General features: G+C 69.1%; 49 protein-coding genes and 1 pseudogene (2 of these 50 only partly in view). 22 read left to right on the forward strand and 28 right to left on the reverse strand.

From position 1 onward, the window contains the following. The 3 genes from DPV79_RS11100 to DPV79_RS11110 form a co-directional block, all read left to right on the forward strand. Positions 1–16 carry the 3' portion of a DUF3311 domain-containing protein gene (locus DPV79_RS11100; RefSeq protein WP_021158745.1) on the forward strand. It extends 197 nt beyond the left edge of the window, so 16 of the gene's 213 nt are visible here — the last part of the coding sequence; its start codon lies beyond the left edge, outside the window; its stop codon occupies positions 14–16. Next, positions 13–1491, forward strand: a complete 1479-nt coding sequence (locus tag DPV79_RS11105) for a sodium:solute symporter family protein (protein ID WP_113045439.1) — start codon at positions 13–15, stop codon at positions 1489–1491. Before DPV79_RS11100 ends, DPV79_RS11105 begins: the two co-directional genes overlap by 4 nt. A gap of 113 nt (positions 1492–1604) precedes the next feature. After that, positions 1605–3089 carry an amidohydrolase family protein gene (locus tag DPV79_RS11110; protein WP_113045440.1) on the forward strand — a complete coding sequence of 495 codons (1485 nt, stop codon included), beginning with the start codon at positions 1605–1607 and terminating at the stop codon, positions 3087–3089. A 134-nt stretch (positions 3090–3223) separates the two neighbouring features. On the opposite strand, the gene DPV79_RS11115 is transcribed toward DPV79_RS11110, so the two are convergent. Then, positions 3224–3811 carry a GNAT family N-acetyltransferase gene (locus DPV79_RS11115; RefSeq protein ID WP_244321735.1) on the reverse strand — a complete coding sequence of 196 codons (588 nt, stop codon included), beginning with the start codon at positions 3809–3811 and terminating at the stop codon, positions 3224–3226. A 114-nt stretch (positions 3812–3925) separates the two neighbouring features. On the opposite strand from DPV79_RS11115, the gene DPV79_RS11120 reads away from it, so the two are divergent. Further along, on the forward strand, positions 3926–4309 hold the full coding sequence (locus tag DPV79_RS11120) for a hypothetical protein (RefSeq protein WP_048020274.1): 384 nt from the start codon (positions 3926–3928) through the stop codon (positions 4307–4309). 78 nt (positions 4310–4387) lie between these two features. On the opposite strand, the gene DPV79_RS11125 is transcribed toward DPV79_RS11120, so the two are convergent. From DPV79_RS11125 to DPV79_RS11135, 3 genes are all read right to left on the reverse strand, one after another. Then, on the reverse strand, positions 4388–5158 hold the full coding sequence (locus tag DPV79_RS11125) for an ABC transporter substrate-binding protein (RefSeq protein ID WP_027790860.1): 771 nt from the start codon (positions 5156–5158) through the stop codon (positions 4388–4390). A gap of 144 nt (positions 5159–5302) precedes the next feature. Next, positions 5303–6532, reverse strand: coding sequence for a cyanate transporter (locus DPV79_RS11130; RefSeq protein ID WP_113045442.1), 1230 nt, complete (start codon positions 6530–6532; stop codon positions 5303–5305). A 285-nt stretch (positions 6533–6817) separates the two neighbouring features. After that, positions 6818–7669 (reverse strand): helix-turn-helix transcriptional regulator, encoded by an 852-nt coding sequence (locus DPV79_RS11135; RefSeq protein WP_113045443.1) that lies wholly within the window; start codon positions 7667–7669, stop codon positions 6818–6820. Positions 7670–7764: 95 nt separating this feature from the next. On the opposite strand from DPV79_RS11135, the pseudogene DPV79_RS11140 reads away from it, so the two are divergent. Beyond that, positions 7765–8643 (forward strand): annotated as a pseudogene (locus DPV79_RS11140) (SDR family oxidoreductase); the annotation flags it as partial. A 171-nt stretch (positions 8644–8814) separates the two neighbouring features. Here the strand turns inward: DPV79_RS11140 and DPV79_RS11145 are convergent. Together DPV79_RS11145 and DPV79_RS11150 are read right to left on the reverse strand one after the other, a co-directional pair. After that, positions 8815–10194, reverse strand: a complete 1380-nt coding sequence (locus tag DPV79_RS11145) for an FAD-containing oxidoreductase (RefSeq protein ID WP_113045444.1) — start codon at positions 10192–10194, stop codon at positions 8815–8817. Between the two features lie 217 nt (positions 10195–10411). Next, positions 10412–10990 carry a hypothetical protein gene (locus DPV79_RS11150; protein WP_059494682.1) on the reverse strand — a complete coding sequence of 193 codons (579 nt, stop codon included), beginning with the start codon at positions 10988–10990 and terminating at the stop codon, positions 10412–10414. A gap of 280 nt (positions 10991–11270) precedes the next feature. On the opposite strand from DPV79_RS11150, the gene DPV79_RS11155 reads away from it, so the two are divergent. Beyond that, complete coding sequence (locus DPV79_RS11155) at positions 11271–11909, forward strand: LysE family translocator (protein ID WP_021163579.1); 639 nt, start codon at positions 11271–11273, stop codon at positions 11907–11909. Positions 11910–11988: 79 nt separating this feature from the next. On the opposite strand, the gene DPV79_RS11160 is transcribed toward DPV79_RS11155, so the two are convergent. Beyond that, positions 11989–13200 (reverse strand): DUF1444 domain-containing protein, encoded by a 1212-nt coding sequence (locus DPV79_RS11160; RefSeq protein ID WP_060306178.1) that lies wholly within the window; start codon positions 13198–13200, stop codon positions 11989–11991. Between the two features lie 337 nt (positions 13201–13537). Between DPV79_RS11160 and DPV79_RS11165 the strand changes: the two genes are divergently transcribed. The 4 genes from DPV79_RS11165 to DPV79_RS11180 are packed head-to-tail and all read left to right on the forward strand — an operon-like array spanning position 13538 to position 18655. Further along, positions 13538–14329 carry a DUF3348 domain-containing protein gene (locus tag DPV79_RS11165; protein WP_113045445.1) on the forward strand — a complete coding sequence of 264 codons (792 nt, stop codon included), beginning with the start codon at positions 13538–13540 and terminating at the stop codon, positions 14327–14329. A gap of 10 nt (positions 14330–14339) precedes the next feature. Then, positions 14340–17387, forward strand: a complete 3048-nt coding sequence (locus DPV79_RS11170; RefSeq protein WP_113045446.1) for a DUF802 domain-containing protein — start codon at positions 14340–14342, stop codon at positions 17385–17387. Positions 17388–17390: 3 nt separating this feature from the next. Continuing rightward, on the forward strand, positions 17391–18035 hold the full coding sequence (locus DPV79_RS11175; protein ID WP_021163899.1) for an OmpA family protein: 645 nt from the start codon (positions 17391–17393) through the stop codon (positions 18033–18035). Beyond that, positions 18032–18655, forward strand: coding sequence for a DUF2894 domain-containing protein (locus DPV79_RS11180; protein ID WP_048020256.1), 624 nt, complete (start codon positions 18032–18034; stop codon positions 18653–18655). Before DPV79_RS11175 ends, DPV79_RS11180 begins: the two co-directional genes overlap by 4 nt. A gap of 34 nt (positions 18656–18689) precedes the next feature. Here the strand turns inward: DPV79_RS11180 and DPV79_RS11185 are convergent, their stop codons facing one another. After that, positions 18690–19193, reverse strand: a complete 504-nt coding sequence (locus tag DPV79_RS11185; RefSeq protein WP_027790874.1) for a DM13 domain-containing protein — start codon at positions 19191–19193, stop codon at positions 18690–18692. A gap of 248 nt (positions 19194–19441) precedes the next feature. Between DPV79_RS11185 and DPV79_RS11190 the strand changes: the two genes are divergently transcribed. Next, positions 19442–19759, forward strand: coding sequence for a DUF4148 domain-containing protein (locus DPV79_RS11190; RefSeq protein ID WP_048020252.1), 318 nt, complete (start codon positions 19442–19444; stop codon positions 19757–19759). A gap of 79 nt (positions 19760–19838) precedes the next feature. On the opposite strand, the gene DPV79_RS11195 is transcribed toward DPV79_RS11190, so the two are convergent. The 5 genes from DPV79_RS11195 to DPV79_RS11215 form a co-directional block, all read right to left on the reverse strand. Then, on the reverse strand, positions 19839–20411 hold the full coding sequence (locus DPV79_RS11195; protein ID WP_113045447.1) for an NADPH-dependent FMN reductase: 573 nt from the start codon (positions 20409–20411) through the stop codon (positions 19839–19841). A gap of 54 nt (positions 20412–20465) precedes the next feature. Further along, on the reverse strand, positions 20466–21143 hold the full coding sequence (locus DPV79_RS11200; RefSeq protein ID WP_113045448.1) for a histone acetyltransferase: 678 nt from the start codon (positions 21141–21143) through the stop codon (positions 20466–20468). A gap of 496 nt (positions 21144–21639) precedes the next feature. Then, positions 21640–21864: a hypothetical protein gene (locus DPV79_RS42585; RefSeq protein ID WP_059709803.1), complete on the reverse strand. Its 225-nt coding sequence runs from the start codon at positions 21862–21864 to the stop codon at positions 21640–21642. Between the two features lie 39 nt (positions 21865–21903). Further along, entirely contained in the window at positions 21904–23187 is a 1284-nt protein-coding gene (locus tag DPV79_RS11210; RefSeq protein WP_021163891.1) for an isoprenylcysteine carboxylmethyltransferase family protein, read from the reverse strand. Between the two features lie 120 nt (positions 23188–23307). Next, positions 23308–25647: a collagen-like triple helix repeat-containing protein gene (locus DPV79_RS11215; protein ID WP_113045449.1), complete on the reverse strand. Its 2340-nt coding sequence runs from the start codon at positions 25645–25647 to the stop codon at positions 23308–23310. Between the two features lie 359 nt (positions 25648–26006). Between DPV79_RS11215 and DPV79_RS11220 the strand changes: the two genes are divergently transcribed. Further along, positions 26007–26405 (forward strand): carboxymuconolactone decarboxylase family protein, encoded by a 399-nt coding sequence (locus DPV79_RS11220; protein ID WP_059589544.1) that lies wholly within the window; start codon positions 26007–26009, stop codon positions 26403–26405. Between the two features lie 81 nt (positions 26406–26486). Here the strand turns inward: DPV79_RS11220 and DPV79_RS11225 are convergent, their stop codons facing one another. Genes DPV79_RS11225 through DPV79_RS11235 form a run of 3 tightly spaced genes read right to left on the reverse strand, consistent with a single transcriptional unit; the run spans position 26487 to position 29945 of the window. Beyond that, positions 26487–27473: an alpha/beta fold hydrolase gene (locus DPV79_RS11225; RefSeq protein ID WP_113045450.1), complete on the reverse strand. Its 987-nt coding sequence runs from the start codon at positions 27471–27473 to the stop codon at positions 26487–26489. 7 nt (positions 27474–27480) lie between these two features. After that, positions 27481–29046, reverse strand: a complete 1566-nt coding sequence (locus tag DPV79_RS11230; protein ID WP_059484752.1) for a flavin-containing monooxygenase — start codon at positions 29044–29046, stop codon at positions 27481–27483. Beyond that, positions 29043–29945 (reverse strand): SDR family NAD(P)-dependent oxidoreductase, encoded by a 903-nt coding sequence (locus DPV79_RS11235; protein ID WP_021163138.1) that lies wholly within the window; start codon positions 29943–29945, stop codon positions 29043–29045. The genes DPV79_RS11230 and DPV79_RS11235 overlap by 4 nt, the downstream gene beginning before the upstream one ends. 103 nt (positions 29946–30048) lie before the next feature. On the opposite strand from DPV79_RS11235, the gene DPV79_RS11240 reads away from it, so the two are divergent. Next, positions 30049–30672 (forward strand): TetR/AcrR family transcriptional regulator, encoded by a 624-nt coding sequence (locus DPV79_RS11240; protein WP_244321736.1) that lies wholly within the window; start codon positions 30049–30051, stop codon positions 30670–30672. A gap of 666 nt (positions 30673–31338) precedes the next feature. On the opposite strand, the gene DPV79_RS11245 is transcribed toward DPV79_RS11240, so the two are convergent. The 12 genes from DPV79_RS11245 to DPV79_RS11300 form a co-directional block, all read right to left on the reverse strand. After that, positions 31339–32241: a LysR substrate-binding domain-containing protein gene (locus tag DPV79_RS11245; protein WP_059589599.1), complete on the reverse strand. Its 903-nt coding sequence runs from the start codon at positions 32239–32241 to the stop codon at positions 31339–31341. Positions 32242–32302: 61 nt separating this feature from the next. Beyond that, on the reverse strand, positions 32303–33028 hold the full coding sequence (locus DPV79_RS11250; protein ID WP_059859364.1) for an amino acid ABC transporter ATP-binding protein: 726 nt from the start codon (positions 33026–33028) through the stop codon (positions 32303–32305). A gap of 41 nt (positions 33029–33069) precedes the next feature. Beyond that, entirely contained in the window at positions 33070–33726 is a 657-nt protein-coding gene (locus tag DPV79_RS11255) for an amino acid ABC transporter permease (protein WP_021162904.1), read from the reverse strand. After that, positions 33723–34487 carry an amino acid ABC transporter permease gene (locus tag DPV79_RS11260; RefSeq protein WP_048022465.1) on the reverse strand — a complete coding sequence of 255 codons (765 nt, stop codon included), beginning with the start codon at positions 34485–34487 and terminating at the stop codon, positions 33723–33725. The genes DPV79_RS11255 and DPV79_RS11260 overlap by 4 nt, the downstream gene beginning before the upstream one ends. 43 nt (positions 34488–34530) lie before the next feature. Further along, complete coding sequence (locus tag DPV79_RS11265) at positions 34531–35349, reverse strand: transporter substrate-binding domain-containing protein (protein ID WP_021162906.1); 819 nt, start codon at positions 35347–35349, stop codon at positions 34531–34533. 40 nt (positions 35350–35389) lie between these two features. Further along, complete coding sequence (locus DPV79_RS11270; RefSeq protein ID WP_113045452.1) at positions 35390–36463, reverse strand: ABC transporter ATP-binding protein; 1074 nt, start codon at positions 36461–36463, stop codon at positions 35390–35392. A 40-nt stretch (positions 36464–36503) separates the two neighbouring features. Beyond that, the gene (locus DPV79_RS11275) at positions 36504–37346 is read right to left on the reverse strand and encodes an ABC transporter permease (protein ID WP_021162908.1); all 843 of its coding nucleotides are present in this window, start codon (positions 37344–37346) and stop codon (positions 36504–36506) included. Further along, positions 37343–38266, reverse strand: coding sequence for an ABC transporter permease (locus DPV79_RS11280; RefSeq protein ID WP_244321737.1), 924 nt, complete (start codon positions 38264–38266; stop codon positions 37343–37345). Before DPV79_RS11280 ends, DPV79_RS11275 begins: the two co-directional genes overlap by 4 nt. A gap of 4 nt (positions 38267–38270) precedes the next feature. Next, positions 38271–39368: an ABC transporter substrate-binding protein gene (locus DPV79_RS11285; protein ID WP_113045454.1), complete on the reverse strand. Its 1098-nt coding sequence runs from the start codon at positions 39366–39368 to the stop codon at positions 38271–38273. Positions 39369–39518: 150 nt separating this feature from the next. Continuing rightward, a complete protein-coding gene (locus DPV79_RS11290; RefSeq protein WP_021162911.1) occupies positions 39519–40991 on the reverse strand; it encodes an aldehyde dehydrogenase family protein in 1473 nt (490 codons plus the stop codon). Continuing rightward, a complete protein-coding gene (locus DPV79_RS11295; protein WP_113045455.1) occupies positions 40988–42682 on the reverse strand; it encodes a 5-guanidino-2-oxopentanoate decarboxylase in 1695 nt (564 codons plus the stop codon). Before DPV79_RS11295 ends, DPV79_RS11290 begins: the two co-directional genes overlap by 4 nt. Positions 42683–42912: 230 nt before the next feature. Then, complete coding sequence (locus DPV79_RS11300; protein WP_113045456.1) at positions 42913–43848, reverse strand: LysR family transcriptional regulator; 936 nt, start codon at positions 43846–43848, stop codon at positions 42913–42915. A gap of 127 nt (positions 43849–43975) precedes the next feature. Between DPV79_RS11300 and DPV79_RS11305 the strand changes: the two genes are divergently transcribed. The 9 genes from DPV79_RS11305 to DPV79_RS11345 all read left to right on the forward strand — a co-directional run. Continuing rightward, on the forward strand, positions 43976–44620 hold the full coding sequence (locus DPV79_RS11305) for a glutathione S-transferase family protein (RefSeq protein ID WP_113045457.1): 645 nt from the start codon (positions 43976–43978) through the stop codon (positions 44618–44620). Positions 44621–44656: 36 nt separating this feature from the next. Continuing rightward, a complete protein-coding gene (locus DPV79_RS11310; protein WP_113045496.1) occupies positions 44657–46777 on the forward strand; it encodes a pyridoxamine 5'-phosphate oxidase family protein in 2121 nt (706 codons plus the stop codon). A 123-nt stretch (positions 46778–46900) separates the two neighbouring features. After that, on the forward strand, positions 46901–47104 hold the full coding sequence (locus tag DPV79_RS11315; RefSeq protein ID WP_021164122.1) for a DUF2970 domain-containing protein: 204 nt from the start codon (positions 46901–46903) through the stop codon (positions 47102–47104). Positions 47105–47729: 625 nt separating this feature from the next. Continuing rightward, positions 47730–49961 (forward strand): TonB-dependent siderophore receptor, encoded by a 2232-nt coding sequence (locus tag DPV79_RS11320; RefSeq protein ID WP_113045458.1) that lies wholly within the window; start codon positions 47730–47732, stop codon positions 49959–49961. Positions 49962–50020: 59 nt separating this feature from the next. Continuing rightward, positions 50021–50653, forward strand: a complete 633-nt coding sequence (gene pnuC, locus DPV79_RS11325; RefSeq protein WP_021157393.1) for a nicotinamide riboside transporter PnuC — start codon at positions 50021–50023, stop codon at positions 50651–50653. A gap of 36 nt (positions 50654–50689) precedes the next feature. Next, positions 50690–51880, forward strand: coding sequence for a phosphotransferase enzyme family protein (locus DPV79_RS11330; RefSeq protein WP_113045459.1), 1191 nt, complete (start codon positions 50690–50692; stop codon positions 51878–51880). 250 nt (positions 51881–52130) lie between these two features. Continuing rightward, positions 52131–53453 carry a TolC family protein gene (locus tag DPV79_RS11335; protein ID WP_113045460.1) on the forward strand — a complete coding sequence of 441 codons (1323 nt, stop codon included), beginning with the start codon at positions 52131–52133 and terminating at the stop codon, positions 53451–53453. A 34-nt stretch (positions 53454–53487) separates the two neighbouring features. Continuing rightward, the gene (locus tag DPV79_RS11340) at positions 53488–54963 is read left to right on the forward strand and encodes an efflux RND transporter periplasmic adaptor subunit (protein ID WP_113045461.1); all 1476 of its coding nucleotides are present in this window, start codon (positions 53488–53490) and stop codon (positions 54961–54963) included. 149 nt (positions 54964–55112) lie between these two features. After that, positions 55113–57671, forward strand: the 5' portion of a protein-coding gene (locus tag DPV79_RS11345) for an efflux RND transporter permease subunit (protein ID WP_113045462.1). 666 nt of this gene lie beyond the right edge of the window; 2559 of the gene's 3225 nt are visible here — the first part of the coding sequence; the start codon lies at positions 55113–55115; its stop codon lies beyond the right edge, outside the window.

A 57671-nucleotide genomic window follows, 5' to 3' on the forward strand; every position in this document is an offset into this window, starting at 1 on the left:
GGGAGACGCGCGATGAACGCGTCGATCGTCATCATCGCGGCGTTCGCCGTGTTCGCGCTCGCCATCGGCGTGATGGCGCGCCGCGGCCGCAAGCTCACGCTCGAGCAGTGGGCGGTCGGCGGGCGCGGCTTCGGCTCGTTGCTCACGTTCCTGCTGATGGCCGGCGAGGCGTTCTCGACGTTCTCGTTCCTCGGCGCGAGCGGCTGGACCTACAGCAAGGGCGTGCCCGCGTTCTACATCCTGTCGTACGGCTGCCTCGCGTTCGTGATCGGCTACTGGATGCTGCCGGCGATCTGGCGTTACGCGAAGGCGCGCGGGCTCGTGTCGTTCGCCGACTACTTCGCGTCGAAGTACGACAGCCGCGCGATCGGCGTGCTGGTGTCGATCGTCGCGGTGTTCGCGATGGTGTCGCTGCTGATGATCCAGTTGCGCGGGCTCGGCGTGATCGTGTCGGAGATGTCATATGGGCTGATTCCGCAGGCGGCCGCGATCTGGATCGCCGCGACGCTGATGGCCGTGTACATGGTCGTGTCGGGCATCCACGGCTCGGCGAGCATCGCGATCTTCAAGGACGTGCTGATCCTCGCGATCGCGATCTTCCTCGGCCTGTACCTGCCGATGCACTACTACGGCGGGCTCGGCAAGATGTTCGCGAAGATCGACGCCGCGCATCCCGAACTGCTGCGCATGCCGGAGCACGGCTTCAACCTGAGCTGGTACAACTCGACGATCCTGCTCACGTCGCTCGGCTACTACCTGTATCCGCACGGCTTCACCGCGATCTACGTCGCGAAGGACGAGCGCGCGCTGCGCCGCAACGTGATCCTGATGCCGCTGTACCAGGTGCTGATCGCGTTCCTGTTCCTCGTCGGCTTCGCGGCCGTGATGACCGTGCACGGGCTCGAAGGCGCGCAGACCGATCTCGCTTTGCTGCGGCTCGTGAAGCAGACGTTCCCTGCGTGGTTCGTCGGCATCGTCGGCGGCACGGGGCTGCTCACCGCACTGGTGCCGGGATCGCTGATCATGCTGAATGCATCGACGACGATCGCGCGCAACATCTACCGCGAAGGCTTCGCACCGAACGCGACCGACCGCGAGGTGACGCGCGTCGCGCGCATCGCGCTGCCGGTCTTCACGCTGGTGGTCGTCTACTTCGTGCTGCGCGGCGGCGCGACCTTCGTCACGCTCGCGATCTTCTCGTCGAGCCTGCTCACGCAGCTCGTGCCGATGCTCGCCTCGAGCTTCCTGAAGCGGCCGTTCGGCACGCGTGAAGGCGCGTTCGCGGGCATCGTCGCCGGCGCGATCGTGATCGCGATGACGAACTACTATGGCGTGACGCTCGCGTCGCTGTTCCCGGGCGCATCGAACACGCTGACGTCGATCAACCCGGGGCTCGTCGCGCTCGCGGTGAACGCGCTGGTGTTCGTCGTGATCAGCGCGGTGCAGCGCAAGCTGAAGGCGCGGGTCGCCGCGCCGGTCGGTTCGGCGTGACGGTTTTTCGAGCATGACGCCGTCGCCGGGCCGCCGGGGTTCCACCCGGCCGCTCGGCTGCTCGGCCACTGGATGGCAGCAAGACCCATCGAACCACAACAGGACACTGAACGATGACTACCGAGGACAAGCGAGGGGGCATGCGAGAGGACGACCGCGAAGCGATCGACACGCTGATCGCGAACGGCTGCGTGATCACGATGGACCCGCAGCGGCGCGTGATCGAGAACGGTGCGGTCGCAGTCAAGGGCGAGCGCATCGTCGCCGTGGGCGGCACCGACGAACTGCAGGCGCGTTACCGCGCCGCGCGCACGATCGATGCGCGCCGCAAGGCCGTGCTGCCCGGCCTGATCGATGCGCATGCGCACGCGGGCCACGCGATGCTGCGCACGATCGGCGGCGCGGACGGCGATGCGTGGTCGGCCGCGGCCGAGACGATCTACACGCGCGCGTCCGACGAGGCGTTCTGGGAGGCCGAATCGCATCTCGCCGCGCTCGAACGCCTGAAGGCCGGCGTGACGACCGGCGTATCGCTGCTCGGCGGCGGCAATTCGATCATGCGCGTCGACGATCCGGTCTACGCGCGGCGCCATTGCGACGCGGTCGTGCGCACCGGTACGCGCTCGATCGTCGCGGTCGGACCGTCGCGGCCGCCCGCGCCGCGTGCCTATACGCGCCACACGCCGGAGGGCAGCGACACGTGCGACATCGGTTTCGACACGATGTTCGACGTATGCGGGCGCATCGTCGACGAATGCCACGGCGATGCCGGCGGCCGGATCCGCATCGCGCTCACGCTGCCCGTGTACGGGCCCGAACACGATCCCGAGCTGGCGCGGTACGAGCACGACTTCCGCGACCAGGCCGCACGCTACGGCGCGCTCGCACGCGAGCGCGGGCTGACGTTCACGCAGGACGGCCACCGCGCGGGCACGCTCGCGTTCGCGCATCGCGAGCTCGGCTTGCTCGGCCCGACGTCGTTCATGTCGCACAGCATCGACCTGACCGACGACGACATCGCGGCGTGCGTCGAGACGGGCACCGCGATCGTCCACAACCCGAGCGCGATCATGTCGATCATCGGGCGCTGCCCGGTGCCCGAGCTGATCGATGCGGGCGTGACGGTGGCGATCGCGTCGGACGGTGCGGCGCCCGATCGCGGCTACGACATGTTCCGCCACATGTGGCAATGCATGCATTACCACCGCCGGCATTTCCGCGACCCGGACGTGCTGCCGCACGGCAAGGTGCTGGAGATGGTGACGATCGACGCGGCGAAGGCGCTGTCGATCGATCACGAGGCCGGTTCGCTCGAAGCCGGCAAGCTCGCGGACATCATCCTCGTCGACCTGTTCCGGCCGCACATGATGCCGATGAACATGCCCGTGTATCGCGTGACGTGCTTCGCGAACGCGGCCGACGTGTGCATGACGATGGTGGGCGGAAGGGTGCTGATGGAGGATCGGCGCGTGTTGTCGGTCGACGAGAACGCGGTGCTCGAACGGGTGAATGAGGTCGCGGCAATCACGATCGAGCGCAGCGGGTTGCGTCATTTGCTCGACGAGCCGAAGACGCTGTGGGGGCGGAGCCGCTATTGAGCGGGCGGGTGGGCGTTGTCGTGCGGTGGCGGGCCGGCGAGGCCGGCGTGTTCGTTCGGCAACGCCGCTGAATCGTTGGCAATGCCGTGGTTGGCTGCAGCGTGTCGATTGCCCGCGCGTTTTCGCCCACCGCCTCAGCGTCGATAGATGAATTCCAGATCGGTCGATTCCCCGACCTTGAAATCGTACGTACCGACACGCGTGAACCCTGCCTTCTCATAGAAGGCAATCGCCTTCGCGTTGCCGGACCACACGCCAAGCCATACCGGGCCGGGCCGTTCCGTTGCCAGATAGTCCAGTGCGGAGTCGAACAGGGCGCGCCCGGCGCCGGTTCCTTGCGTACCTCGCCGAAGGTAGATCTGATGGATCTCGCCCGAACCTTCCGCGACGTCCGGGTGCGGAAGCTTGCACGGCCCCGCGTGCGCATAGCCGACCAGCGCGCCGTCGTCGCTTTCAGCGACCCACGTGCGGCATTCGGGATCGTCGAGCTGGCCCGTGATCGTTTCTACCGAGTAGGTTCGGGCCTCGTACGCAGCCAGGTCGTTCGGCGGGTAGTCGATGCCGAATCCGTCCTGCAGAAAGGTTTCGCGAAACGTGTCGCGCTTCAATTCGGCAAGCGGGACGGCATCGGACAGGGTTGCAACGCGGATCAACATGAGGGATGGCTCGGTTCGTCGGTCGAGCCGACAGTTTATCCCGGGTGACGTCGGGCTCGCGAGCATCCGGCCGGCCCGGCTATCCGCATCACCCGCCCGGTGCCCATGTCGTTGACGAAGACGGTGGTTGTCCTTCGGCGGACATGCTAGGATTTTCCGCAAACAACTTCGGAGACTGCCATGCCGTTCATCTGCGAAAACGTTGAATGCCGCGCCGTGCTCGCACGCGGGCAGGTCAGACCCCATCAGGAGGACGCGGGGTGGTGCTTCTACTGCCCGGACTGCAAAGCCAGGAACGAGTTGATGTACGCCGACACGGCCGGCGGTGCGGTCGAACTGATTCAGCCGGAGCGCGCCAGTCCTCCGCACAAGGTGGTGGCGACGGCTCGACCGCTGGAGGATGGCAAGTACGCAGCGCAGTTGAGCGTTCAGCGGGCGCTTGCCGTGAAGGGTACGTATGGGGCCGAGGAACACTGGGATCAGCTCGGTGTGTTCGGCGACGCGCAGGAAGCCGTCGAGCATGCGAGGTCTTTCGCAACGGATTTGTTGCAGCGAGCGGCGTAGTCCATATCGTTCGGTCTACGAAGAAGAGGTGTGCGCATTCATGCGCGACGCCTCTTCGTGTTGTCCGCTGCGCGTCCGTCAGTTGTAGATATCGAACGAGAAGTACTTCTTCGCGATCCGCTGGTACGTCCCGTCCTGGATCAGGCTCGCAAGCGCCTGGTTGATCTGCGTACGCAGCGCGTCGTCATCCTTGCGCACGCCGATCGCCGAACCCACGCCGAGCGTCTTCGGGTCGTGCAGCGGCGGCCCCGCGAATTCGAAGTTCGCGCCCTTCGCGGTTTTCAGGAAACCGAGGTCGGCCTGCACCGACGATTGCAGCGATGCATCGAGCCGTCCCGACAGCAGGTCCTGGTAGACGAGATCCTGCGTCTGGTACGTGCGGACGATCACACCCTTCGGCTCCCAGTAGGTGCGCGCGTAAGTCTCCTGCGTCGAACCCTGCTCGACGCCGACGCTCTTGCCCCGCAGCGATTCGGGCGTCGGCTGCAGGTTCGAGCCGCGCCGCGCGACGAGCCGGGGCGGAACGTTGTTGATCTTGTCGGTGAATGCGATCTGCGCGAGGCGCTTCTCGGTCACGCTCATCGACGACAGCACGCCGTCGAACTTGCGCGCCTTCAGTGCCGGGATCATCCCGTCGAACGCGTTCTCGACCCACACGCAGCGCACCTTCATCCGTTCGCAAATCGCATTGCCGAGATCGATGTCGAAACCGACGAGCTTGCCGTCGGGCGCGAGCGATTCGAACGGCGCATAACTGGGGTCGACGCCGAGGCGCAGGACTGCCGGGTCCTTCGCGGCGGCGGCGCCTGCCGTCAGCGCGAGCGCAATGGCGAGAACGAGCTTTTTCATGGTTGTCTCCAATACCGGTCGATGTTGTATGTGGTGAAGCGAACTGGCGGCCGACAGGCGTGACTGCCCGCGCCCGGCCACGCGCGGGCGGCTGGACGCTTCGCCGGAAGCGGCCGGCGAAGCGTCCGGATTCGAAAGGGGGCGTTAGCGGGCGGCGCCGGTGATGCGCGCCATGCCGTGCCGGTAGCCGGCGGGCGAGAACACGGCGTTCAGCGCGGCCATCGCGGCGATCACGCCGAGATGCATCCACCAGGCGGTCGCGAAGCCGCCGCCCGCGTCGCGCAGCCAGCCGATCAGCCAGGGGCTCGCCGCGACGGTCAGGAAGCCGATGCCCTGCACGAATGCGGCGAGCGCGCCCGCGAGCCGCGCATCGGGCAGGTGGTCGAGCGTGACGATCAGGCTCATCGAGAAGAAACCGCCGAGACCGAGGCCGACGCATGCGACCCAGAACCAGGGCGCGAACGCGGGCAGCGTCGCGAACCCGGCGAAGCCGGCCGCCTGCAGCGCGAGCGTGAGCCACAGCACGGCGCGGCGGTCGGGCGAACCTTTGGCGAGCAGCGGCATCGCGAGCGCGCCGGTCGCCTGGAACAGCGCCATCCACGCGAGCAGGTTGCCGCTCGCTTGCGGGCTCATGCCGATGCCGCGGTAGAACGCGGGCAGCCATGCGACGAGGCTGGCGTAGCCGCTGTTGCTGAGCCCGAAGAACAGCGCGAGCTGCCACGCGCGCGGAATGCGGGCGAACGCGCTGAGCGGCGCTGTCGCGGCCGTCGCGTGCACGGCGTCGCGCGGTGCCTTCGCGCGCCACAGCGCGAGCGTGACGAGCGCGGGCACGGCCCACACGGCGAGCGCGAGATGCCAGCCGCCGTGCGCGGCGAGCCACGGGCTCGCGACCGCGCCGAAGGCGCCGCCGCCAACCAGCGCGGCCGAATAGAGGCCCATCGCGAGCGGCAGCCGGCCGGCGAACCAGCGCTTCGCGAGGCCGGGCACGAGCGCCTGGATCACGGCGACGCCGGCGCCCGCGACGATGGCGGTCGCGATCAGGCCGGCGCTGCCGCCCGTCCACAGGCGCGCGGTGCAGCCCGCCGCGATCAGCGCCAGCGCGACGGTCAGCGCACGCTGCTCGCCGACGCGTCGCGCGAGCCCGACACCGACTCCGGCGACGACTCCCATCAGCACGAACGGAAGCGTGGTCAGCAGCGCGGCCGCGCGAAAGCCGAGGCCGGTGTCGGCGCGCACGACGTCGAGCACGGGGCCGAACGCGGTCAGGAACGGACGCAGGTTGAGGCCGGCCAGCACCAGCAGCACGAGCGCGCCATGGGACACGGAAGCCGCATGCGGGCGGCGGACAGCTTGCGCGGTGCCGGGGTCGGACATCGGGATGCTCCAGGGAGGGGCCGGTGGCCCTGTGATGCGATGCCGAAAGGGTAAGCGCGTGTTACGCCAGTTGAAAATTAAATATTCGACTGGGAATCAGTGCGGAATGCGATGGCCACGCGTAGTGAGCTTGCCGTCGGTCATCGAGGCTCGATCGGCTTTGGCGTTAGCGGTGTTGCCCGTCAGAACGCGGGATCGCTGCCCCGGGGCTGGCAATCGACGCGCCGATAGTGACGGCGCGTCGCACAATCAAGGAGATTCGTCGTTTATCGAAGAGGGCGATTGTTACGCGAATCGCTGAATTTCGTATTTCTCGCGGGCCGCGACAAGCGCCCGAATGCGCGCGCGATCGTCCGCCGTCTCCGGCGTAAAGATCACGAGCGTCTGGTCGGGCCGGCCGCTCACGGCGAACGCCGCGTATTCGAGCGCGATTCGCCCGACGGCGGGATGGTGGATCTCCTTGGTCCCTTCCTCGTGCGAGCGAATATCGTGGTCGCGCCACAGCGCGTCGAACTCGGCGCTCGTCGCGCGCATCTCGTCCACGAATGCCTGCACGGCCTGCGTTGCGCCGCCGCGCGCGACGTCGGCGCGAAACGCGCCCACCGCGAACTGCGCGACGCGTGCCCAATTCGCCTGCACGCCGCGCACGTGCGGATCGACGAAGATGAGCCGCAGGATGTTGCGCCGTTCCGGCGATAGCGTCGCGTAGTCGGTCAGCGTCGCGGCCGCCGCGTTGTTCCACGCGATGACGTCCCACGTCGCCGAGCGCACGATCGCGGGGCTCGCGTCGAGCGAATCGAGCACGTGCTGCACGCGCGGCGACACGTGGTCGGTCGCGTGATAGCGCACCTCCGGCGGATGGCCGACACCGATCAGGAACAGGTGCTCGCGTTCGGCGTCGTTCAGCTGCAGCGCGCGGGCGAGCCGGTCGAGCACGTCGGCCGACGGTGCGCCGCCGCGCCCCTGTTCGAGCCACGTGTACCACGCGGCGCTCACGTGCGCGCGCTGCGCGACTTCCTCGCGTCGCAGGCCCGGCGTGCGGCGCCGCGTGGCCGCCAGCCCGAGCGCGGCCGGGTCGAGTTTCTCGCGGCGGTCCCGCAGGTACGCGCCGAGCAGGTTGTCGGGGGTGTCAGCCATATCCTGTTAGTTCGTTTACCGGTAAACCGTCACGACTTCACCGCGAGCGGCCGTCGACAGATAGTAAGCCTCCATGCCATCCGGAGGTACTGAACATGCGTGTCTTTGTTACTGGAGCGTCGGGATTCGTCGGCTCGGCCGTGGTTGCCGAACTCGTGGCCGCCGGGCACTCGGTGCTCGGTCTCGCGCGGTCCGACGCGGCCGCCGCGTCGGTTGCGGCGGCGGGTGCCGACGTCCATCGCGGGTCGCTGGAGGACCTCGACAGCCTCACGCGCGGCGCCGACGCCGCCGATGCGGTGATCCACACGGGATTCAATCACGACTTCTCGCGCTTCGCGCAGAACTGCGAACTCGACCGTCGCGCGATCGAGACGATCGGCGCGGCACTCGCGGGCTCGGCCCGGCCGCTGGTCGTCACGTCGGGCCTCGCGCTTGTCGCGCCCGGACGTGCGGCGACGGAAGACGATCCGCACGTGCCGGTGTCGTCGGTCTATCCGCGTGCGTCGGAAGCGGCCGCGGTCGCGCTGGAGGCGCGCGGCGTGCACGCATCGGTCGTGCGTCTGCCGCCGTCCGTGCACGGCGACGGCGATCACGCCTTCGTGCCGCGCCTGATCGCGTTCGCGAGGGAGAAGGGAGTGTCGGCCTTCGTCGGCGATGGCGGCAACCGCTGGCCTGCCGTGCACCGGCTCGATGCGGCGCGCGTGTACCGGCTCGCGGTCGAACGCGGCGCGGCCGGCGCGCGTTATCACGCGGTCGACGATACGGGCGTGCCGTTCCGCGACATCGCGGAGGTGATCGGCCGGCGGCTCGACGTGCCGGTCGTCGCGAAAACGGCGGCCGAAGCCGGCGAGCACTTCGGCTGGTTCGCGATGTTCGCGGGGATGGATGCGCCGGCAACGAGCGAGCGCACGCGCGCATCGCTCGGCTGGGCACCGACGCAGCCGGGGCTGCTGGCCGATATCGACCGGCCGCGCGACACCCTTCAGGCCGCGACGACGATCTTCCCGGCCTGCGCGCCGGCTTCCCCGTATCGATGCGCGTGCACGATGTCGTCGAACGCGAACGCGAACGCGAACGCGAACACGAACACGAACGTGCGATCGATCAGCGGCTTCAGCGTGCGCGGCCGCTCGCCGGGTCGCGCGTCATTCGACCGGATGCAGGTCCTGGAGCAGCGTCGGCACGAGCTCCGACACGGTCGGATGGATGTGCATCGCGCGGCTGATCGTCGTGTACGGCGCGCCCGCGGCCATCACGTCGAGCATCCCGTGCACGACTTCATCGCCCGTCACGCCGAGGATCGTCGCGCCGAGGATCGCATGGCTGTCCGCGTCGACGATCACCTTCATGAACCCGAGGCTTTCGCCTTTTTCCACCGCGCGGCCGACGCGGGTCATCGGGCGCGTGCCGACGAGCAGCCGGCGGCCGGTCTGCTTCGCTTCCGCGAGCGTCATGCCGACGCGGCCGAGCGGCGGATCGACATACATCGCGTACGCCGTGATGCGGTCGGACACCTTGCGCGGATCGTTATCGAGCAGGTTGGCCGCGACGATCTCGTAGTCGTTGTATGCGGTATGCGTGAACGCGCCGCGCCCGTTGCAGTCGCCGAGCGCCCAGATGCCGGGGACGTTCGTGCGCAACTGCTCGTCGACCTCGATATAACCGCGCGCATCGGTCGCGACACCCGCCCGGTCGAGCCCGAGATCGTCGGTATTCGGCACGCGTCCGACCGCGAGCAGCAGGTGCGAGCCCGCGACCTCGCGGCCGCCGCCCGCGCAGTCGAGGCCGACCGCGATGCCGTCGCCGTCGCGCCGCGCGCTCAGGCAGGTCGCATCGAGCTGCACGTCGATCCCTTCGCCTTCGAGGATCTCGCGCACGGCCTGCGACACGTCCTCGTCCTCGCGGCGGATCAGGCGGGGGCCCTTCTCGACGATCGTGACCCGCGACCCGAAGCGGCGATACATCTGGCCGAATTCGAGCCCGACGTAGCTTCCGCCGACGATCACGAGGTGCGCGGGCAGGAAGTCGACGTCCATCATCGTCGAGTTGGTCAGGTACGGCACCGTGTCGAGGCCGGGCATCGCGGGCACCTGCGCGCGCCCGCCTACGTTGATGAAGATGCGTTCCGCCTCGAGCAGCGCGTCGCCCACGCGCACCGCATCGGCGCGCTCGAAGCGGGCGTGACCCTGAAACACGGTGGTGTTCGCGAGCCCGCGCACCCATTGCTCGACGCCGTGGTTCGAGCGGCCGGAGATCTGGTCCTTGCGTGCCTTCACGGCTTTCATGTCGACGGTGACGGGGCCGCCGACCGACACGCCGTATTCGCCGGCCCGCCGCGCGAGGTGCGCGGCGTACGCGCTCGCGATCAGCGTCTTGGTCGGGATGCAGCCGGTGTTCACGCAGGTGCCGCCGAAGCGGCCGCGCTCGATGATCGCGACCTTCATTCCGGCGGCGGACAGCCGCGCGGCGAGTGGCGGCCCGGCTTGCCCGGTGCCGATGACGATCGCGTCGAAGTGTTGCGTCATGACGTCCTCCTGTGCGGGGGCAGCGAGGGAACGCGTGCGGGCGAGCCGCGTGCGAGGCCGGCGCACGGTCGCGCGACGGCGAGCGCCTATGGTAGTCCTGTTGGCGTGCGCTCGCGAGCGCCGGCGGGGCGGAGGCGGCGACGTGTGCCCGGGCCCGGCCGTGCCCGCGCCGGCCGGTGTGCGATGCAAGCGGTCGCGACGCGTTGCGCCGGCCGCGTCAGTCCTTGCGCTGCCACTGACCGAACGACACCGGCCGGTGCGCGTCGGCGCGCGTGACGGTCACGTGATCGGGCTGGTCGTCGAGCGGAAACGATTCGGTGACGATCCGGTTCGAAAACACCCAGCCATGCGTGTGCGGGTCGTAGCGGAACGTCACGTAGTCGGTCCAGTGCTGTCCGCACGCGACGAAGTTCTGCACGGTGAAATAGCGGCCCTTCACCGCGAAGCCGTTGTCGGCGGCATCGTCGGGATCGAACGGATCGCACTGGCCGCCTTCGTTCGCGCGCAGCACGACCTGGTCGTTGCGCGCGGCGAGCCGGAATGCGTGGTCGGCCTGCTCCTCGAAGATCAGCAGCGGGCGCGGCGACGGCTGCTCGCGCGTATCGACCGCCCGGTGCACGACGACGAGGAAGCTGTGCCGTCCGTTGTCGAGATCCGGCCCGGCTTGCGCGAGCAGCGGCTGGTAGCCGGCCGGCAGCTGCGCGGCGATCGACTTCGGCAGGTCGGCCGCGCGGGCGTCGAGCGAAAGCACGGCGAGCAGCGAGGCGAGCACGATGGGCAGGTGGAAAACACGCATGACGGGGTGTCCGGTCGAAAAGAGAGAGGGTGGCCGATCGCGCGGGGCGACCAATCCCGCCCGGGAAACGCGGTGCCCGGCACCGGATGGAGCGCGACGGGCGGCGCGGATCTCGATCATGGCGGGCGGCGCGAAAGGCGCGACTGGCGGGAAAGAGGGCCAGCATAGCAGCGCCACGCGGCTTTCGGCCATGTGCAAAGCGTGCCAGAATCGGCGGCTCGACCGTCGAACACGACACGCAGGCGCCGGCGCTTCGGCGTCGCTTACCAAGGAGACTTCGATGACCGCATCGGCTGCCGTTCTCGCCATCCTGGCTGCGCTGTTTCTCGGCGCGATGATTCCGGGCCCGAGCTTCGTGCTGGTTGCCCGCAATGCGATCGGGCTGTCGCGCCGCGACGGGCTGGCCACCGCGCTCGGCATGGGCATCGGCGGCATCGTGTTCGGCGGCGTCGCGCTGGCCGGGCTCTATACGCTGCTGCAGGCCGTCGAATGGCTGTACGTGGGCCTCAAGGTGGCGGGCGGCGCGTACCTGATCTATATGGCGTCGAAGATCTGGCGCGGCGCCGACCGGCCGATCGCGATGGACGATCCGCGGGCGATGGGCGGCGGCAGCGCGCGCAAGTCGTTCTGGACGGGCCTCACGACCCAGCTCAGCAACCCGAAGACGGCGATCTGGTACGGCAGCATCTTCGCGGCGCTGCTCCCGCAGCATCCGCCGCTGTGGTGCTATCTGGCGCTGCCGCCGCTCGTGTTCGGCGTCGAGTTCGGCTGGTACACGATCGTCGCGCTGTGCTTCTCCACGCGCCGGCCGCGCGAGCTCTACCTGCGCGCGAAGAAGTGGGTCGACCGCGTCGCGGCCGGTGCGATCACGCTGCTCGGGCTGCGGCTGATCCTGAACGCGCCGAAAGCGGGAATCTGAGCGCTTCCATTCCTGATCTGCATCGCACGGCGGCCGGCCATTCCAGCGGCTGGCCGCCGGCGCGCGCCGCGCGGCGGCATCAGGCTTCGCTGAACCGCTCCAGCAGTGCCGCGAACCGCGTGTCGTCGGGAAACCCCTTCACTTCATAACGCACCGGGCGATGCCCGGTGGCCGTCATCAGGTCGCCGCACGTGTTCAGCAGCTCGGCCATCGGCACGTAGGCCGACTGTCCGGTCGACTCGCGATGGAGCGCGACGATATCCGTCTCGGGCAGCAGCGTGTGCACGCCGTCGCTCCATACGCCGACGCTGAACAGGCTGCCGTCCTGGCGCTTGTACACCGAGTAGGTCGCCACGAAAACGTCGGTGCCGTCGCGTTCATGCACGTCGTCGAGGAGCATCCGCTGATCCTGGTAGTCGCCCGCGAGCTCGCCGATGCGCAGCGCGGCCAGCTTCGTTTCGAGCCCTTCCGGCACGAAACGCCGCCACGCGGTGCCGTCCCAGCGCAGCATCAGTGGCGGCAGCGGGCGCGGCTGCGCCTGCGCCTGTTCGGCGAGGTCGACCATGGCGGCGAGCCCGGCCGGATTGCGGTCGCCGGTGAGCAGCAGCACCGCGCGGTTCGGTGCCATCACGACCGGCGCGCCGGCGATCGGCTGCCGGTGGAGCAGGTCGGTCAGCAGCAGCCGCGCCGCGTCGTAGGAATCGTTGAATTGCGACAGGAACACCCCGTTCGGCAGCGCGGCCCACGGCGCCGACGATTCGGCCCGCAGGTTGTCGATCGCGATCTCGCATGCGTCGTCGAACGAGATGCCCCATTCGTCGAGCGTCGAGGTCGGCAGGCGCGCGATGTTGAACTCGCCGTCGTACGCGATGCCGATCTCGATGTTCTCGCACAGCGGCCGGAATGCCAGTTCCGGTACGCCGGGCTGCCCGGCCAGTTGCAGCGCGGTCACGCCGCGCTCGGTCGCGCTGCGGATCACGGGCCGCAGCTTCGCACGTGCGGCGGAGAAATCCTCGGGGATCTCGTGCTGCATCATCGCGCTCGCCTGCCGTTTCAGCACGGTGTCGCGCTCGGACGGCTTCGCGGCCGCGTAGTCGCGGAACAGGTTGTGCAGGTTGATGATGTTCGACGGAGCATCCGACTGGACGAGACAGCCTTTCTCGTCCTCGTGGCGCCAGGTGCGCGTGTCGCCCGATGCGCGCAGCGTGGCGATCAGGCGTTCGGCGAAGGCCTGCGGGGTCGGCGGTTTGCCGAAACGGTCGCGCAGGCGCGTGACGAGGTTGGCAAGCATCGTGTGCGGTCGGGCCGGGCCCGTTTGTTGTCGTTGTGGGTCGGTGGCACCCGGTCTCGGGGGCGCAGCCCGCGGCCGGCACGCGTGGCCCGACGGGTGCTGAGATGGTAGCGCAACGCGGCGGGTCTCGGCGGCCCGAATGCGCAACCGGCGGGCGACGCGGCGGCGGGCAAGGGCGGCAGAACCGTCGCCGCAGCAACCCCCGGCCGCCCGCCAAGCCTTGTGTGGCGGGCGTTCGCGAGTGCCGCACGCGCCACCGGGCGGCGGCGCTTCCCCGATTCTGGCGGTCGACCTCCCGGCGACGTGTAAACTGCTGCCTTTTTTGACGGTTTGCAGCATGGTGCAAGCACCTCCGCGCCCGGCGCTGAGCGGCCCGGCGCTCGTCCGGCTGCTCGCGCGCCTGGCCGATGCCGACGTCGCGGAATCCCGGCAGACGCTGTCCGACCGGCTGAGCCAGTGGCTCGGCTGGACCGACGCGATCACGCTGTCGTCCGCGCTGAATGCGAGCCCGCCCGGCGTCGCGGCCGGCGTGCGCGGCTACGACGCCGAGCGCGACTGCGCACGCGTGCGCCACGAGCTCGCGCAGGCGATCACGGCCACCAACCGGCCGCGTGCGCGGCGCCGGCCCGGCGATCCGCCGCCGCCGGCCGCCGACACGGCCGATTTCGCGGACTTCCGCCAGCGTTACCTGTCCCTGCAGCAGGACATGGAAACGGCGATCGGCCAGTTGCGCGGCCGCCTGCGGGTCGCGCTCGCCGCGTGTTCGTCGGGGATGGCGCGGCTCGCGACGCTCGACGCGATCATGGAGCGCGTGCTCGGCGCGCGCGAGCGCAGCCTGCTGTCGGCCGTGCCCGCGCTGCTCGGTACGCGCTTCGGGCGGCTGCGCGACGCGGAGCGGCAGGCGCTGGCCGATGCCGAAGCCGCGGCGGCAGCCGCAGCGGAATCCGCGGCCACGGCCGATCCCGCCGATGACGGCGCGACGATCGTCAACAGCCCGGCCGTCGCGGCGATCGTGCCCGGCGCATGGCTCGATACGTTTCGCGACGAGATGCAAAGCATCCTGCTTGCCGAACTCGAAGTCCGGTTTCAAACGGTAGACGGGCTGCTCGCGGCCCTTCGCACCTGCTAATCAACACGCTATGTCCAGAATTCGCCTTGATCTCGTTGTCTTCGTCGCCGGTCTGCTCGCTGTGGGCTGGATCGGCGTCGGCTATGTCGCGTCGAACCCGCTGGCGTCGGCCGTCACGCTGCTGATCGCCGCGTGCTATGTCGCCGGCGCATGGGAACTGCTGCGCTACCGGCAGGCCACCGCCACGCTGTCGCACGCGGTCGCCGGCCTGGCCGAGCCGCCCGCGAAGCTCGACACGTGGCTCGATACGCTGCACCCGGGCCTGCGCGGCGCCGTGCGCGCGCGGGTCGAAGGCGCGCGCGTCGCGCTGCCGGGCCCGTCGCTCACGCCTTACCTCGTCGGCCTGCTCGTGCTGCTCGGCATGCTCGGCACGCTGCTCGGGATGGTCGTCACGCTGAAGGGCACGGGCGCCGCGCTCGAAAGCGCGACCGATCTCGACGCGATCCGCGCGTCGCTGATCGCGCCGGTGAAGGGCCTCGGCTTCGCATTCGGCACGTCGATTGCCGGCGTCGCGACCTCCGCGATGCTCGGCCTGCTGTCCGCGCTCGTGCGCCGCGAGCGGATCGATGCGGCCCAGCAGCTCGACGCGAAGATCGCGACGACGTTGCGCGTGCACTCGTCCGCGCATCAGCGCGACGAATCGTTCCGGCTGCTGCAGCGCCAGGCCGACGTGATGCCGGCGCTGGTCGACCGCCTGCAGACGATGATGACGTCGCTCGAGGCGCGCAGCGTCGCGCTGCACGATCGCCAGATCGAGAGCCAGCAAGCGTTCTTCGATCGGACCGAGCGCGCGTATGCGGGCCTCGCGTCGAATGTCGGGGACGCGCTGAAGGAAAGCGCCGCCGAAAGCGCGCGCGTGGCCGGTGCCGCGCTGCAGCCGGTCGTCGCCGCGACGATGACGGGGCTCGCGCAGGAGATGGCCGCGCTGCGTGACACCGTGACGGGCGCCGTGCAGCGTCAGCTTGACGGGCTGACGGACGGTTTCGAGAAGACCACCGGCAACGTGACGGCCGTCTGGAGCCGCGCGCTCGACGAACAGCGCCGTGCGGGCGACGCCGTCGCGCAGCAGTTGCAGACGACGCTCGGCCAGTTCACCGAGACCTTCGCGCAGCGTTCGACGGACCTGCTCGACGGCGTCGCGACGCGCCTCGAATCGACCGAAAGCCGCCTGTCGGATGCCTGGCGCGATGCGCTGGCGCGCCAGGAGCAGGTCGGCGAGACGCTGGCCGGCCAGCATGCGCGCGCGCTGGGCGAGGCCGCCGCGACGTTCGAACGCCATTCGGGCGCGACGCTTGCCGCGATGCGCGAGTCGCACGCGGGGCTGCAGACCGAGCTGGCCGCGCGCGACGAACAGCGCCTCACCGCGTGGAACGAATCGCTGGCCGCGATGGCCGCGAAGCTGGGCGACGAATGGCAACGCGCAGGTGAGCACAGCGCGGGCCGTCAGCAGGAAATCTGCGACGCGCTGGCGCAAACGACGCGCGACCTGACCGCGCAGGCTTCGGCTTTCGAACAGCGCTCGAACGATCTGCTGTCGACGATCCGCGATTCGCACACGGGCCTGCAGACGCAACTGGCGGCGCGCGACGAACAACGCCTCACCGCGTGGAACGAATCGCTGGCCGCGATGGCCGCGAAGCTGGGTGACGAATGGCAGCGTGCAGGCGTGCATAGCGCAGGCCGTCAGCAGGAAATCTGCGACGCACTCGCGCAGACGACGCGCGACCTGACCGCGCAGGCTTCGGCTTTCGAACAGCGCTCGAACGACCTGCTGTCGACGATTCGCGAGTCGCACACGGGTTTGCAGACGCAACTGGCCGCACGCGACGAAGAACGTCTCGCCGCGTGGAACGATTCGCTGGCCGCGATGGCCGCGAAGCTCGGCGACGAATGGCAACGCGCGGGCGTGCACAGCGCAGGCCGTCAGCAGGAAATCTGCGACGCACTGGCGCAGACGACGCGCGACCTGACCGCGCAGGCTTCGATGTTCGAACAGCGCTCGAATGACCTGCTGTCGACGATTCGCGATTCGCACACGGGCTTGCAGGCGCAACTGGCCGCGCGCGACGAGGAACGCCTCACCGCATGGAACGAATCGCTGGCCGCGATGGCCGCGAAGCTCGGTGACGAATGGCAACGCGCAGGCGTGCATAGCGCGGGCCGTCAGCAGGAAATCTGTGATGCACTCGCGCAAACGACGCGCGACCTGACCGCACAGGCTTTGACCTTCGAACAGCGCTCGAACGACCTGCTGTCGACGATCCGCGATTCGCACACGGGCCTGCAGACGCAACTGGCCGCACGCGACGAAGCACGCCTCGCCGCGTGGAACGACTCGCTCGCCGCGATGGCGGCCGCGCTGCGCGACGAATGGGCGCACACGAGCGCGCAGGCCGCGACGCGCCAGCAGGACATCTGCGACACGCTGGCCCGCACCGCGAACGACATCACCGCGCAGGCGCAGGTGCATGCGAGCGACACGATCAACGAGATCGCGCGCCTCGTGCAGGCTGCGTCGGAGGCGCCGAAGGCCGCGGCCGACGTCGTCGCCGAGCTGCGCCAGCGCCTGTCCGACAGCCTGGTGCACGACACCGCGATGCTCGAGGAACGCAGCCGCCTGCTCGCGACGCTCGAAACGCTGCTCGGCGCGGTCAATCACGCGTCGACCGAACAGCGCACCGCGATCGACGCGCTCGTCAGCACGTCGGCCGACCTGCTCGACCGCGTCGGGGCGCGCTTCAACGACACCGTCGACGCCGAAACGCGCAAGCTCGACTCGGTGGCCGCGCAAGTGACGGCGGGCGCGGTCGAGGTCGCGAGCCTCGGCGATGCGTTCGGGATGGCCGTGCAGGTGTTCGGCGAGTCGAACGACAAGCTGCTGACCCATCTGCAACGCATCGAGGCCGCGCTCGAGAAGTCACTCGCGCGCAGCGACGAGCAGCTCGAGTACTACGTCGCGCAGGCGCGCGAGGTGATCGACCTGAGCATGATGTCGCAGAAGCAGATCGTCGAAGACCTGCAGCAGCTCGCCGGCCGGCGGGCGTCCGTCGGAGCGTAACGCATGCACGACGAAATCGACGGCGGCGCGTCCTCCGCGCCGGTGTGGCCCGCGTTCGCCGACCTGATGTCGGTGCTGCTCGGCGCGTTCGTGCTGATCCTCGTCGGCGTGATCGGCATGCAGTTGCAGCTCACGTCGAAGCTCGAGGAAGCCGTGCGTGCGCGCCAGCAGGAAGCGCAGCAGCGCAAGTCGCTCGAGCAGGCGCTCGCCGGGCCGCTCGCGGCCGGCCGCGTGACGCTCGTGAACGGGCGCATCGGCATCAGCGGCAACGTGCTGTTCGCGCTGAACTCCGACCAGTTGCAGCCCGCCGGCCGCGACCTGCTGAAGACGCTGGCCGCACCGCTCGCCGCCTACCTGAAGACGCGCGACGAGATCCTGATGATCAGCGGCTTCGCCGACGACCAGCAGGTGCATGCCGGCAACCGCCAGTTCGCGGACAACTGGGAACTGTCGGCCAAGCGAGCGTTGACGGTCACGCGCGCGATGATCGACGCCGGCGTGCCGGCGTCGTCGGTGTTCGCGGCCGCGTTCGGCTCGGAACAGCCGGTCAGCTCGAATGCGGACGATGAAGGCCGTGCGAAGAACCGTCGCGTGGAGATCGCGCCGGTGCCGCGCAAGTCGGCATCGAACGGAGGGAACGCGAAGTGACCGACGACGCGACGCACGTTCGCGCGACACTCGACGCGTGGCGCGAGCAGGGCGCTGACCGGCTCGACCCGGTGCGTTTTCTCCGGATCGACGCGCTCGAGCGGCGTGCGGCCGCGCTCGAAGGCAACGCGCGCGGGCTGCTCGACGCGCGGCTCGCCGCGCTGATCGAAGGCTTCGCGGCGGTCGTCGCGCGGGCCGACGAAGCGAAGGCCGCCGCGAGCGGCATCGCGCAAGCCGACGATGGTGCGGCCGGACGCGGCCCTTCGCTGGCGGCGCTCGTCGAACGGCTCGGCCGCGATGCGCAGGCCGACCGGCGCGGGCTCGATCCCGAGCTGGTCGACTACTTCCGCACGATGTGGTCGAAGGTCCGCACCGAACAGCAGTACCGCCAGTCGCTCGACCAGGTGCCGCGCAACGCGGGGCCGCTCAATTCGAACAGTCTCGTGCACCGGTCGCTCGCGACGATGCGCGAGCTGTCGCCGGAATATCTGCAGCAGTTCCTGTCGTACGTCGATGCGCTCGCATGGCTCGAGGATCTCGCCGGCGGCGGCGCGCAGCCCGAGAAGGAAGCCCCGCGCGCGAAGACGGTGAAGAAGGGCGCGCGCGGCAAGAGCCGGTAGCGCGCGGGCACGCATCGCCGCCGCCGGGGGACGGTCACATCGACGTCAGGCCCGACGCCGGCGCGCTTTGATAGCGGGCCGCGCTGATGAATTTCGAGAAGCGTTCGCACCAGATCACGACCGACGTGTATTGCGCGGGATTCACGTCGTCGGGAAGCGCCACGACGAAATTGCCGAATGTCTTCAGGTCGCCCACGCGTACGGCGCGCGCCTTGATCGCGAGGAACGACGCTCGCGTATCGACGAAGGCCGGCACGAGATAGAGCTTGTAGTCGGGGCCCGGTGCGATGTCGCCCTCGAACGCGATCGACGAATCGGTGACGGTCAGCTTGCCGTCCGCCCAGTGCAGCGCGTCGCTTCCCGGAAGGTTGCGTTCGAAGCGGCCGGTATGGCGCGCGTTTTCCGCGGCCACTTGCAGCTCGACGGCGCTTGCGCCTTCCGTCGCCGTGAGGATCGGCAGCACGTAGATGCCCGCGGCAAACGCCGCGAGCCCCGTCGCGAGATGCGACGCGATCAGTATCCAGATTCTGGTTTTCATGTCGGACCCTTTGAACGAAAACAGAGGGTGGCGCCGGGCCACATGCCGGTAGTCGCGCGAGCCGGCGGAATCTGACAGACGTTCGGGTTTTCGTTCAACACGCCGTTACATGCCGCTCCTGCCGGCATGCCGCGTGGCACCTGCACCGCGACGCGATGCCGGATTTTTTCTTCGGCGAGTGTCATCTTTGCGCACGCGGCGCGACTCACTCTCCGTCGACAACGTCGTCGATGCTCAGGAGAGATCAGATGAACAAGCTTGCCCTGTATGTTCTCGCGACGGTTGCCGCGACCGCTTCCGTTTCCGTTTCCATTTCCGCGTGGGCCGCGCCGCAGTCCACCGTGACGCGCGCGGAGGTGAAGGCCGAACTGGCCGCCCTGCGTGCAGCCGGCTACCGGCAGAACGGCGAAGACCCGTACTATCCGGCACGATTGGCGGAAGCGCTGAAGAAGATCGGTTCGACCGGCACGTCGACGGCCGATACCAGTGGATACGGCATGGCGGCACCGGCCGCGAGCGAATCGGGTTCGATGACGGCCGACAGACCGATCTATCGCGGACGATGATCCGGGCCGGACGTTGCGCCTGTCGATGGGCACGGCGTCCGATTAATCCGGACTGCGATGGAATCCAGGTTACGCAACGTCAGCGCGTTGACGTGCCTTCGGCAATCTCAGCGCCGAACGCGTGCAGCGCCTCGACCAGCGCCGCCGCGAACGGCGGATGCGCGGCGATGCCTGCCGCGTCGAGCTGGCTGCCGAGTATCGGGAGCGTGATCGACGCGCGCTCGACGATGTTCGCCGACATCACCGACAGCGTTTCCCGCAGCGCCGCGTCCGCATGCGTCGCGCGCGGCGATGCGTTCAGCACCGCGACCGGCTTGTACACGAACGCTTCGCATCCCACGACCCAGTCGAGCGCGTTCTTCATCACGCCGGTCACGCCGTGCGCGTATTCCGGGCTCGCGATCAGCACGCCGTCGGCGGCGTTCAGGCGATCGATCAGGTCGCGCACCGCGCCCGGCGACGGATATTCCGCGTCGGGGTTGAACAGCGGAAATTCGCCGAGGCGATCGAAGCGCGTGATGCGCGTCCCGGGCGGCGCGACGCGTGCCGCCGCATCCAGCAGCGCTGCGTTATACGACTGCGCGCGCAGGCTGCCGCATAACGCGACGATGTCGATGCGGCGCTCGGAATCGGGTTGGAGTTCGGTAGCCATCGAGGAGCGTGTCGTTGGGTGGTTTGCGCGATGGGGGCGCGCCGGCCCGACGGATTATCGCATCGGTGCACGGGCGGAGTGACGCGCTTTGGCGCCCCCGTGCAAGCGGTGCGGTTCGCGCCTTTCCCGCGGAAATCCCGGGTGGCGACATTCTGCGGCAACGACGTCGGCCATCCCGGCCGCGCGCGCGAATGCGCCGATTTCCCACCCGTTGCCGAGCAGCAGACGACGCGTATGCAGCGCGCCGTGCACGTCGTCGGCAACGGCTTCGCCCAGATAGCGCAGCGCGCGGCCTTCGATGTCGACGAAGCCGTGTCGATAGTCATGGGCCAGCGCGGTCCACAGCTGCGCCGCGCCGATCGACTGACGGGCGCCGCTGATCAGGCACAGGCCGGCGTCGAGTCCCCAGCGATACAGCGTCGTCGCGAGGCCCTTGCGTTGCGACGTGCTGCGCAGCCGCGTGTGCGGCGCGCGCAGGTAGCGGTCGGCGCGACGCGGGATTTCGGGCAGGCGGTTGAATACCGTATAGCCGGCGAGCTGGCGCGCGGCCGGATCCTCGACGTACAGGAAGTATTCGCCGTCCGCCTCGCGGTGGCGGACGATCAGGCCGGAGCGGCCGAGCGCGACGGCCGGCAGGCCGTGCAGGCGATGGCCCGGCTGGTGCAGGCGTGCGTAGAGCGAGTCGAGTTCATCGTCGATGTCGTGCTGGGAATGCTGTACGTCGATGCGCATGGCAAAAGGCGCCCGTCCCGGGCGGTCCGAGAAAGTGGTTCATCGCAAGAGGGGAGAGGAATGGGTGCGGCCCCCGGCTCGGCGAAGCGAGCCGGGGCCGCGAATCAGCTGGGGATGTGCTGGAAACCGGCGGCGATCGCGGCGAGGCCCGCGATGCAGAGTGCGAACAGGATCAGGACCTTGTGAATCACGTCTCTCTCCTCATGAATGCGCGGCGCCGAAGGGCGGTGCCGCGGAGACGGTGACGGCGGGCACGGCCCGCGCGGCCGTCGTGCGCGACGACGGTCGGGTGTCCGGGCGACCGATCGGGCGCGGACGGCCAGCACCATACGCGAGGCGCCGGGAGCAGGCAATCGTATCGGTGGAGAAAAGCGACGAAACGCGGAGAATCGTATCGTTTCGCGACAATTGGACGCATGGGCGCGCGCCCTAGCCTGAGCGGCGGGTGGGCCGGCCGGACAGTCGCTGCCGGGTAGTGTGCGCATGGCCGGTGCCGTCAACCGGCCACCGCGCGCTCGTAGAGCGAAGCGATGTAACCGCCGGGCAGCGGACGAAGCGCGACGCGTGCGAAGCCGAGTGCCTCGTCGTACGCACACGGCTTCGCGTTGCGCGGATCGCGATCGAGTCGCGGCAGCGAGCACTGCTGCGCGCGTACCTGGTCGCAAGGGCGCGCGCACTGTGCCGGAACCGGCGAAACGGCGATGTGCGAACGCCGACGCAAGCGTGGGCGGGGCCGCAAGCCCCGCCTTGCGCCGCCGTGTCAGGCCGGCGCGCGCTGCCCGAACGCCTGCTTCATCCGCGCGAACAACCCGTGTTGCGCGATCCATTCGGCATACGCGCGATAGTCGGGGTCGCGCATCAGGTGCCGTTCCTCGGTCTTCGCCCGCGTGTAGTAGATCAGGTTGACCGCAACGAGCCCCGCGCAGTGCATCAGCCCGACCTGCCAGCCGAGCGGCTCGACGAACGGCACCGACACCATCCAGTACGACAGGTTCTTCGTGATGTACGCCGGATGCTTCGTGAAGCGGTACGGGCCCGACGTGATGATCCCGCGGTTGGTGAGGTTCGAGAAACGCAACCCGAACGAGATCGTGCACAGCGCGTAGGTCAGCAGCAGCAGGATGATCACCGTGCCCCAGATCACGCGCAGCGTCGGGGCCGACTGCAGCCAGTTGTCCCAGAACAACGTGCCTTCGTAGCGGATGTAGTTGTTCGAGAACAGCGACCAGAACGGCTGGTAGCACATCAGCGCGGCTACCCAGCCGAGCGTCGTCGGCTCGACGGTGCGCACGTGGCTGTCGAGGATGCGGAACGTGCACAGGTAACCGACGGTGCCGAACATCAGGTCCATCGTGAACGACAGGTCGTACATGAACATGAAGGTCGCGATCGTCGCCGGCGCGTGCATCGCGTTCGCGAGCGACGCGGTCAGGTGATCGGCGTCCTTCGACAGGTAGACGGTCATCAGCGGCAGGAAGAACGCCTTCACGCCCCAGCCGGCCAGCATCTCGCGCACCGGCTTCCAGCTCGCGGGCTGCTCGCGGCGGAACAGGAAGCGGCCCCACAGCAGGTACGCGTCGTCGGTCTCGCGCTGGTGGCGATCCATCCACGCGAAGTAGAACGGCGCGGCGACGATCACGTACGGCGCGAGCGAGCGCAGCAGCGACCAGAACGGCCGGTAGAACGCGCCGTGGTATTCGGGCAGCAGCCAGTAGATCGCGCCGATGCCCGCGTAGATCGACGCCAACGCGCCGAGCCGCGTCGCGACGCGCGCGATGCCGAGCGGGCGCACGGCCTGCCGAGACAGGCCCGCGCTCGGGCGCAGGTAGACGCGCGAGATGAAGATTTCGTGCAGCGCGATCGTGCCGATGATCGCGAGGCTGGCGATGACCGCGCGCGTGGCTGCATCGAAAGTCGGCTGGCCGCGCGTGATCCACAGCGCGAACAGTCCGGCGGCGATGCCGAGCAGGCCGGCGCGCAGGGGCGTGGCGGAACGGGGTGGGCGGTCCTGGACCGCGGCGATGCCGTCAAGCGTGGAGTTCATGATCGGATCCTCGTACGGGTGAAGGCCGGCGCCCCCGCTTGGCGGGTGACGCCGGCCATCGGCCGGGCTTTGTATGGATGCGCGCCCGGCCATTGGCCTGTGGTTCTGATAGGTAAAGCGTTACTTCTTGGTGCCGCCGCCCAGCAGACCGCCGAGGAGGTTCGTCACCGGCGACAGCAGGTTGCCGGCGCCGCCCGCGGCACCGCCGTTCGAGCTGCCGGTCAGGCCGGCCGCCACGGAGCCGCCGCCAGCCGGCGTCGTGGCCGTGCCGGCCGCGCCGCCCGGGCTCGCGGTGCCGATGGCGCCGGCGGCGCCTGCCGGCGTCGTCAGTGCACCCGTCACCGTGCCGACCGGGCCGCTCGACAGCAGGCCGCCGAGCGTGCCCGTCACGTTGCCGCCCGGCGTCGTGACCGTGCCCGTGAGGCTGGCGCCGAGCGGCGTCAGCGAATTGACGAGGTTGGTGACCGGCGCCAGCAGGCCGCCGACACCCGCGCCGCCGGTGCCGCTGGTGCCACTCGTTCCGCCGGTGCCGCTGGTGCCGCTCGAACCGAGGCCGCCGAGCGCGCCCGTCAGCGAGCCGAGCAGGCCCGTGACCGGTCCGAGCGGGCCGCCGCTGCTCGTGCCGCCCGAACCGCTCGAGCTGCCGCCGCCCAGGCCGCCCGTCAGCGTGCCGAGCAGGCCCGTGATCGGGGCGAGCGGGTTGCTGCCGCCCGTGCCGCTGCTGGAGCTGCCCGCGTTGTTGTCGTGGACGAGGCCGCCGGTGGACGTCACCGTGTTGCCGAGCTGTGCCACGACGCCGCCGAGGCCGGTGCCGACCGGGTTGCCGGTTGCGCCGCCGACCTTCGTGCCGGCGAGGGCGAGGCCGTTGCCGAGCGCGCTCAGCAGGCCGTTGAGCGGCGTGCCGAGCAGCGTGACGCCGCCGAGCGTCTGCGTGGCGCCCGGCGTCGTGACACCGCCGGTCAGCGTGTTCGTGATCGGGTTGATCACCTTGCCGACCTGCGTCTCGAGCTGCTGGACCGGCGAGCTGTTCAGCGCCGTGTTGAGGCCCGACGCGGTCGAGTTGACGGCGCCACCCACGGTGTTGACGAGATCGCCGACGAGCGTCGTGACCGGCGACAGCGGCGACAGCGGGCCGGAGCCGAGGCTCTTCACCGCGTTGCCGAGGTTGTTGACCGCGCCGCCGGCGCCGGTCAGCAGGCCGGTGGTCGACGTCAGCGTCGGTCCGAGCGGGTTCGCCGACACGCCGATCGAGCCGAGGCCGGCCGCGACGCCGTTGCCGAGCGCCTGCACGCCATTGCCGAGGCTCGTGACCGCGTTGCCGACGCTGTTGGCCGTCGTCGGGTTCGTGCCGGGGATTTGTACGCCGCCGATCACGCCGCCGCCGTTCGCGACCGTCGTACCGACTGCCGTCACGAGGTTGCCGGATTTCTGGAGGACATTGCCGAGCGGGGTGACGCCGGTGCCGGAGGTGCCTGACGTACCGGAAGTACCCGAGGTACCGGAAGTACCCGAGGTGCCGGAAGTACCCGAGGTGCCGGAAGTACCCGAGGTGCCGGAAGTGCCCGACGTACCGGAGGTGCCCGAGGTGCCCGAGGTGCCGGAAGTACCCGAGGTGCCGGAAGTACCCGAGGTACCCGAGGTACCCGAGGTACCGGAAGTGCCCGAGGTGCCGGAAGTACCCGAGGTGCCCGAGGTGCCGGAAGTGCCCGAGGTGCCGGAAGTGCCCGAGGTACCGGAGGTGCCCGAGGTACCGGAAGTGCCCGACGTACCGGAAGTGCCCGACGTACCGGAAGTGCCCGATGTACCGGAAGTGCCCGACGTACCGGAAGTGCCCGACGTACCGGAAGTGCCCGACGTACCGGAAGTGCCCGACGTACCGGAAGTGCCCGACGTGCCGGAGGTGCCCGAGGTGCCCGACGTACCGGAAGTACCCGAGGTGCCGGAAGTACCCGACGTACCGGAAGTGCCTGACGTACCGGAGGTGCCCGACGTACCGGAAGTACCCGACGTACCGGAGGTGCCCGACGTGCCGGAAGTACCCGAGGTGCCGGAAGTACCCGACGTGCCGGAGGTACCCGACGTACCGGAGGTACCCGACGTACCGGAGGTGCCCGACGTGCCGGAGGTACCCGACGTACCGGAGGTGCCCGACGTGCCGGAGGTACCCGACGTACCGGAAGTACCCGATGTACCGGAGGTGCCCGAGGTGCCGGAAGTACCCGACGTACCGGAAGTGCCTGAGGTACCGGAAGTGCCCGACGTACCCGAAGTCCCGCCTCCCGAAGTCCCCGACGTCCCACCGCCCGACGTACCCGAAGTCCCCGAGCTGCCGCCCGTCCCTGACGTGCTCGGCTTGATCGTCGGCGGGGTCGTCGGTCCATCGACCGAGCCGCAACCATATAGTGCGAGCAGCGACGAGACGGCCATCGTTACCGTCGTCTTCTTGAAGAGTGTGTGCATGTTGGCCTCGACATTGGAAGTGTGTCCAAGCCTTCTCTGCAAATTCCGCGCCACGACAGAATTCGCGAAACGGTGTCGCGCTTTATTGCAGGTATCGGGAATATCGGCGCGATTTAAACGGAGTAACGGCGCTTTCGCGCGACGGGCATGCTCGGTGCGCGGGCGCGGCGGTTGCGATGTTCCCGTAAGCCGCCGTAACGCGCGGCGCGATGTTACGTAGCGTTCGATATCGCGTTGCGCGAATGGCTTCGAACCGAGGGCCGCATCTTTGACGAAACGCGCCGGCCCGATGAACATGGCGCGAAATCCCCGGCTGCCGACGATGCCGACGCGGCCACGACTCCATACAGGACCCGGACATGAGCGAACAGGACAGGGAAAACGGCAAGGCGCGACGAATCGACGTGATGGGCGAGGCGTTCGTCGAGCGCGCGATGCGCGACCTCGACGGTTTTTCGCGCCCGCTGCAGGACTGGCTGAACGAGCATGCGTGGGGCAGCACGTGGCAGCGGGACGGGATCGACCTGAAGACGCGCAGCCTGTGCACGTGCGCGATGCTGGCGGCGCTCGGCCGCAGCACGGAACTGAAGGGGCACATTCGCGGCGCGCTCAACAACGGCGCGAGCCTCGTCGAGATCCGCGAGGTGTTGCTGCACAGCGCGCTGTACGCGGGCGCGCCGGCCGCGGTCGAGGCATTCCGCAGCGCGCGGGAGGTGATCGCGGATCTCGGGCTGGCGGTGCCCGACGACGCAGCCTGATTCCGCCGCCGCTTCGGCTGCACGGCAGGCGCGGAATCAGGCCCGGTTTCGCTGGTTTCGCCGGTTTCGCCGGTTTCCGGCTCAGTGCGCGACGCGCGCTGCCTGCGGCGGCGCCTCGGCCGGCGCGGCGGCGACTTCGAGCAGCCAGTCGGCGGTGGCCTCCGGAATCGTGACCGGCAGCATGTGCCCGCCCTCGACGACCTTCAGCCGCACGCGCGCCGATTTCTTCGCGAGCGCGTCGCCGTGCTCGCGCCAGTTCAGGATCGGATCGGCGCGGCCGTACAGCACGTCGACCGGCAGCGCGAGTTCCGCGTAGCGGCGTTCCATCGCGGGCAGGTCGACGGGCGCCGACAGCAGGTCGGTCGCCGTCGCGTAGAACACGTGCGGGCGCATCCCGAGCAGGCCGCCGCCCTTGACCGGGAAGTCGCGCGGCACGTCTTCCGGCGCGAACACCTGGCGCACGGCCTTGCGGCCGGTCAGGATCGTCAGCGGGATCGCGAAGGTCCACGACACGAAGCGGCGCACGAGCGGCGAGGGCAGCATCAGCGGCTTGAACGGCGCCGGCGGCTCGGTCTGCTGGTGCGACAGCGGCGCGATCAGCGCGAGCCGGCTCACGCGGTCCGCATGGTTGAGGCCGACGGCAAGCGCGATCGCGCCGCCGAGCGAGTGGCCGACCAGCACGGGCTTGTCGAGCCGCAGCGCGTCGATGAACGCGGCGACCGTGCGGGCCTGCGCGAACACGTTCGCCTGCGAAGCCGCGCCGCGCAGCGAGCGGCCGGCGCCCGGGCGGTCGATGAGGATCACGCGATGCTGCTGCGCGAGCCGCGCGAGCGGCAGGTACGCGAAATTGCGCAGTTGCCCGGCGAGCCCGTGGACGAACACGATCGGCGGGCCGCTACCGTATTCGACGTAGTGGATGCGGTCGCCGCCGACGTCGACGAAGCGGCCTTCGGGCGGAAACGCGCGCGTCACGCGACGGGCCACGTAACCGGTAAACAGCGCGAGCGCGGCGAGCGCCGCGACGACGCCGAGCAGGACGTTCTGGATCAGATGGAGCGTAGGGGTCATGTCGGCCTCAACGGGGTTCGAGTGCGGGTTCGGCAACCGGCGCCGCGGCGGCCGTGCCGGCTTTCGCGCGGCGTTCGAAATGCATCGCCGAATCGGCGAGCGCGCTGAACTTCAGCGACGCGAGATCGCGCACGTAGTTCTGGTGGAATTTCCACGGCTTGCGATGGCCCTGCTTCGGCAGGATGCCGGCCGCGCGCTGGATGTAGCCCGAGCTCAGGTTGACGGCCGGCACGTCGCCGAGCTCGCCGGCGCCGAGCCGCGGCACGCACGTGTCGTAGTCGTTCGCGCGCATGTGATTGAGCAGCCGGCACACGTAGCGCGCGATCAGCTCGGCCTTCAGCGTCCACGACGCGTTCGTGTAGCCGAACGACGACGCGAGGTTCGGCACGTCGCTGTACATCATTCCCTTGTACGACACGGTCTCCGGCAGGTCGACCGCGCGGCCGTCGACCGTGACGCGCGCGCCGCCGAGCATCTTCACCTTCAGCCCGGTCGCGGTGACGATCACGTCCGCGTCGAGCTGCTGGCCGCTCTTCAGCTTGAGGCCGGTCGGCGTGAAGCGCTCGATCTCGTCGGTGACGATCGACGCGCGGCCCGCGCGGATCGACTTGAACAGGTCGCCGTTCGGCACGAGGCACACGCGCTGGTCCCACGGCATGTAGCGCGGCGTCAGGTGCTTTGCGACGTCGAAGTCGGGGCCGAGCTGCTTGCTGGCCGCGCGGATGATGAACTTCTTCGTCTGGTCGGGCTTGCGGCGCGACACGTTGTACAGGTAAATCGTCAGCAGCACGTTCTTCACGCGCACGAGCCGGTGCGCGAGCCGGGACGGCAGCACGCGGCGCAACGCGTTCGCGATCCTGTCGCGCGCGGGCAGCGACACGATGTAGGTCGGCGAGCGTTGCAGCATCGTCACGTGCTGCGCGTCGGCCGCCATCGACGGCACGAGCGTGACGGCCGTCGCGCCGCTGCCGATCACGACGACGCGCCGGTTCGCGTACGACAGGTCTTTCGGCCAGTGCTGCGGATGCACGAGCTTGCCTTCGAACGTGTCCATTCCGGCCCAGTCGGGCAGGTAGCCGGCGTCGTAGTCGTAGTAGCCGCTGCACATGAACAGGAAGCGGCAGGTGTAGACGAGCGTGTCGGTCGTGCCGCCCTGCGTGCGCTCGATGCGTACCGTCCAGCGCGCGCGGTTCGAATCCCAGTCGGCCGCGACGACTTTCTGGCCGTAACGGATCGTCTTGTCGATGCCGTAGGTGCGCGCGGTGTCGCGGATGTAGTCGAGGATCGTCTGGCCGTCGGAGATCGCCTTGTCGCTGTGCCACGGGCGGAAGCTGTAGCCGAGCGTGAACATGTCGGAATCCGAACGGACGCCCGGATAGCGGAACAGGTCCCAGGTGCCGCCGATCGCGTCGCGCGCCTCGACGATGGCCACGCTTGCATACGGGCAGCGCTGCTTCAGGTGATACGCCGCGCCGATGCCGGACAGCCCGGCACCGACGATCAGCACGTCGAGGTCGCGGCTGTCGCCGGGGGCGGGCGGCGCGTCGCGCCGGTCGGTCGTCGTCGAGGTCATGCGGGGTCCTTGGTGGGCGTGGTCGGGAGCGCGGCCGGGACTTCCTTCGGGCGGAGGTTGCGGGCCCGGGCGCGGCGCACGTGGCGCAGCATCAGCCACTGGTAACCGGCGCCGAGCAGGCGCGCGATCCTGTCGAGCCGGCGTGCGTCGGCGCCGACGAGCACGCGGCGCGCATTGCGCTCGACACCCGCGAGGATCTGCCGCGCGGCCTCGTCGGCCGTCGTCGCGTTGATCAGCCGATTCGCCTGGCGGCGATGGGTCGCTTCGTCCTGGCCCGTGAGTGCATGGATGCTGGTATCGACGCGGCCCGCGTCGACGATGTTCGTCGCCACGCCGCCCGGATGCACGCAGGTCGCGCTGACCGGCGCGCCGTCGAGTTCGAGCTCCATCCGCAGTGCCTCGGTAAAGCCGCGCACCGCGAACTTGGTCGCGTTGTAAGCGCTTTGCGTCGGCATCGCGACGAGCCCGAACAGGCTCGACGTATTGACGACGTGTCCGTCGCCCGACGCGCGCAAGTGCGGCAGGAATGCCTGCGTGCCGTGCACGACGCCCCAGAAGTTGATGCCGACGATCCATTCGAGATCGGCGATGTCCGCGGTCTCGGCGCTGGCGGCCAGCGACACGCCCGCGTTGTTGAAGATCAGGTTGACCTTGCCATGCCCGGCGCGCACGAAATCGGCCCACGCGAACACCGCATCGCGGTCGGCGACGTCGAGCCGCCGCGTGCTCACGCGCACGCCATGCTGGGCGCAGGCGGCCGCCGTGCCGGCGAGCCCGGTTTCGTTGACGTCGGCGAGCGCGACCTCGCAGCCCCGCCGCGCAAGCTCGACCGCGAGGCTGCGGCCCATGCCCGAACCGGCGCCCGTGATCGCGGCGACCTTGCCGGAAAACCCGTTCATCCGTTGCTCCTCCCGTTCCGCTTGCCCTGTACCGGCGGCGCGTCTAATGTGGTGTTGGTCGTCACCACTTTAGTTTTCGGGTGTCCTGATGTCAAATAGCGGAATGGAGAAAGCACTCGAAACGGAAAAACGGGGCCGCTCGTATGGCGGCGTGGCGCCCGAGGTGCGGGCCGCCGAGCGGCGCGACGCGCTGATCCGCGCGGCGACGCGCGTGTTCGGCACGGTCGGGTTCCGCAAGGCGACGGTACGGTCGATCTGCCAGGAAGCGAAGCTGAACGATCGCTATTTTTATGCGGCGTTCGACAGCACCGAGGATTTGCTGCGCTGCACCTACCTGCATCACGCGCAGCAGTTGCACGAGGCAGTCGCGCGGGCAGTGGCCGAGCGCGGCGGCGATCTGCGCGAGAGCATCGATGCCGGGCTCGCCGCGTTCTTCGCGTTCCTGCGCGACCCGTGCGCGGCGCGCGTGCTGCTGCTCGAGGTGATGGGCGTGAGCGCGGATACCGACATGACCTACCAGCGCATGCTGATCGACTTCGGCAAGCTGATCATGGCGATCGGCGCGCCGCGCGAAGCGGCGACGCCCGCGGAGCGCACCGAGCAGCGGCTGATCGGGCTCGCGCTCGTCGGCGCGGCGTGGCTGCTCACGGAATATCGCGACCCGGAAGCGCAGATGGTCGCGAGTTGCAGGAAGGTGCTGCTGGGGACGTTGCGGGAGATAAGCTGACCGGATGGTGTCGCGTTGTTCCCGGCATGTCCGCCGGCAAATTGCAGGTTCAAAGTCTAAACAAAGAAGCGACTACACGGCGCACGGCACGTCGGATTGTCTATTTTTGATTTGATTCGGTTTGCGTGTGACGGTGAATGGGTTAAAACAATCCGGATCAAATTAAAAAGGCGGCGCAATGCAAAAAGGCAGTTCGCATTACGCCGTTCATGGCGCGAAACCCTCGCGCCCAGGCACCTCGATCAGGAACCCGTGTATCCGCCCCGGTTCGGCCTTCACCGTCCCGGCGATACTCGGTCGTCGTGCCGCCGCTGCCGACCCGCCAGCACGTCGCCGACACGAATCGACGGTGTGGTTCCCGATGAAATTGCGGCAGCTTACATTTCAAACTCCTTGATTGATTTAATGAGTCGGAGAATTGAAGTGCTTCGGCAAACGAAGGTCGGCGAATTGCCATGAAAAGTTTAGTGGATAAGCCGAAAATAAAATATCGAAATTTTTGGATTTAATAATCCCGTTTATTCACGGTTGCGGAGCGGTTCGAAAGCGAACTGGAAGCGAAGGGAAATCGCTGCCTGCCGGCATTGCGCGGGCCGGATCCGGGCGGGCGCGCCGGGCGGCCGTATGCGGTACGCAAGCGCTTGCGTGCCGTGCCGATGAGCCGGCTCACGCGCGCCGATTGAAAACGGAGGTCTGGCGCTCGCGTTCGCCCGTGATCCAGTCGCCGAACAGCTGGATCTTCTGCTGCTGCTCGGCGCCGCCCGGATACACGAAGTAATAGCCCATCCCGGTCGGCATCGACACGTCGAACGGCGTCACGAGCCGGTGCGCCGCCACGCTTTCGTCGACGAGCGTCCGGTCGCCGATCGCGATGCCGTAGCCGTCGATCGCCGCGTGGGTGGCGAGGTCGAGCGTCTCGAAGCTCAATCCGCGCGTCGAGTCGACGTGCGGTGCGCCCGCATGGTCGAGCCACCGTTTCCAGTCGCGGTGATCGCGGGTCGGATGCAGCAGCGTATGGTTGGCCAGGTCGTCGACGCTTGCGAGCGGATGCCGGTTCAGCAGGTCCGGCGAGCATACCGGCGTGAGCCGCTCTTCGAACAGCGGGATCGCATACATGTCGGGGCCGGCGCCGGGGGCGTAGATCACCGCGGCGTCGAACGGCTCCATGCGGAAATCGACGTGATGGCCCCAGGTCGTCGTGATCTGCACCTGGAGTTCCGGGTGCTCGGACTGAAACCGCATGATCCGCGGCAACATCCACTGCATCATGCAGGTCGGCACCTTCAGCGCGAGCTCGGTGCGCCGGCGCGACAGGCGCATCGATACCTCTTCGATGCGCGCAAAGCTCTCGCGCACCGTCGGTAACAGCAGCTCGCCTTCCGCCGTCAGCGTCAGTCCCTTTGGCGTGCGCTTGAATAGCGGGAACTGGTAGAACGCCTCCAGCGCGAGGACCTGCCGGCTCACCGCACCCTGCGTCAGGCACAGCTGCTCTGCGGCGCGCGTGAAGCTGCCGTGGCGGGCGACGATGTCGAAGATCTGCAGCGCGTTGAGGGAAGGCAGTCGTTTCATCGGAAAGGCCGGCATGGAACGGGCGATCGGAAGGGGCGGGTGCGGCGCGTCGCGGCAGCGTTCAGTGCAGGATCTTCGCGAGGAAGTCCTTCGCGCGTTCCGATTTCGGATGCGAGAAGAAATCGTCCTTGCGGTCGTCCTCGACGATCGCGCCCTTGTCCATGAAGATCACGCGATGCGCGACCTTCTTCGCGAAGCCCATCTCGTGCGTGACGACCATCATCGTCATCCCTTCCTGCGCGAGTTCGACCATCACGTCGAGCACTTCGTTGATCATCTCGGGGTCGAGCGCGGACGTCGGCTCGTCGAACAGCATCGCGATCGGGTCCATCGACAGCGCGCGCGCGATCGCGACACGCTGCTGCTGGCCGCCCGACAGCTGGCCCGGGAACTTGTGCGCATGCGCCTTCAGGCCGACCCGATCGAGCAGCTTCAGGCCCTTCTCGTTCGCTTCGTCCTTGCCGCGGCCGAGCACCTTGATCTGCGCGAGCGTCAGGTTCTCGGTGATCGACAGGTGCGGGAACAGCTCGAAATGCTGGAACACCATCCCGACCTTCGAGCGCAGCTTCGACAGGTTCGTCTTCTTGTCGCCGACCGACTGGCCGTTCACGAGGATCTCGCCCTGCTGGAACGGCTCGAGGCCGTTCACGGTCTTGATCAGCGTCGACTTGCCCGAGCCCGACGGGCCGCACACGACGACCACTTCGCCTTTCCTGACCTCGGTCGTGCAGTCGGTGAGGACCTGAAACGGGCCGTACCACTTCGAAACGTTGCTGATGGAAATCATGGGGGATACCTGCATCGTAATGAGGCGCGCGCGGCGCCGGTTCAGCGTGCCTTCGCGACGCGGTAGCGGCGTTCGAGCACGCGGGCGTACCACGTCAACGGGAAGCACATCGCGAAGTAGAGCAGCGCGACCATCGCGTAGATCGGAAACGGCTTGAACACCGCATTGGTGATGATGTTGCCGGTCTTCGTGAGTTCGGTCAGCCCGATGATCGACGTCAGCGCCGTGCTCTTCACCGCCTGCACGAGAAAGCCGACGGTCGGCGGCAGCGCGATTTTCCATGCCTGCGGCCACACCGCGTAACGGAGTTGTTGCGTCCACGTCATGCCGAGGCTGGCCGCCGCACTCCACTGGCCGCGCGGCACGGCGTCGACGCAGCCGCGCCAGATGTCGGCCAGGTACGCGCTCGCGTTCAACGTCAATACGACCGATGCGGCGGTCCACGGCGTTACGTCGATGCCGATCAGCGGCAGTCCGAAGAAACCGAGGAACAGCTGCATCAGCAACGGCGTGCCCTGAAACAGCTCGACGTACAGGCTCACGAAGCGGCGCAGCGCCGGCACCGGCGAGATGCGCATCGCGAGCAGCGCGAACCCGGCGACGCTGCCGCCGACGAACGTGATCAGCGACAGCAGCATGGTCCAGCGCGCGGCCAGCAGCAGGTTCCACGCAATATCCTGGAAGGTGAATTCGATCATCGGGCACGCTCCGTCGGGAGGCCGGTTTCGGGGGAGCGCGCGCGCCACGTAAAGCGGGCAACGCACGAGCGGCGCGGTGCGGCGGCCGCACCGTGCGGCGCGCGGCCCGCGAACAGACGGCGGCCGACGCGATTGAGCAGCATGCGCAGCGCGATCGACAGCAGCAGGTAGATCGCAGTCACGACGATGTAGATCTCGAACGCACGGAAATTGCGCGACTGGATGAAGTTCGCCGCATAGGTCAGGTCGGGCACCGAGATCTGCGACACGACGGCCGAACCGAGCATCACGATCAGCACCTGCCCGAGCAGCGCGGGGTACACGTTCGCGAGCGCCTGCGGCAGCACGACCTGACCGAACACCTGCCGGCCGTGCAGCCCGAGCGCACGTGCGGCCTGCGTTTGCCCGTGCGGAACCGATTCGATGCCGGCCCGCAGGATCTCGACCGCATACGCGCCCAGGTTGACCGTCATCGCCAGCACGGCCGCCTGCGCTTCGTCGATGTGCACGCCGATCCCGGGCAGCCCGAAGAAGATGAAGAACAGTTGCACCAGGAACGGCGTATTGCGGATCAGCTCGACGTAGGCCGCGACCAGCGCGCGTGCCCAGCGCGGGCCGGCGAGCGCGGCCCACGCGCCGGCGGTGCCGATCAGGCCGCCGAGCGCGGTGGAGGCCGCGGTGAGGCCGAGCGTCACGCCGATCCCGCGCGCGAGCATGCCGGCGTAGAGGCCGAAATCGCTGAAGTCGAACACGTAGGTCATAACGATACCTTCCGTCGTGAATGCGGGGCGGGCGCGACGCGCATCACAGGTCGGCCGGCAGTGCCGCGTGCAGCCACTTCTGCGACAGGGTGTTCAGCGTGCCGCTTTTCTTCGCGCCGGCGATCGCGTCATTGACCTTCTGCATCAGGCGCGGCTCGTTCTTGTTCAGGCCGACGTGATCGGGCGAGCTGAACAGCGAGAACTTCTGCTCCGGATCGATCGACGGATGGCGCGCGATGATCGTCGCGCCGACGTCGTTGCCGATCACGAGCAGTTGCGCCTGCCCCGACAGGAACGCCGCGATCGCGCCGTTGGGATCGTCGAAGCGCTTGATCGTCGCGTTCGGCGGCGCGACCTTGCTCACGCTCAGGTCCTCGAGCGTGCCGCGCGCGACCGCGACCGACTTGCCGGCGAGATCGGCGGTGCCTTTCACGGCGAGCGATTTCGGGCCGAATACCGCGAGATAGTACGGCGCATACGCGTTCGAGAAATCGATCACCTTCGCGCGCTCCGGCGTCTGGCCGACCGACAGCAGCATGTCGGTCTTGCGGTCGGCGAGATACGCCATCCGGTTGTCGCCGGTGACCTGCACGAGCTCGACTTTCGCGTTGAGCGCCTTGCCGATCAGCGCCGCCATGTCGATGTCGTAACCTTGCGGCTTCATGTCGGGGCCGATCGAGCCGAACGGCGGGTAGTCCTCGAACACGCCGATGCGCACGACGCCGGATTTCGCGATCGTGTCGAGTGCGTCGGCATGTGCGAGCGGCGCGATGGCGGCGAGACCCGCCGCGCAGGTGCAGACGAGGGCGGTGCGGGCGAGCAGGCGTCGCACGAGACGGTGGGCTTGGGTCGATGCGTTCATGATGGAGTCCTTGTTGCTGCGCTGGGGAAAGAACCGGAAATCAGGCGCCGCGTGCGGCGATCAGCTTGCATGCATGCGCGGGTAGCTCGGCGGCGACCGGCATGCCGACGTGCAGGTCGGGCGTTTCGCGTGGCGTCGTCGCTGCCGTCAGCGTGAAGCCGCGGCAATCGATCGTCGCCTCGATCGACGCGCCGACGTCGCGCACGAACGTGACCGTGCCGGCGAGCGTGTTCGGCGCGGACGGCGAGACCGAGGCCGCGCGCACGCACACGTCCTCGGGGCGAATCAGCAGGCGCACGGCGTCGTCCGCGCGCGGCGCGTCGGGCGCGCGCCGGATCGCGAGCCGTTGTCCGCCCGGCAGCACGATCGCGTCGTCGCCGTCGCACGCGACCGGCAGGATGTTGCCGAGGCCGATGAAATCCGCGACGAATTCGTTGACCGGATCGCGATAGATGTCGAGCGGCCGGCCGACCTGCTGGATGCGGCCTTTCTCCATTACGACGATCTCGTCGGCCATCGTCATCGCTTCGCGCTGGTCGTGCGTGACCATGATCGTCGTGATGCCGAGCCGTTGCTGGAGCAGCCGGATCTCGACCTGCATCGCCTCGCGCAGCTTCGCGTCGAGCGCCGACAGCGGCTCGTCGAGCAGCAGCAGGCGCGGAGACGAAGCGATCGCGCGTGCGATTGCGACGCGCTGGCGCTGCCCGCCCGACAGCTGCGTGACGAGCCGGTCGGCCAGGTGCGGAAGCTGGATGAGTTCCAGCAGCTCCGCGACACGCTGCGTTTGAGCCGTCCTGGCCGTCTTGCGCAGCCGCAGCGGATACGCAATGTTCTGCGCGACCGTCATGTGCGGGAACAGCGCGAGCGACTGGAACACCATGCCGAAGTCGCGCCGGTTGGCCGGCACGTGCGTGAGGTCGCGGCCGGCGAACGTGATCGTGCCCGACGTCGGCGTCTCGAGGCCGGCGATGATCCGCATCAGCGTGGTCTTGCCGCAGCCCGACGGGCCGAGAAAGCAGACGAGCTTGCCGTCCGGCACGGACAGGTCGACGTGATCCACGGCATACGCGTGGTGGAAGCGCTTCGTCACGTTCTGAAGGGTGAGCTGGGTCATGGGGAGTCCTTGGATGGGCGAGGGCGGAGTCGTGCGCGTATCAGAGCGCGACGCCCTTGTCGCCGACGAGTTTTTCGAGCATCCAGATCAGCGCGAAATCGATCGCGACGGTGAACACCGCGAAACAGAACACGGTCGGGTCGAGCGACGACACGGTGCGGCTGTAGAGCCAGACCGGCAGCGTCATCGTGTCGACGCTGTACAGGAAGAACGTCACCGTGAACTCGTTGAACGACACGATGAACGCGAACAGCATGCCGGCGAGGACGCCCGGCCGCATCAGCGGCAGGACGACATCGACGAACGCGCGGCGCGGGCTCGCGCCCATCAGGCACGCGGCTTCCTCGAATTCCGGGCCGATCGACGCGACCGATGCCGCGCAGTTCTTCACGGTAAACGGCAGCGTCAGGATCACGTGCGCGACGACGAGCCGCACGAGCCCGAGTTCGACCGGCAGCGCGTTGAACACGAGCAGCAGCGCGAGGCCGAGCATGACGAGCGGATAGACGATCGGCAGCGCGACGAGCTGCTCGACGAACGTCTTGCCGCGGAAGCGATAACGCGACAGCGCGTAGGCGGCGGGTACCGAAACCGCAGTCGCGACCAGCATCGTCGCGATCGCGACGACGAGGCTCGTCGTCAACGCGGCACCCATCGATTGCGCACTGCCGGCATCGGCGGTCACGAAGGTCTGCCAGGCGGCGCGGTACCAGTGCAGGCTGAAATCGCGCGGCGGGAATTCGAGCGTGCCCGACGAGCCGAACGACATCGTGATCATCGTCACGATCGGCAGTGCGGCGAGGCACAGCACGAGCGTCGCGAGGGTGCCGGTCGCGCGGCTCAGACGGCCGGGCAGCGGTGCTCGCGGCAGAAGGGCATTCATCGGTTCACCTCGTCACGTTGCAGGGCGCGCACGAGGCGCTGGGAAACCGCCATCACGACGAGCGTCGCGCCCATCAGCACGACACCCGAGGCCGACGCGGCCGGCCAGTTCAGCAGCGGCGCGACCTGGTCATGCACGAGCACCGCGAGCATCGGCACGCGCCGGCCGCCGAGCAGCAGCGGCACCGCGAAGGCACTCGCGTTGTAGGCGAACACGAGCAGCGCGCCCGATACGAGCCCCGGCATCGCGAGCGGCAGCGTCACGTGCCGCAGCGTCTGCCAGCGCGTCGCGCCGAGCGTCGCGGCGGCTTCGTCGTACGCGCGGGACACGGCACGCAGCGCGCTCGACAGCGGCAGCACGGCGAGCGGGAATGCGGTCTGGATCAGCCCGAGCAGCACGCCGTGTTCGCGGTACAGCAGCTGCAGTGGCCGTTCGATGACGCCGGCCGCCAGCAGCGAGCGGTTGAGCAGGCCCGCCGGGCCGAGCATCACGAGCCAGCCGTAACCCTGCAGCAGCAGGTTGACGAGCAGCGGCAGCAGCACGCCGGCAAGCATGAGCCGCCGCGCGAGCCGCGATTCGGCGCGCGCCATCGCCAGCGCGACCGGGATCGCGAGCAGCACCGCGCATACCATGCTCTGGAACGCGAGGCGCAGCGTGAGCCACAGCGAGTGCATGAAGTACGGGTCGGCGAGATCGGCGTAGTTCTGCAGCGTGAACGTGCGCCATTCGTCGCCCGGCGTACCGATGCTCATCCGCAGCACGGTGAGCGTTGCCGCCGCGAGCACCGCGAGGAATGCGAGGATCGGCGCAAGCAGCAGCCACGCCGGCACGCCGGGCCGCGCGGCAGCGGCGGCCGAAGCGCCGCCGGCCGGGCCGGCGGCGACGGGTTCCGCGTGACGGGAGGAAGGCAGCGAGGCCATGTCGTCAGGCCGCGAAGAGGCTGGTATAGCGCTTGATCCACGCCGGCTGAACGACGGCGAGCGCCTTGTCGTCGTGGAGGATGGCCTTCTCCGCGATCTGCTGCGGCGACGGCACGAATGCGCGGCTTTCCGCCGGGATCACGGCCTTCGAATTCACCGGCCCGTTCAGCACGTCCGCCGCCATCCGGCCCTGCACGCCCGCGTCGAGCGTGTGGTTGATGAACGCATGGATCAGGTCGAGGTCGCCCGGGTGCGCTTTCGGAATCACCGTGAACATCAGTTGCGTCGCGAAGCCTTCCTTCATCCCGTACGTCACGCCCATCTTGTAGTCGGGCTTGCGGATCTGGTCCGGGAAGAACGCGGGCGAATAGATGCCGCCGATGTCGAGCGAGCCGGTGCGGAACAGGTCGGCGACCTGGTTCGGGTTTTCGCCGAGCGTCATCACACGATCCTTGAGCGCCGCGAGCTTGCGGAAGCCCGGCTCGATGTTCTGCTGCGAACCGCCGGCCAGCTTCGCGGCGACGATCGCGAGATCGACCGCCTCGGCCCACTCCGGCGGCGGAAGAAACAGGCGCCCCGCATATTTCGGATCCCACAGCGCTTCGTAGCTCGCCGGTGCGGTCTTGACGGTCGACGTGTTGTAGATCAGCCCGTCCGACCACAGCAGGTAGCCGACACCGAACCCGTTTGCGCCCGTGCGGTACTGCGGTGCGACGTCCTTCAGGTTCGGCAGCCGGTTCAGGTCCGGCTTCGCGAGCAGGCCTGCATCGGCGAGGCCGGCCGCACCGACGCCGGCCAGCGTGATCACGTCGTAGGTCGGCCGATCGCCGGCGGCCTTGACCTTCGCGACCATGCCCGACGTGCCGTCCGCGCGGTCGGCGATCACGCGTGCGCCGGTCTGCTTGCTGAACGTTTCCGCGATGTTGCGCAGCGCGGCCGCACCGGTATCGTCAGACCACGTGAGGATGCGCAGCGTCTTGCCTGCGAAGCTGCTCGTCTGTGCCTTCGCAGTACTGATGAACGGCATCGGAAGAGCGGATGCGGCGAGTGCCGTGCCGAGGGTTTTGATCACCTGCCTTCTGCCCGCCTTGAAGTGTTGCATGGCCGTCTCCTGATGAACGATGCCGGGTGGTTCGATGCCGGTCGCCGAACGGCGGCGCGGGGTGTGGATGAACTGTAGGGAGGTCAAATTTCCGCAACAAACGAAATATCCGCATGCGCGGCATGACATAAACGCATGGGCCGGACGGCCTCAGCGGGCCGGCATCATGACCTGCTTGATCTCCTGGAATGCGGCCAGCCCGAACGGGCCGAGCTCGCGTCCGACGCTGCTGCGCTTGTAGCCGCCCCATGAGGTTTGCGGATAGATCAGTTGCGGCGTGTTGATCCACACGACGCCTGCTTCGAGCGCGTCGGCGACCCGCTTGCCGCGTGCCGCGTCGCGCGTGACGACGGTCGCGACGAGCCCGTATTCGGTATCGTTGGCGGCCGCGATCGCGTCGTACTCGGTATCGAACGTGCGGACGCACAGCACCGGCCCGAAGATTTCGTCGCGCCATAGCGGGCTGTCGGCCGGCACGTCGGCGAACAGCGCGGGCCGGATGAAGTAACCGGGGCCCGCGGGCACGTCGCCGCCCGTCACGAGCCGCGCGCCGTCGGCGCGGCCTTGCGCGATGTGGCGCTTCACGCGTTCGTATTGCGCGCGGTTCGTCAGCGGGCCCATCTGCACGCCCGGCGCGAACGGCGGGCCGACGACGGTCGCGTCGATCCGCCGCGCGAGGCGTGCGATCAGGTCGTCGGCGAGCGGCGCGGCGACGAGCACGCGCGAGGTCGCCGAACACATCTGCCCCGCGTTGAACAGGCCGCCGCCCGCGATCAGTTCGACCGCGTGGTCGGGATCGGCGTCGTCGAACACGACGATCGACGACTTGCCGCCGAGTTCGAGGCCGACGCCCTTGATCGTGTCCGCGGCCGTTTTCATGACCTGCGCGCCGACCGCCGTGCTGCCGGTAAACGACACCTTCGCGACGAGCGGATGCGCGCACAGCCGGGCACCGACGTCGGGGCCGGTGCCCGTCACGACGTTCAGCACGCCTGGCGGCAGGCCCGCTGCGGCGGCGATTGCGACGAGTTCGAGTTCCGGCAGCGGCGTGATCTCGGACGGCTTCAGCACGACGGTACAGCCGGCCGCGAGCGCGGGCGCGAGCTTCCACGCGGTCGTCACCATCGGGAAATTCCACGGCACGATCAGCGCGGCGACGCCGGCCGGTTCGCGCCGGATCCATGCGCGATGGTCGTCGCCGGGCAGCGCGACCTCGGTTTCGCCGTCGGTGTCGATGCGTTCCGCGAGGCTGGCGTAGTAGTCGAACGTGGCGATCACGTCGGCGACGTCGATCTCCGCTTCGGCGAACGGCTTGCCGTTATTGAACGACTGCAGCGTCGCGAGCCGTGTGCGGTGCGTGTCGACGCCGCGCGCGATCGCGCGGAGCAGGGCCGCGCGCGCGGCACCCGTCGTGCGTTTCCAGCCGGGAAACGCGCGGGCTGCGGCCTGGACGGCGCGCTCGACGTCCGCGCTGCCGCCGGCAGCCACATGCGCGAGGACCGCTTCAGTCGACGGATCGACGATCGGCAACGTGGCGCCGTCGGCGCCGGACCCCCACGCGCCGGCGATGAAAAGCCCGGTACGCAGCGGCGGATCAAAGTGGAAATCGGGGGCCTGACTCATCGCTGCACCTGCTCGAACCATGTCGCTTCGTCGATCTCGATTACGGTCGGGATCGCGCGCGCGACGGCGTCGCGCAACGTGGCCGCCAGTGCGTCGGGCGTCGCGGCCGCGTGCGCCGCGCAGCCGAAGCCGCGCGCGAGCGCCAGGAAATCGGGCGTGTACGGATCGACGCCGATCGGCGTGATGTCGCGCGCGACCATGTATTTGCGGATCTCGCCGTAGCCGCGGTTGTTCCAGACGATCACGATCACCGGCACGCGGGCCTCGACCGCGCTCGCGAGCTCCGGCAACGTGAACTGCAGGCCGCCGTCGCCGATCAGGCAGACGACCGGGCGTGCGGGCGCGGCGAGTTTCGCGCCGATCGCGGCGGGCAGCCCGTAGCCGAGCGTGCCGTAGCCGGTAGACGAGTTGAACCAGCTGCGCGGTGCGTGCGCGTCGTGGGTGAAATTACCGACGTACACGGGGCTCGTCGAATCGCCGGCGACGATGACGCCAGGCAGCGCCGCGACGATCGTGTCGATCAGCCGCGCCTGCGCGCGCGCCGGGCCGTCGTGGCCCGACGCGATCGCGGCGCGCACGGCGGCCACGCGCGCCGCGCCCCAGCCGGCTTCGGGGGGCGTCGTCGGTTTTTCGTGCAGGCGGGTCGACAGCGCGCCGAGCGCCAGCCGCGAATCGCCGGCGATGGCGATCTCCGCGCGGGCATTGCGCATCAGCTGCTGCGCATCGATGTCGATGCGAATCAGCCGGCCATCGATCGCGAAGCCGCCGTCGAACGTGACGTCGTAATCCGTTTCGCCGAGCTCGGTGCCGACGGCGAGCACCACGTCGGCGTCGCGGATCGTCGCGCGGGTGGCGGGCAGCGATTGCGTGGAGCCGATCAGCAACGGATGGCCGGCCGGCAGCAGACCCTTCGCGTTGATCGTCAGCGCGACCGGCGCGTGCAGGCGTTCGGCGAGCTCGCGCAATTCGGCCGCCGCATGCACGGCGCCGCCGCCCGCCAGGATCAGCGGCCGGCGCGCATGGGCGAGCAGGTCCGCGGCCGCCGCGAGCGCGCCGGCGTCCGGTGCGGGGCGGGCGGGCAGCGCGGGTGGCGCGGCGGGCAGCGCGGGCGCCGGCATCACGATCACGTCGAGCGGAATCTCGATGTGCACGGGCCGCGGCCGTGCGCTTTCGAAGACCGCGAACGCGCGCGCGAGCACCTGCGGCAGGTCGGCCGCGTCGAGCAGCGTGTGCGAGAACGCGGTGAGTCCCGCGAAGACTTCACGCTGCGACGGCAGCTCGTGCAGGCGGCCGTCGCCGCCGCCGAGCTCGCGCCGAGCGTTGACGCTCGAGATCACCAGCATCGGGATCGAATCCGCGTAGGCCTGTGCCATCGCGGTCGCGATATTGGTCATGCCCGGCCCGGTGATGATGAAGCAGACGCCCGGCCGGCCCGTGACGCGCGCGTGGCCGTCGGCCATGAAGCCGGCCCCCTGTTCGTGGCGCGGCGTCACATGGCGGATCGACGACTCGGCGAGCCCGCGATACAGCTCGACGGTATGCACGCCGGGAATGCCGAACACGCATTCGACGCCATAACGTTCGAGCAGGTCGACGAGTGCTTCGCCGCAGGTGCGGGGACGGGCAAGGAACGGTGCCGGCGCGGCCGTGCGGGCCTCGGCGATGCAGGAGAGGGAGACTGGATGGTTCATGGATCGTGACGTGCCGATTGGGAGGGGGAGTGGCCCGTACCGCAAACGAGGGGGCATGCAGCGGATTGTCGGCGTCGATCCGGGGCGCCAACAATCGATTAGTTTTCATGCCGCGCATGAGCGCGTTGCATGGCGATGCGTGGTCGCGAGGATGTCGCGATACATCGGAGGAATGGAATGCGCGGGCCGGCAACGGCGCGGCGCGCAGCAGCAACGGAATTCGGCGTGCGCTAGCGTTCGCGTTTCGTCTTGCGTGCCGGCCGCGTGTCGTCGATCCTCTGCTTCATCGCATCAATGAACGCCCGCACCTTCGGTGAAGGCAGCCGCGTCGACGGATACACCGCGTGAATCCCGGCCGGCGCCGAGCGCCACGCGGGCAGCAGCCGCACGAGCCGGCCGGCCGCGACGTCGTCGTCGGTCGAAAAGTCCGTCAGCAGCCCGAAGCCGCCGCCCGCGAGCACGATCGCCCGGCACGCGGTGGCGGTGTTCGACACGACGTGCGCGACACAGCGCACCGAAGCGGTGCCGCCGTTCGCGTCTTCGAGTTCGAGCGTATGCGGGCGCGGCAGCGTCGACAGCATCACGAACGGCAGCGCGGCGAGCGCATCGGTATCCTGCGGCCGCCCGTGGCGCGCGACGAACGCGGGGCTCGCGACCAGCCATTTCTCGTAGGTGCCGAGCTGCACCGCGCGATAGTTCGAATCGGGGAGGCGGCCGATGCGGATCGCGACGTCGAGGTTGTCCGCGACGAGATCGACGACGCGGTCGTTCGCGACGAGTTCGACGTCGAGGCCCGGATGCCGGTCGCGCAACGCGACGACGGCAGGCGCGACGACCAGCGCGCCGTAGTCGATCGGCACGCTCACGCGCAGCGTGCCGCGCAGCGGCCCCGCGTCGGACGACACCGCGTCGAGCGCGCTTTCGGCGGCGCGCACGATGTCGCGGCACGCGTCGTAGAACGCCCGCCCGGCGTCGGTCACGCTCAGCCGCCGCGTGGTGCGCACCAGCAGGTTCGCGCCGACCTCGGATTCGAGGCGCTGCATGTGCGTGCTGACGACCGTCTTCGCCAGGCCGAGCCGCTCGGCCGCGGCCGTCAGCGAGCCGGCGTCGACCACCGCGACGAAGACCGCCAGCCGGTTCAGGTTCACGTCGCGCAGATCGGCCATCGTCGATTGTCCTATGGGAGCGGATAATGTTTCCGCGATTATCCGTCTTCTGGCGACGAACGGCGAGCGCTACGCTGCAGGTGTTCGTCGCCGATCCCCGGCGGCGCGAGATTCCGGAGTGTTTTCCATGTCTGCCGTCCGCAAGCCTGCTTCGCCGATTCGCGTCTACTCGTTCCTGCTGTCCGGGCATGCGCATCGCGTCCGGTTGTTCCTGTCGCTGCTCGGCCTGCCTTCGCAGACCGTCGACGTCGATCTCGCGGCCGGCGCACAGCGCGAGCCGGCGTTCCTCGCGCTCAATCCGCTCGGGCAGGTGCCCGTGATCGACGACGGCGGCACGGTGATCGCCGATTCGAACGCGATCCTCGTGTACCTCGCGAAGCGCTACGGCGACGCGCACTGGCTGCCCGACGACCCGGCCAGCGCGGCCGTCGTGCAGCGCTGGCTCTCGTATGCGGCGGGGCCGATCGCAGCGGGGCCGGCTGCCGCGCGGCTCGTGACCGTGTTCGGCGCGAAGCTCGACCACGAAGCGGCCAAGCATACGGCCGCGAAAGTGCTCGACGTGATCGATCGCGAGCTGGCCGGCAAGCCTTTCGCGGCCGGTGCGCAGCCGACGATTGCGGACGTTGCCGCGTACTCGTACATCGCGCACGCGCCGGAAGGCGGCGTGTCGCTCGAACCGTATCCGCACGTGCGTGCGTGGCTGGCACGCGTCGAGGCGCTGCCGGGCTTCGTTGCGATGCCGACGACACGCGCCGGCCTGCTTGCCGCGTAACGCCCACCGACGCCGCGCCTGCCCATGGAGAACGCGATGAACACCCCGACCGCCGTCGTACCGGGCTGGGAACTCGATACCGCGCCGTTTCACGCGGGAGAGCTTGCCGTGCAGCAGCGCGCGGGCGTGACGGAGGCCGCGGGTTCGGCCGGCCGGCGCGGGATCCGGCGTTTCATGCCGGACCAGCACCGGACGTTTTTCGCGCAACTGCCGTTCTTCGTGCTGGGCGGCGTCGATGCGAACGGCCAGCCGTGGGCGACGCTGCGGGCCGGCGCGCCGGGGTTCGTGACGTCGCCGGACCCGCGTACGCTGCGCATCGCGGCGCACGCGTTGCCGGGCGATCCGCTGGACGGCGCGTGGCAGCCGGGGGCGCCGCTCGGCGGGCTCGGGATCGAATTCGATACGCGGCGGCGCAATCGTGTCAACGGCGTCGTGCGCGCGGTCGACGGCGATGCGCTGACGATCGCGGTCGAGCAGAGCTTCGGCAACTGCGCGAAGTACATCCAGGGACGCAAGCCGACGTTCGTCGCCCGGGAAGCCGGCGCGTCCGCCGGGCCTGACGTATCGGACGCGTTGAACGACGCCGATCGAGCGCTGCTTGCGCAGGCCGATACGTTCTTCGTCGCGAGCGCGAACACGTCGACCGACGCGGGCGCTGCGCGTGGCGCGGACGTGTCGCATCGCGGCGGGATGCCGGGCTTCGTGCGCGTCGACGATGCGCACACGCTGACGACGCCGGATTTCAGCGGCAACCGCTTCTTCAACACGCTCGGCAACCTGCAGCACGATCCGCGCGCGGGGCTGCTGTTCGTCGATTTCGACAACGGCGACCTGCTGGTTGTGGCCGCGCGCGCCGAGATCGTGTGGGACGGGCCGCTCGTCGCGTCGTTCGACGGCGCGCAGCGGGTCGTGCGGTTCCATGTGCGGGAAGTGCGGCGCATGCGCGCGGTGCTGCCGTTCCGGTGGTCGGCGGTCGAACGTGCGCCGCAGTTCGCGGCGATGGCGGCAGGCGCGGGTGCGGCGGGCGGGTTGGTGCAGACTTCAACCGCATCGGTCACCGCACCCGCATCAGAATCACTATCGGCATCGGCATCGGCATCGGCATCGGCATCGGCATCGGCATCGGCATCGGCACCCGCATGGCGGCCGCTGCGCATCGCGAAGATCGTCGACGAAGCGCGCGCGATTCGCTCGTTCCATTTCGAACCGGTGGACGGCGGCGCATTGCCCGCCTACGAAGCCGGGCAGCACCTGACGCTGCGGGTCGCGCTGCCGGGAAGCGACGCGCCGACGATTCGCAGCTACACGCTCTCCGATGCGCCGGGCGGCACGCATTACCGGATCACCGTGAAGCGCGAAGGGCGCGTGTCGGCGTGGCTGCACGATCACGCGCAGGCGGGCATGACGCTCGACGCGCAGATGCCGCGCGGGCATTTCACGTTCGATCTCGCGAGCCCGCGCCCGGCCGTGCTCGTGTCGGCCGGCATCGGCATCACGCCGATGATCGCGATGCTGCGCCGCGCGCTGGCGGACGATCGGCCATCGCGCCGCGTGGTGTTCGTGCATGGCGCGCGCGACGCGGCCGACCGGCCGTTCGCGGCGGAGCTGGCACGCATCGCGGCCGCCGACGCACGGCTGTCGCTCCACTGGTTCGACAGCCATCCTCACGATGGCTCGGCAGCGCAGGCAGGCCGCATCGACATCGCGCAACTGAAGCGGCTCCTGACGTTCGACGATTACGACTTCTACCTGTGCGGGCCGTCGGCGTTCATGCGCGACCTGTACGACGGGCTGCGCGCGCTGAACGTGCCGGACGAACGCATCCGCTTCGAGGCGTTCGGGCCGTCGAGCGTGGCACGCAGCGCGACCCGCACGACCGGGGCGCCGGTCGCGAGCGTGCCGGTGGTATTCCGGCGCACGGGCCGCGATGCCGCATGGACGCCCGCCGACGGCACGTTGCTGGAATTCGCGGAAGGGCAGCGCGTGGCCGTGCCGTCCGAATGCCGCTCCGGGTCGTGCGGCACGTGCGCGACGCGCGTGCTGTCCGGCGCGGTCGACTACGAGCAGGCGCCCGACGCGCCGGTCGAACCCGGCTGCGCGCTGCTGTGCGTCGCGCGGCCCGCGCAAGGGTCGGAGCCGCTCGTGCTCGACCGCTGACGTGCCCTGCGACATGCGGCCGCAGACGGCCTGCTGCGCGAAAAGCGCGCGCAACTGCTTCTTTTTTCGGATGCCGATCGGATCGACGATAGCGTCAACCGATTCGATGAAAGGAGCACAACCATGAAACTGCTCGGCATGATCAAGCTGGTCCTGTGGAGTTTCTTCGGCGTACGCAACAGCAAGGCGCACGCGGCCGATCTCGCGAACGTCAACTACACGTTGCTGCCGTTCGTGGCGATCGTGCTCGCGCTGCTCGTCGGCGCGGTGATCTACGGCGTCGTGCACCTGGTCGTCGACCCGACCGCGACGATGCAGGGATTCTGACCGGCCGCCGAATCGCGAGCGGGCGAACGTTCCCGCTCCGGTTTCCGGCCGCTTGACCGGCGCGCGACGGTGCCGGTCATCGAGGTGGCCGCGCACGACGCCAGTCATGCGCACATCGGCACCGTCGCCGTGCCGCGCGAATCGCGCGGTTCCCGTTCCCGCCTTCCCCGCCCATCCGATTCACTCGATTCACCCGATTCGCCCGATTCCAAGGCAGCCCGCCCCGCCCGGGGTAAAATGCGCGCCGCGCCGCGATGTCGTGCGCGACGGGCACGCCGCCGTTCCAGCGAACGGCGCGCACCAGACCGTCGCGCCCGTACCGGGGCGTTCGAAGCGTCCCCCCGCATGACAAGACCGCGCGATGCAGCCGGCCGCCCGACACGCCCCGACGAACCAGTCGACGGCAGCGTCGGTTCCCGGTGCGTCACCTGAATCCGATGTCCCATCCTGCGTCTTCCCGACCGAGCGGCCCGCTTGCGTGCCGGATCGTCTGGTTCGCCCGGTTCGTCTGACGAATGTCGTGCCGGCGCGTGCGTCCGGCGGAGGCAGACCCGGTCTCGGGCACGCTTCGTAGCTTCCTAACGGGTTTCGACAGGGTCGAGTGGCGAGTTTTCCATCCAGAGCAATGACGGTGAATAGAACAACAGTGTCGCCCGCACGGCGGCGGCGCGCGAAGGTCGGGCTTGGTGTCGGCATCGGCATCACGCTTTTCGCGGCCCAGGCCGCCGCGGCGCAGGGCGACACGCCGGCGCCGGACGCCGGCGCGGCCGGCAGCGCGACGCTGCCGACGATCACGGTGAGCGGCGAGCGCGGCAACGCGCTGCGCGCACGCACGGCATCCGTCGCGGGGCTCGACGACGCACCGCTGCGCGATACGCCGGCGTCGGTGAGCGTCGTCACGCGCGCGCAGCTCGACGACCAGCAGGCGAAGCGGCTGAGCGACGTCGTGCGCAACGACGCGTCGGTCGTCAACGACTATGCGCCGGTCGGTTATTTCGAAGGTTTTGCGATCCGCGGCTTTCCGGTCGATCTCGCGAGCGCGATCCGGATCGACGGGCTGACGGTGTCCGGCGAGCAGAACGTGCCGCTCGAGAACAAGGAGCGCGTCGAGATCCTGAAGGGGCTTGCCGGCATCGACAGCGGCGTCGTCGCGCCCGGCGGGGTGATCAACTTCGTGACGAAGCGCTCGGCGAACGTCGCGAGCGTGACGGGTGGCGTCGACAGCCGCGGCTCGACGTCGGCGGCCGTCGATCTCGGCCGCCGCTTCGGCCCCGACAATCAGTTCGGTTTCCGGATCAATGCCGCGAAGGAGAACATGCACTCCTACATCGACGGCACGAACGGACGGCGCACGTTCGGCTCGATCGCCGCCGACTGGGACATCAGCCCGCGCGCGAGCCTGCAGATCAATGCCGAATTCCAGCAGTGGATCCAGCGTTCCGCACCCGGCTACCAGCTGCTCGGCGGCACCGTCGTGCCGTCAGTCAAGACCACGTCGAAGGCGCTCGGCACGCAGCCGTGGGCGAAACCGGTGACGACCGACGCGCTGAACCTGAACGCGCGCTTCGACTACCAGTTCAACGACGACTGGAAGGCGTATATCGCCGCCGGCCGCAGCCGCACGATGATCGACGACAACAGCGCGTTCGCGTACGGCTGCTCGTATGCGGCGAGCTGCACGGCCGGCGCGACGTCGCCGTTCTTCTTCGGCGCGAACGGCGACTACGACGTGTACGACTTCCGCAGCCCCGGCGAATACCGGCGCAACGACGATCTGCGCGCGGTCACGACCGGCAAGTTCGCGACGGGGCCGCTGCGGCACGAGCTGACGCTCGGCGTGAGCGTGCAGCGCCGTGTCGTGCACATGGCGACGGCCGTGTACGACTATGTCGGCAGCGAGAACATCTACGGACCCGACGTCACGTTCGCACCGTCGCCGAATACGCCCGGGCCGTCTTATCCGCAGCTCGATTCGTGGCAGTACGGCGTGTTCGGGCTCGACCGCATCAGCATCGGCGAACACTGGCAGGTGCTCGCGGGCGGCAAGGAGGTGCTGCTGCGCCAGCGCAGCTGGAGCAGCCTCGACGGCGATGCGACGCACACCGACCGCTCGGTGTTCCTGCCGCAGGTCGCGCTCGTCTACAAGCCGGTGAACGTGCTGTCGCTGTACGCGTCGTACAGCAAGGCGCTGTCGCTCGGGGACCAGGCGCCCGTGCGCGCGACCAACGCGTATGCGTTCCTGCCGCCCGTCGAATCGCACCAGTTCGAGGTCGGCGCGAAATACGACTGGCTCGACCGGCTGAGCCTCACGGCCGCCGTGTTCTCGATCAGCAAGCCGTTCCAGTTCGCCGATCCGGACGCATCGGGCACGACCTACACGTTCGTGCAGCGCGGCACGCAGCGGCACCAGGGGATCCAGCTCGGCGCGGCCGGGCGCGTGACCGAGCGTCTGGGGCTGACGGCCAGCGTCGCGGCGATTCGTGCGCGCGCGTACGATTCGGGTTCGCCGGCCTACGAAGGGCACCAGGTCATCAACGTGCCCGCGCTGCGCGCGTCGCTGTATGCGGACTACGCGGTGCCGGGCGTGGCCGGGCTGAACGTGCTGGGCGGCGTCGAGTACAGCGCGGCCCGCAACGCGAACGAGGAGGGCACCGCGCAGGTGCCGGCGTGGTTCGTGTTCAATCTCGGCGCGCGTTATACGACGAAGATCGGCGGCCATCGCACGGTGTTGCGCGTGTCGGTGGACAACCTGTTCAACAAGTTCTACTGGCGCGATGCGGGCGAGCAGCAGGGCGATGCGTACCTGTTCCCGGGTGCGCCGCGCACCGCCCGCGTGTCGTTGACCTATGATTTCTGACCGTCCGGAACCGGCCGCGTGACCCGCAGCCCCGGCAGCTAACCTGGAGAGCACAGACGATGTCCCCACTCGAAATCGCCGGCGTGATCGTCAGCGCGCTCGCGATCTGGCTGACCGCGAAGCGGCGCATGCTGTGCTGGCCGGTCGGGCTCGTGTCGGTCGCGTTGTACGGCTGGATCTTCTTCGACGCGAAGCTGTATTCGGACATGCTGCTGCAAGGCGCGTTCGCGGTACTGCAGGTGTACGGCTGGCAACGCTGGCTCGCGCAGCGCGCGAGCGAGGCTGACGGCAATGCGGCGCCGGCAGGCGATGTCGCGCCCGTCACGGGCGTGCGGCCGATGCAGATGCTGCCCGACCTTATCGCGGCCGTCGTCGGCAGCGCGTTGCTCGGCGGCATGATGGCGCGCTGGACCGATGCGGCGCTGCCGTTCGTCGATGCCTCGCTGACCGCGTTCAGCCTCGTCGCGCAATACTGGACCGCGCGGCGCTACATCGCATCGTGGGGGCTGTGGATCGTCGTGAACGTCGTGTATGTCGGGATGTTCGTGTTCAAGGAACTGTATCTGACGGCCGGCCTCTACGCGCTGTTCATCGGGCTGGCCGTCGTCGGCTGGCGCGACTGGAGCCGCACGGCCGCGGCGCTGCGCGCGGCGGCCGGCGGTGCGCTGGCAACGGGCGGCGGCGCGCGCTGATTCACGCGCCGATTCAACTACGGAGCAACGTCGTTCATGTCATTCCCACTCGAGCCGGACGGCGCCCTGCCGCGTGACGTCGCGCCGCCGCAATTCGGTGTCGACGGCGAGCAGGCCGAACGCGACTGGCCGCTGATGACGCACGACGAGGTGGCGGCGGTGCTCGCGCGCATCGACGGCGCCGGCGAGCCCGAGCGGCTCACGTGGCACAGCCCGCGACAGTTCGCGGCGGCGGTGCTCGTGCGGATGGCGGACGGGCGCGGGCTGTTCGTCAAGCGTCATCACGCGAGCCTGCGCGATGTCGCGGGGCTCGAGGAAGAGCATCGCTTCATCGCGCACCTGCGCGAACGCGGCATGCCGGTGGTCGACGTGCTCGCGGATCGCAACGGTGCGACCGCATTCGCGTCCGGCGACTGGATCTACGAAGTGCATGTGCTCGCGCCCGGCGTCGACCCGTATCGCGGCGTGATGTCGTGGCAGCCGTTCACGCATGCGTCGCACGCGTACGCGGCCGGCCGCGCGCTGGCCGAGCTGCATCGCGCGTCGGCCGGCTACGATGCGCCGGCGCGGCCCGTGCGCACGCTGCTGTCGAGCTTCCGCGTGCTGTCGTCCGACGATCTGGCGGGCGCGCTCGAACGCTGGGTCGAGGCGCAGCCGCTGCTCGTGCGCGCACTCGGCGCGCGCGACTGGCGCGGCGACGTGGCCGACGCGATCGGCCCGTATCACGCGCGCCTCGTGCCGCTGCTGCCCGCGCTGCCGCCGCTGTGGACGCACGGCGACTGGCACGCGTCGAACCTGTTGTGGACCGAGGCGGGGCCCGGCGCGCAGGTGCGGACGGTGCTCGATTTCGGTTTGTCGGATCGCACGTGCGCCGTCATGGACCTCGCGCTCGCGATCGAGCGCAATACGGTCGACTGGATGGCGCCGGCCGACGCGCGCCGCGTCGAGTACGCGCAGATCGACGCGCTGCTCGACGGGTATGAGTCACTCGAACCGCTGGGCGACGAAGCCTATGCGGCGCTGGTCGCGATGCTGCCGATCGTGCATACGGAGTTCGCGCTGTCGGAAGTGGCTTATTTCGGCTGCATCATCGATGCGCCGGCCATCGTCGATATCGCATACGACGGGTACCTGATCGGGCACGCGCGGTGGTTCGGTGAGCGCGACGGGCGGCAGTTGCTCGACTGGCTCGTGCAGCGCCGGCGCGCGAAGCAAGGGACAGCCTGATTCGCGTGCCGGGGTTTCGGCGCACGCGCGCCGATTCCCCGATCCTCCGACCCTCCGCAGTCTTCCTCGCAGCCGTCGCGCTGCACGTTCACCCGATCCTCCTGATCGTCCACGCGGAATGCCATTCCCGCAGGGCACAGCACGCTCGCGCGCGGCCGCCCCCAAGATGACGGAAATGTCATCTTCGTCTCATGTTCGCACTGCGGCCGGACCGTAGCATCGGTCGCGAACCGTTACCGCAGAACCGAACATGCTCAAGCTCAACCTCGCCGTGGCCGTCGTCTTCGCGGTGGCTGCGACGGCTCATGCGCAGCCGTCGCTGTCGCCGGGGCCGGCTCCGGCAGCCTCCGGCGGCGCCGCGCCGATCGCCGCACCGCAACCCGACGCACGCCCTTCCACCTCGTTGACGCTTGCCGATGCGCTCGCGGCCGCGGCCCGGAACAATCCGGCGCTGCGCGGCGCGCGTGCGGACGTCGATGCATCCGCGGGCGCGCTGATGCAGGCTGGTGCGCGCCCCAATCCGGAAGTGTCGTTCCTGCAGGAAAGCTTCCGTCGCGCCGAACGCACGTCGACCGTGCTGCTGAACCAGACGATCGAACTCGGCGGCAAGCGCGGCGCGCGGCTCGACGTCGCGTCGTACGGCAGGGAAGCGGCCAATGCGTCTCTCGACGAACAGGGCGCCGTCGTGCGCGCCGACGTGATCGCCGCGTTCTACGGGCTGCTCGCCGCGCAGCGCCAGCTTCAGGTCACCGAGGAATCGGCCGCGATCGCCGCACGCTCCGCGGATCTCGCGAGCCGCCGTGCACAGGCCGGCAAGGTGTCGCCGGTCGAGGCGACCAAGGCGCACGTGGCGGCGGCCGGCGTGCAGATCGAAGTCGTGACGGCGCGCGGCCGTGTCGAGGTCGCACGCGAGAAGCTGAACGCGGTGATGGGCGAGGCGCGCGACGGCCGGCTGGCGGTGCTCGGCGACCTCGAAGCCGTGCCGCCGGTCGAGTCGCTGCCCGCGCTCACCGCGCAACTCGACGACGCGCCGCTCGCGCGGATCGCGCGCGCCGAGATGCTGCGCTCGAACGCGGCCGTATCGCTCGAACGCGCGCGGCGCATTCCGGACGTGACGATCAGCGCGGGCGTGAAACGCGTGACCACGGGCGGCGTGCCGGACAACCAGGCCGTGGTCGGCGTGTCGATCCCGATTCCGCTGTTCAACACGAACAAGGGCGCGCTGCTCGAGGCGACGCACAAGGCCGTGCGGGCGAACGCCGATCTCGATCGCGAACGCACGCGCCTGCGGCTGGAGCTCACGCAGGCCTACGCGAATTTCGAAGCCGCCGCGCAGGAAGCGCAGCGACTGAAGGACGACATCCTGCCGGCCGCGCGCGTCGCGCTCGACGCGATGTCGCGCGGCTACGAACTCGGGAAGTTCAGCTTCCTCGACGTGCTCGACGCGCAGCGCACGCTGTTCCAGGGCCAGTCGCAATACGTGCGCGCGCTCGCCGACGCCCATACCGCGCGTGCCGACATCGGCCGGCTCGTCGGTACGCCGCTTGCACCGCTTGTGTCTGTCACGCAATAGCGCAACAGACGCCTCCATTACCTGAAGGATCATCATGTCACGCAGCAGAATCCTGATCATCGCGGCGGTCGTGCTCGGCACCGCCGGGATCGTCCTCGGCGCACTCGGCGTCACGCGCAACGGCGGCGGCAACGACACGTCCGCGTCGGCGGCGCCCGAATCCGCTTCATCCGCCGAAGCCGCCGGCGAGCGCGGCGGCATCGTGCTCAGGCGCGGCAAGCTGTCCGTCGAAATCGTGATGACGGAGAAGCCCGGCGACGCGCGCCTCGTCGTGTATCCGTTCGTCGACGGCAAGCCGGCCGGCAAGGGCGTCACCGTGTCCGGCACGCTGGTCCGCTACGACCGCACGCACGAGCCGTTGCGTTTCGATGCGGCCGGCCAGAAGTTCGTGTCCGCGCAGTCGATCGCCAAGCCGCACGTGTTCGATGCGACGATCGACGTGAAGGCGGGCAATGACGCCGCCTCGTTCCCGTTCGCACGCGCCGACGGCGCGATCGCGTTGACCGACGCGCAGCTGGCGACCTCGAAGATCGCGCTCGCGAAGGCCGGCCCCGCGCAGATCGCGACACCGTTCCAGCTCCCTGGCGAGATCAAGTTCAACGAGGATCGCACCGCGCACGTGGTGCCGCGCGTGGCCGGCATCGTCGAGCAGGTGTCGGTGTCGCTCGGGCAGAACGTCGCGAAGGGGCAGGTGCTGGCCGTGATCGCGAGCACCGATCTTGCCGACCGGCGCAGCGAGTTGCTGACGGCCGAACGCCGGTTGTCGGGCGCACGCGCGACCTACGAGCGCGAACGCACGCTGTGGCAGGAGCGTATTTCGGCCGAGCAGGACTACCAGCAGGCGCAGGTGCAGTTGCGCGAAGCCGAGATCGCCGTGCAGAACGCGCGGCAGAAGCTCGCCGCGCTGAATGCGCCCGCCGGCGCGGGCGCGCTGAACCGCTACGAACTGCGTGCGCCGTTCGCGGGCACGATCGTCGAGAAGCATGCGACGCCCGGCGAAGCGATCGCCGCCGATGCCAGCATGTTCGTGATCTCCGACCTGTCGACGGTATGGGCCGAGATGGCCGTGCCGGCGCAGCGGCTCAACGACGTGCGGGTGGGCCGCGACGCGACGGTCGTCGCGACCGCGTTCGAATCGCGTTCGAGCGGCCCGATCGCGTACGTGGGTTCGCTGCTCGGCGAACAGACGCGCACCGCGCCCGCGCGCGTCGTGCTGCCGAACCCGGACGGCGTGTGGCGGCCCGGGATGTTCGTGAACGTGTCGGTCGACGCGGGCAAGCAGGGCGTGCCGCTCGCGGTCGCGAGCGACGCGCTGCAGGACGTCGACGGCGCACCGTCCGTTTTCGTGCGTTCTCCGAAGGGCTTCGTCGCGCAGGCCGTCGAGACGGGGCGGCGCGACGAACGTGCGACCGAAGTGCTGAAGGGGCTGAAGCCGGGCCAGGAATACGCGGCGTCGAACAGCTTCGTGCTGAAGGCCGAACTCGGCAAGGGGAGCGCGGAACATGAATGAGCAGCACGTGTGCGCCGTGGTGCGAAGCACGGCCCGGTCTGCGGCCCGGTTCGCGGCCCGGTCTGCGGCCAGATTTCCGGCCCGCCGGATGACCGGCCGGGCGGCCCGTCCGTCGAGGGTAACCGTGCCCCGCTTCAAGGAACCCCGCCATGTTTGAACGCCTGATCCGCTTTGCGATTGCGCACCGCTGGCTCGTGATGCTGGCGATCGCGGCCGTGGCCGCACTGGGCGTGTTCAGCTACCAGAAGCTGCCGATCGACGCGGTGCCCGACATCACCAACGTGCAGGTCCAGATCAACACGGCCGCGCCCGGCTATTCGCCGCTCGAGGCCGAGCAGCGCATCACCTATCCGGTCGAGACCGTGATGGCCGGGCTGCCGGGCCTCGAGCAGACGCGCTCGATCTCGCGCTACGGGCTGTCGCAGGTCACCGTGATCTTCAAGGACGGCACCGACATCTACTTCGCGCGGCAGCTCGTCAACGAGCGCATCCAGGAAGCGAAGGACAAGCTGCCGCCCGGCATCGCGCCCGCGATGGGGCCGACGTCGACGGGGCTCGGCGAGATCTACCTGTGGACCGTCGAAGCCGATGCCGCCGCGCGCAAGCCCGACGGCACGCGTTATACGGCGGCCGACCTGCGTGAACTGCAGGACTGGGTCGTGCGGCCGCAGCTTCGGAACGTGCGCGGCGTGACCGAGGTCAACTCGATCGGCGGCTACGTGAAGGAATACCGTGTCGCGCCGAATCCGGCGAAGCTGATGTCGTACGGGCTGACGCTCGCCGACGTCGTGCGCGCACTGGAGCGCAACAACGACAACGTCGGCGCCGGCTACATCGAGAAGCGCGGCGAGCAGTATCTCGTGCGCGTGCCGGGCCAGGCGCGCTCGGTCGACGACATCGCGAACATCGTGCTGACCAACGTCGGCGGCGTGCCGGTGCGGATGAAGGATGTCGGCGTAGTCGACATCGGCCGCGAACTGCGCACCGGCGCCGCGACGTCGAACGGCGAGGAAGTCGTGCTCGGCACGGTCTTCATGCTGATGGGCGAGAACAGCCGCACGGTCGCGAAGGCCGTCGCCGCGAAGATGGCGGACGTGAACCGCACGCTGCCGTCCGGCGTGAAGGCGATTCCCGTGTACGACCGCACGGTGCTCGTCGAGAAGGCCGTCGCGACGGTGAAGAAGAACCTGCTCGAAGGCGCAATCCTCGTGATCGCCGTGCTGTTCCTGTTCCTCGGCAACATGCGCGCGGCGCTGATCACCGCGCTCGTGATCCCGCTGTCGATGCTGATGACCTTCACCGGGATGGTCAACGCGAAGGTGAGTGCGAACCTGATGAGCCTCGGCGCGCTCGACTTCGGGATCATCGTCGACGGCGCGGTGGTGATCGTCGAGAACTGCGTGCGGCGGCTCGCGCATGCGCAGGCTGCCGCCGGCCGGCCGCTCACGCGCGACGAGCGTTTCGCGGAGGTGTTCGGCGCGTCGCAGGAAGCGCGGCGCGCGCTGATCTTCGGGCAACTGATCATCATGGTCGTGTACCTGCCGATCTTTGCGCTGACCGGTGTCGAAGGCAAGATGTTCCATCCGATGGCCATCACCGTCGTGATGGCGCTCGCAGCCGCGATGGTGCTGACCGTCACGTTCATTCCGGCGGCCGTCGCGCTGTTCATCGGCGAGCGCGTCGAGGAGAAGGAGAACCGGCTGATGGGCTGGGCGCGGCGCGCATACGAGCCGGTCCTCGCGGCATTCATGACGCGGCCGGTGCGCGTGATGCTCGGCGCGGGCGCGATCGTGCTCGTCACGCTCGGGTTGGCCACGCGGCTCGGCAGCGAGTTCATCCCGAGCCTGAACGAAGGCGATCTGGCGGTTGCCGCGCTGCGGATTCCCGGCACGAGCCTGTCGCAGTCGGTCGAGATGCAGAAGTCGATCGAGAAGACGCTGAAGGCGCGCTTCCCTGAGATCGAGCGCGTGTTCGCGCGCACCGGCACGGCCGAGATCGCGGCCGACCCGATGCCGCCGAACCTGTCGGACGGCTACATCATGCTGAAGCCCGTCGACCGGTGGCCCGACCCGAAGAAGCCGCGCGACCAGCTCGTGCGGGAGATCGAGGAAGCGCTCGCCGAGCTGCCGGGCAACGCGTACGAGTTCTCGCAACCGATCCAGCTGCGCTTCAACGAACTGATCTCGGGCGTGCGCAGCGACGTCGCCGTGAAGATCTTCGGCGACGACATGGCCGTGCTGAACCAGACCGGCGAGCAGATCGCGGCGGCATTGCAGAAGGTGCCGGGCGCGTCCGAAGTGAAGGTCGAGCAGACCACGGGGCTGCCCGTGCTGACCGTCAATCTCGACCGCGACAAGCTCGCGCGCTACGGCGTGAGCGTGGCCGACCTGCAGGATACGGTGGCCGCGGCCGTCGGCGGGCAGAAGGCCGGCACGCTGTTCCAGGGCGACCGCCGTTTCGACATCGTCGTGCGGCTGCCCGACGAGCTGCGCTCGGACATCGAGGCGATCAAGCGGCTGCCGATCGCATTGCCCGCGCCGGCGGCCGGCGCCAGCGCGCCGCTCGCGGCGGCGCCGTACGTGCCGCTCGCGGAGCTCGCGACGATCGACGTCGCACCGGGCCCGAACCAGATCAGCCGCGAGGACGGCAAGCGGCGGGTGGTCGTCAGCGCGAACGTGCGCGGGCGCGACGTCGGCTCGTTCGTCGCC

Origin of the sequence: Burkholderia reimsis, assembly GCF_003294055.1 — a bacterium.
In the GTDB taxonomy this organism is placed as follows: Bacteria; Pseudomonadota; Gammaproteobacteria; order Burkholderiales; family Burkholderiaceae; genus Burkholderia; species Burkholderia cepacia.

Coding starts and splice junctions, on each gene's coding strand:
- DPV79_RS11185 (WP_027790874.1), bottom strand. CDS start 19,193: ATGAAAACCAGAATCTGGATACTGATCGCGTCGCATCTCGCGACGGGG.
- DPV79_RS11335 (WP_113045460.1), top strand. CDS start 52,131: ATGCTCAAGCTCAACCTCGCCGTGGCCGTCGTCTTCGCGGTGGCTGCG.
- DPV79_RS11260 (WP_048022465.1), bottom strand. CDS start 34,487: ATGACCTACGTGTTCGACTTCAGCGATTTCGGCCTCTACGCCGGCATG.
- DPV79_RS11295 (WP_113045455.1), bottom strand. CDS start 42,682: ATGAACCATCCAGTCTCCCTCTCCTGCATCGCCGAGGCCCGCACGGCC.
- DPV79_RS11190 (WP_048020252.1), top strand. CDS start 19,442: ATGAACAAGCTTGCCCTGTATGTTCTCGCGACGGTTGCCGCGACCGCT.
- DPV79_RS11150 (WP_059494682.1), bottom strand. CDS start 10,990: ATGCGTGTTTTCCACCTGCCCATCGTGCTCGCCTCGCTGCTCGCCGTG.
- DPV79_RS11275 (WP_021162908.1), bottom strand. CDS start 37,346: ATGAATGCCCTTCTGCCGCGAGCACCGCTGCCCGGCCGTCTGAGCCGC.
- DPV79_RS11300 (WP_113045456.1), bottom strand. CDS start 43,848: ATGGCCGATCTGCGCGACGTGAACCTGAACCGGCTGGCGGTCTTCGTC.
- DPV79_RS11305 (WP_113045457.1), top strand. CDS start 43,976: ATGTCTGCCGTCCGCAAGCCTGCTTCGCCGATTCGCGTCTACTCGTTC.
- DPV79_RS11255 (WP_021162904.1), bottom strand. CDS start 33,726: ATGATCGAATTCACCTTCCAGGATATTGCGTGGAACCTGCTGCTGGCC.
- DPV79_RS11290 (WP_021162911.1), bottom strand. CDS start 40,991: ATGAGTCAGGCCCCCGATTTCCACTTTGATCCGCCGCTGCGTACCGGG.
- DPV79_RS11130 (WP_113045442.1), bottom strand. CDS start 6,532: ATGTCCGACCCCGGCACCGCGCAAGCTGTCCGCCGCCCGCATGCGGCT.
- DPV79_RS11215 (WP_113045449.1), bottom strand. CDS start 25,647: ATGCACACACTCTTCAAGAAGACGACGGTAACGATGGCCGTCTCGTCG.
- DPV79_RS11320 (WP_113045458.1), top strand. CDS start 47,730: ATGACGGTGAATAGAACAACAGTGTCGCCCGCACGGCGGCGGCGCGCG.
- DPV79_RS11315 (WP_021164122.1), top strand. CDS start 46,901: ATGAAACTGCTCGGCATGATCAAGCTGGTCCTGTGGAGTTTCTTCGGC.
- DPV79_RS11285 (WP_113045454.1), bottom strand. CDS start 39,368: ATGCAACACTTCAAGGCGGGCAGAAGGCAGGTGATCAAAACCCTCGGC.
- DPV79_RS11330 (WP_113045459.1), top strand. CDS start 50,690: ATGTCATTCCCACTCGAGCCGGACGGCGCCCTGCCGCGTGACGTCGCG.
- DPV79_RS11200 (WP_113045448.1), bottom strand. CDS start 21,143: ATGCGCATCGACGTACAGCATTCCCAGCACGACATCGACGATGAACTC.
- DPV79_RS11310 (WP_113045496.1), top strand. CDS start 44,657: ATGAACACCCCGACCGCCGTCGTACCGGGCTGGGAACTCGATACCGCG.
- DPV79_RS11105 (WP_113045439.1), top strand. CDS start 13: ATGAACGCGTCGATCGTCATCATCGCGGCGTTCGCCGTGTTCGCGCTC.
- DPV79_RS11265 (WP_021162906.1), bottom strand. CDS start 35,349: ATGAACGCATCGACCCAAGCCCACCGTCTCGTGCGACGCCTGCTCGCC.
- DPV79_RS11155 (WP_021163579.1), top strand. CDS start 11,271: ATGACCGCATCGGCTGCCGTTCTCGCCATCCTGGCTGCGCTGTTTCTC.
- DPV79_RS11115 (WP_244321735.1), bottom strand. CDS start 3,811: ATGCTCGCGAGCCCGACGTCACCCGGGATAAACTGTCGGCTCGACCGA.
- DPV79_RS11145 (WP_113045444.1), bottom strand. CDS start 10,194: ATGACGCAACACTTCGACGCGATCGTCATCGGCACCGGGCAAGCCGGG.
- DPV79_RS11270 (WP_113045452.1), bottom strand. CDS start 36,463: ATGACCCAGCTCACCCTTCAGAACGTGACGAAGCGCTTCCACCACGCG.
- DPV79_RS11110 (WP_113045440.1), top strand. CDS start 1,605: ATGACTACCGAGGACAAGCGAGGGGGCATGCGAGAGGACGACCGCGAA.
- DPV79_RS11170 (WP_113045446.1), top strand. CDS start 14,340: ATGTCCAGAATTCGCCTTGATCTCGTTGTCTTCGTCGCCGGTCTGCTC.
- DPV79_RS11165 (WP_113045445.1), top strand. CDS start 13,538: ATGGTGCAAGCACCTCCGCGCCCGGCGCTGAGCGGCCCGGCGCTCGTC.
- DPV79_RS11175 (WP_021163899.1), top strand. CDS start 17,391: ATGCACGACGAAATCGACGGCGGCGCGTCCTCCGCGCCGGTGTGGCCC.
- DPV79_RS11340 (WP_113045461.1), top strand. CDS start 53,488: ATGTCACGCAGCAGAATCCTGATCATCGCGGCGGTCGTGCTCGGCACC.
- DPV79_RS11230 (WP_059484752.1), bottom strand. CDS start 29,046: ATGACCTCGACGACGACCGACCGGCGCGACGCGCCGCCCGCCCCCGGC.
- DPV79_RS11120 (WP_048020274.1), top strand. CDS start 3,926: ATGCCGTTCATCTGCGAAAACGTTGAATGCCGCGCCGTGCTCGCACGC.
- DPV79_RS11135 (WP_113045443.1), bottom strand. CDS start 7,669: ATGGCTGACACCCCCGACAACCTGCTCGGCGCGTACCTGCGGGACCGC.
- DPV79_RS11210 (WP_021163891.1), bottom strand. CDS start 23,187: ATGAACTCCACGCTTGACGGCATCGCCGCGGTCCAGGACCGCCCACCC.
- DPV79_RS11220 (WP_059589544.1), top strand. CDS start 26,007: ATGAGCGAACAGGACAGGGAAAACGGCAAGGCGCGACGAATCGACGTG.
- DPV79_RS11280 (WP_244321737.1), bottom strand. CDS start 38,266: ATGGCCTCGCTGCCTTCCTCCCGTCACGCGGAACCCGTCGCCGCCGGC.
- DPV79_RS11225 (WP_113045450.1), bottom strand. CDS start 27,473: ATGACCCCTACGCTCCATCTGATCCAGAACGTCCTGCTCGGCGTCGTC.
- DPV79_RS11245 (WP_059589599.1), bottom strand. CDS start 32,241: ATGAAACGACTGCCTTCCCTCAACGCGCTGCAGATCTTCGACATCGTC.
- DPV79_RS11195 (WP_113045447.1), bottom strand. CDS start 20,411: ATGGCTACCGAACTCCAACCCGATTCCGAGCGCCGCATCGACATCGTC.
- pnuC (WP_021157393.1), top strand. CDS start 50,021: ATGTCCCCACTCGAAATCGCCGGCGTGATCGTCAGCGCGCTCGCGATC.
- DPV79_RS11125 (WP_027790860.1), bottom strand. CDS start 5,158: ATGAAAAAGCTCGTTCTCGCCATTGCGCTCGCGCTGACGGCAGGCGCC.
- DPV79_RS11235 (WP_021163138.1), bottom strand. CDS start 29,945: ATGAACGGGTTTTCCGGCAAGGTCGCCGCGATCACGGGCGCCGGTTCG.
- DPV79_RS11250 (WP_059859364.1), bottom strand. CDS start 33,028: ATGATTTCCATCAGCAACGTTTCGAAGTGGTACGGCCCGTTTCAGGTC.
- DPV79_RS11160 (WP_060306178.1), bottom strand. CDS start 13,200: ATGCTTGCCAACCTCGTCACGCGCCTGCGCGACCGTTTCGGCAAACCG.
- DPV79_RS11240 (WP_244321736.1), top strand. CDS start 30,049: ATGGAGAAAGCACTCGAAACGGAAAAACGGGGCCGCTCGTATGGCGGC.